The organism is Collimonas sp. OK242, from assembly GCF_900107095.1.
In the GTDB taxonomy this organism is placed as follows: domain Bacteria; phylum Pseudomonadota; class Gammaproteobacteria; order Burkholderiales; family Burkholderiaceae_D; genus Collimonas.
In genome coordinates, this window is record NZ_FNOR01000001.1 from 1 (window position 1) to 57,671 (window position 57,671).

The window sequence follows — 57,671 nt, forward strand, 5'->3', positions numbered from 1 at the left end:
CCGACGATATCTTTGGCTGCCTTCAGACCCATCGTGTGCACCTTGGCCAGGGTGTTAGCCAGGTTGATGGCGTTTTCTGCTGCCGCTGCCGCTTCAATTTCAGCGATTTGTGCACCTGTATCCAGACCCTTAATTGCTCCTGCCATTTTGATTCTCCTTGATGAAAAACATGCTTCGATTTCGAAGCGGGCTAGATGGGCTCCGTGAGAAGCCCGGCTAAAATGTGCAATTCCCGCATGGGCATCACACAAAACTGAGTCGATGCCGTGAAAAACAGCTGCACGGCATTGAAAACTGATAAACATTACGCAACTTGTTCTACTGCAGAGCGGCATAATTCGGCTGCCGCTCTCAATCCATCCACTATCACGCTGCCGGTCTGGCGCTGGCTCGGATCCATGCTGGCCCGGTTGGCCTCGGCGGCGCTGAGCGCCATCTGTTCCAGCGCCTGTGCGACCGCATTCAGCTCGGCGGAATGGGCCGGATCGCCGGCTAACTTGGGTAGCGCATTTAAAGTATTGATCAGCGGTTCTGTCATATATTCGTACATTGCAATCACCTCATTGGAAACGGAGCGAAGCGCGTTGCGGCGAAACGAAACTTTTCGTACCGTCGCTCGACGCGAAATATTGCAGGCCGTCGACTGCCAGCGCGGAACCGATATCCTTGGCGGTAGCGATTTCGTCGGCACGCATGACGTTGACATCGACCTGTTTGACCAGCGGCCCCAGGTCGGCGCGGAATTGCTCCACAACTTTCTGGATGGCCTCGGGGTGCAGCACGGTTCCTGTCACAGCAAAGACGCCGTTGCCCCTGTATTGCACACTGACGTCGGGGGCGCGCAACGATTCCTTGAGATCGCGCACCACTTCGTCCGCTGCCCTGACGTTCCACTTCAGATGTCCGGCTGCGAAGGCGTGTGCCGCCTGATAGATCCTGGCTGCGGCATCCTCCTGCTTTACGATGCCGCTGACGTTGACCACGCCATCTTGCTCGGTAATTGTCAGGTCGTCTTGATTCAGTTGCGCCACAGCCAGTTTCAGTCTTTCCAGCGACGCCTGCGGTGGTGGCAGAACGCCGCTCCGCAGTGGATTGGTGCCGGGCACAATCATCGCGGTGGCGGTCACGGCCGCCAGCAGCGAGGAGGCCAGAACCAGCCAGCTGATGGTTGCGTGGCGGGCCCAGATGGGGACCGTCTTGACCGGATGCAGAGATGGCGGCGCCTGGTCCGGTAAATTTTCCGATGCGGCTTGCTGAGTAGCTGGCTGAATGGCTTGCGGAGAACAGACCATGCGCAGCAAGCTGATGTCGGACGGCCAAGTTGCGTCTGCCGGCCCTGCGCACAGGACAATATCGTTGAAGCTGCGGGGCTCGAAATCTTCCAGCCGGGCTTGCGGCTCGCTGTCATTTGAGACGCCTATCGCGACGCTGCCTTGCTCATCCAGCGTAAGCAGCATGGCCGGTGCGTTCCAGTCCGAGATCTGAATTTCAGACTTGGCGTCGCAACCGATCGTGGTGTCGCCATTGGCCAGATTGATCACTGCTCCGGAGTGACGGCCAGTCAATACGCGAATCTGTTTTTTCATGGACTAACTCCCTTGTTCTGCTGTTGAATCAGGATCAATCAGGCTGCCGCTGTAGTTCACCTTGCAGTTCACTTTGCTGTACTGCTTTGATATAAGTCTATCTTCGTGTTCTGCAGGCCAGCAGCCAAGGCCCGAATTTATTGGCTGGCGAACGAACTTGATTACCATCCGCGGCCGCGCAGAATAAGTGCCGAAAGCTTCGCCACACCGATCGCACGTTCCATGTCTGTACGCTTGCGGGACAGGTTCAGCAGCAGCAACGGCAGCAGCAGATTCATTGTTTCCTCGGCGGCAGTGCATGTTCGCCGGGATGCCAGGCCGGGCCGCAAAAACAGGGCGGCGGAGGGCGCATCGCCACCTTTAATTACTGCCGGTACGGTTTGCTTGCCAGGTTCGATCAGCGCCACCAGGCTGTCGCGCACCGTATGTAAAGTAGTTGGCTGCGCGCGGGCGGCAGCCGGCATTTGCAAAAATTCGCGCATGATTGCCAGAATCCTGTAGCTCGTGCCTGATTGCGCCTTACCGGAAACCAGCTTGTCGCGTGCTCCGAGCATTGCTGTTTCGGCAGCCGCCTGGCCGTGCAATCGCAACTTGGTGTCATGCGCCAATGGCCAGGTGCCGAGTAATAGCGCTTCATCTCGGATCGGACGCCTGGCGGCCCGCATGATGTTGATAGAGCGGGCCGGGTCCGTTGCATTAAATTGCATGGGCCAGGCAGTGCCTGCACTGCGGTGGCGGCTTTCGCGGCGATCCCGGTCGGATGAGCGGCCGTCGTCGCTGGATTGGCGAAGATTTATTGTGCTGATTTCTGTACGTTGCGAGGAAGTATGCTCTTCCAGCATCATCAGCAAATCTTCGCTCATGGCGCCTGATTCGAGCTGCTCCGGTTCGCCGCCGGCGCCGCGCCGCGCGGTCTGCCGCCTGGCGCGCAGGGCGGCAGACCGATGGCGATGGTGGCCGGGAATTGGCAGTTGGACCGGCAGCTGGATCGGCTGCTCCTCATCTTCCGCCTGATGCGGACTGTTCCAGCCGTCGATACGCGTGATGTTCATGGGAATATCACTTGAAACACGGAACGCGCATAGTTCTGGATGGCGGCGGCGGCCCACGGTGCGGCGATAACCACCACCACCGTCACGACTATCATTTTAATGCCCTGCGAGATGCTGGAATCCTGCAGCGAGGTAATCGCCTGCAGAAAAGCAATCACCAGGCCGGTGATTGCAGCAACGCCGACAACCGGCAGGGATACCAGCAGGGCCAGCGTCAATGCCTGCGTCGTCAGGTGGGTGATTGCGTCGTATTCCATGTCTTCACCGGTAGGTAGATATGAGTCCATGGACCAAGGTGGACCAGCCATCCAGCGATATGAACAGCAGCAGCTTGAATGGAATCGCGACGTTGCTCGGATTGACCTGGGATAGTCCCAATGCCATCAGCACGTTGGCGATCACCAGGTCGATCACGATGAAACACAGGTATAGCAGGAAGCCGATCTTGAAAGCCGCAGTCAGCTCACTCAATGCGAACGCCGGCGCCAGCACGATCAAGTCGTCCGGCTTCAGCTCTGCGGCGCGTTCCGGCGGCCAGATCTGGCGTGCCGAGCGCATGAAAAACGCCTTCTCGCGCTCGGACGTGTGCTTGCGCAGAAAGGCGCGGAACGGTTCGCGCGCGGCGTCGAACAATGGCATGATCTGCGATCCGGCAGTTTGCTCGCTCGATAGCTGCGCATGCTTGACAGCTTCCATGCCTACCGGCGCCATCACGAAGCATGAAATGATGATGGCGACGCCGTTCAGCACCGAGGTCGGCGGCACTTGCTGCAAGCCGAGAGCGTTACGCAGCAGGCCTAGCACGACCACGATTTTCGTATACGACGTGACCACCATCGCGGCGAACGGCAAGATGCTAAGGGCGAGCGCTGCGATCAGCAGCGACGCGATATCAGGAGTGCCGCTCATTGCGCTCTGCCATGCGGTGGATTTGCAAACCTAACTGGCCGCCGATTGCCACCAGTTCGCCAAACGCAAGAACCTGGCCATGCGAAACCAGCCGGATCTGGGCATCGTCTACCGGTATTGGGAGTTCCAGGATGCAGCCGGGTTCCAGCGCGGCGATTTGCGCTATGGGCAAATTGAGCGTGACAATCTCAAGATGGACGGGAATCTCAAGCTGTCCGACATCGATCTGCGCCGCCGGTTCTGCCGCGTCTGCCGCTTCCAGGTCCGCAGGCTGATCGTTGTCTAGATTGTAGGTCGTCGTCATAGGTTTGTTCTCCAGGGTAATGGTGTGTGCCGCGACGCTCGCCAGCGCAGCGGCGCACCAGCCGTTGCTGATGCCCCAGCGCAGCGCTACATTGTCGATGGGCGCGCCGCGCACATAATTTCCGCGCGGCTGCCAGCCGAGCAAGATGTCGCCGCAGCGCAGAGAGGCGAGCAGGGTCTGGCTGCAATTGCGGCTGCGCAGCCGCAGATGCGTGGGCAGGGATAGCGCGGGTAATACTTGCGTGTTGCTGAAGACCTTCAGCCATTGCCGTTCGAGCAGGGTCGCCAGCGCTAACGGCAGATCGGTAATGACAACAACATCAGCAAAGTCAGTAACACCGGGGAAAGTGTCCGCCGATGCATGCCGGAATTCAAACGCCAGCCCCTGCGCCAGCGTCGATTCGCCAGCCAGCGTCAGTTCCGCAACGGTTGGTTGCGGATAACCGTTCGTCGCCAGTTTTTCGAGCAGCGGCGCCAGCCATAGATTGGCCAGCGCGATACGTCTTTGGCGGTCGCTGTCGAGCGCGATCATTTCAAGTGCCGGATGGCTGGCCAGGTCGACCAGTGCGGTCAGGACGCCGTAGGCGGAATCCAGGCGCAGCGTTGCAGCGCGTTTGAAGCTGACCGATACTGCCGGCAGCGCGCGCAGTTCGATGCCGGCGGCGCGGGCCGCCATGCGCATCGTGCTGCGCGCATCGAATAAGCCTCGGGATAAACCGGCCAACGCTGCCGGATAGAAGCGCAAGCGGTTGCCGATGGGGGTTGCCTCGCCTTGCTCTGTAACTTGTTCCGTAACTTGCTTATGCATAGGAATCCATCTCTTTTCTGAAGGCTCTAGGCCGCCTCGATGTCAATCTCGAGGCTGGCGCCGAGCCGGGAACGCAGACGCCGTTGCAATGCGTCCGTGTTCAGGCAGATTAGGTCATTGGCCCGCGCATTACCGCAATCAAAGCGAAGCGACAGCCGGAATGGCGAAAGTTTCAGTTGCAGGCTGGTCTCAGGCAGGATGGCGGGATTAAGCACGATGGTTACTTCCCATATCCCGCCTCCCTGAACCGCCGGCGAGGAACAGAAGTTGGCGATGCGCTCAGCCAGATGCTCGACCACCAGATCGGCCTCCGCCGCCTGCGAGCATTGCCGGATCATGCGCGCGCGCAGGGCGGTCAGCCCATCCCGCTCGGCGTCGCTGCCGGCCGCGGCAGCCGTCGCTGTAGCTGCAGCCTGGCTGTCTTGGTCCGCGATGAAGGGCGGAGCGTCGTCCCGCTGCTCCGCGTCGTCATCGGTCGATCGACCTTCGGAGCCGGCGCAGGGACTATCTGTCAGAGCCTGCCGGGCGGCGCCGAGCAGTGTGTTGAAACGTGCCGTTCTCTGTCGTGCGGGCCGGCTTGGGGTCGTCTCGGAATGGGTTGTGGGAAGTCGCAGGATCCGCAATTCGCGCGCCTGCCGGAAGCGGTTATCCATGGCTAGAGATTAACCACGCCGACCGGCTGCAGCTCGACATTCGCTCCCAGTTCCTGGAATGAATACACCTGCAGCGCCGGAAAACCTTGCTCGATCATGCGCCGGAAATAACGCCGGATATCCATTGCCGTAACCACCGCGACGCCAGCCGCAGGCTCGTTGCCGACGGCGCTTTGGACGGATTCCAGGAGTGCGTCGATTTGCTGCGGTTCAAGTGTCAGGAAATTGCCCGCCGGGGTCGGCTTGATCGCCTGGCGAATCGTCTGTTCGACATCGGCGTCAAGCACGATCGCCTGCATTTTTCCGGTACCTGCCGTCGCCCGGTGGGCGATGAAGCGGCCAAGATCGCCACGCACGTATTCGGTCAGCATCAGAACGTCCTTTTCCTTGGCACCCCATGCAGCCAGGCTTTCCAGGATTGCCCGGATATTCCTGATGGGTACGTGCTCCTCGAGAAGACGCCTGAATACTTCCGCTATCTTCGGCACCGTCGAGACTTTCTGCACCTCTGCCACCAGGCCCGGATACTCGGCGCCGACACGGTCCAGTATCCACTGCGTCTCTTGCAGGCCGACGAAGAGATGCGCTTCACGCCGCACCGAGTCGAAAACATCGTCTACCAGCGCCTTTTCGCGTTGACTGACCGACTCCGGCATCTCTACCGGCGGCAACGGCACCTCTTGCAGCAGGATCTGGTAAGACAGGCCGGTCAAGTTGTCGGCAGTCCAGACCGCAGTGCGCGGAAAAGGCAGGCCCAGCTCTTCCACCAGCCGCAGCCGTATATCGTTCAGGGCCTGATTCAAGGCCGTCTCGTCAAGCCGGCCGCTCAGGTTTTTCGACAGCCGCAAGGACAGCGGAACGGCGAACGCGGGCGCGTGCTGGGCGATGCTTGGCGCGTTGCCTTTGACGCCGTCAGTGACCAGGGCGGAGAGTTCGGTCCCGGAATCGGGCTGGGTTTTCTGCTGCTTGCGGCGCAAGTTGTAGCCGCCGGCGAAGATCGCGACCGCCAATACCAGGAACAAGGTGGTCGGAAAGCCCGGCACCATTGCGAAGCCACATAGCATTGCCGAAGCACTGAACAAGGCATTCGCGTTGGTCGACAGTTGCGATGCGATATCCATGCCTAGCGAGCGCGGCCGGCTGTGTTCGTCAGCCACGCGGGTGATCAAGATGCCGGCCGCGACCGAGATCAGCAACGATGGAATTTGCGAAACCATCGCATCGCCGATGGAAAGCACGGAAAAGCGGTTGGCAGCTTCGCCGGCGCTCATGCCATGGTAGCTGACGCCGATCACCATGCCGGCCAGGATGTTGACCATGGTGATGACCAGGCCGGCGATGGCGTCGCCCTTGACGAACTTCATTGCGCCGTCCATGCCGCCATGCAGCTGGCTCTCGATGGCCAGCAGCGCACGCCGTTGCCTGGCGTCTTCGACCGAAAGATTGCCTGCCTTGACGTCGGCGTCAATGCTCATCTGCTTGCCCGGCATCGCATCCAGGGTGAAACGTGCGCCCACCTCCGCCACCCGTTCCGAGCCTTTGGCGATGACGATGAACTGCACGGTGGCGATGATCAGGAACACCACCAGCCCGACCACCAGGTTGCCGCCGACAACCAGTTCGCCAAAGCTCTCGATGATGTGGCCGGCTTCGGCGTTGAGCAAGATCGATTTGGTCGAGGCTATGTTAAGCGACAGACGGAACAGGGTGGTAAACAACAGCAAGGACGGAAAGGCCGACAGCGATGTGGCGCTGGGAATGTACATCGTCACCATCAGCAGCACGATGCTGATGGTGATATTCAGGCCCAGCAGCATATCGATCAGGAAAGTGGGCAAAGGCAGGATCATCAAAGCGATAACCGAGATTACCAGCGCTACGATGCCGACTTCGCCGCTGATATTGAAGAGGCGCGACGATTTCATGTAAATCTCCTTCAGGCTGGATTGACAGCTGTGGTGTGGCCTTTGCCCATATCGTCAACCCAGGCCAGCACTGCTGCCACCGCGTCGAAAAGGGGTTCGGGGATCGTTTCTTCCAGGGCAACCAGATACAGCGCGCGTGCCAAAGGCGGGTTGCCGACAATCGGAACGCCATGCAGGGTTGCCAGTTCACGGATGACGCGCGCTTCTTCATCGGTTCCCTTGGCGATGACGCGCGGCAAGCCGCATTCTTCAGGCACGTAGCGCAGGGCGACAGCGTAGTGGGTCGGATTGACCACCACCACATTGGCCTGTCCTACATGCGATTTCTGCGGCGCGTTGGCAAGTTCTTTTGACAGTTTTTTCAGCTCTTGCTTGATTTGCGGATTACCGTTGCTTTCCTTGTTCTCCCGTTTGACTTCATCCTTGCTCATGCGGTGGTCCCTAATGAACAACCAGCGCTGGATAGCAAAGTCGGCCGTGCCTATCACCAGGAAAACGACGGCAGAGATGGCGAGCATCTTGCATAAGGCGCTCCAGGCGATGCTGTCCAATCCCAGGATTGGCTGGTAGACGACGCCGATCAGCAAGGGCAGCAGTATCAGCACGGTTTTCCACAATACCGTGCTCAAAATGCAAGCTTTGATCACGGTTTTTGCCAGCTCTATCATCGAGCGCATCGAAAAGATCCGCTTCAATCCCGATGCCGGGTTGATTGAATTGAATTTCAGTTCCAGCGGCTTGAAAGCGAGTTGCAATCCGACTTGTGCGGCAATGACGGCGGCTGAAATCAGTGCCGCCAGCAGCGCTATGGGCAGGCAAAGAGCCAAGCCGCGCATGCCGGCAGTCACTAGCGCATCGGTATAACTAAAATTTTCCGATTGTGCATTTGCAACGTCGAGCCCCATGCGCAGCAGCAGACGCAATTGTTCTGTCATGACAGGGCCGCCCAGCGAAAAGCCGATCGCCGCACTGAACAGAATTGCCGCAAACGGCAAATCCTGGCTTTTCGACGTTTCGCCGTCGCGCCGGGCGTCGGTCAGTTTCTTTTCGCTGGGTTCTTCGGTTTTTTCGTCGGACATGGATGTATACCGAAATAAGGTGTGGAGCGATTATTGAACCGGTGCGAGGCCGGCGAGAGCGTGAATGCGAACCGATGCGCGTTGTGGCGAAGCAGGAGGGCATTGCCGTCTTGGGGAAGTTGCAGCGCAGCGCGATGTTTCGCTAGTTGCGATGCCGGTTCGTATCTGCAGCGGAAACGGCTGTGAAGTTGATTTACCTTCTGGTACTACCTACCGCGTAGTGCGTGCTGTTCTCAAGGCGGCGTGCGGGGGTTTTTCTTCGAGGAGCCGGATATGAAGACGGGAAATTGCAGTAACGAGCTGTTAACGGGGTTGATCGAACTATTGATGTTCGGCGCCAAGCATAACTATATCGAGCCAACCGAGCGCCTGCTGGCGGCAGTGCACCTGATGCGGCCGGGTTTTATCGAATTGCGCGCGTACGACGCCTGGATACTGATACGGCAGAGGCGTTTCTCCGACGCCGTGCGTCTTTTGCGAGAGCTTGAGCAGCAGCCTTTGCGAGGATCGTTCGGCCCTTACGTCAGTTCGCTGCTGGCGATCTGCCTGGCCAACCAGAACGATGAGTCCTGGCGTCACTATGCCAATGAAGTCATGTCGGGCAAGGAGGATGCCGACTCGATTGAGCTCATGACTACCCTGATGGGGCAGGCCGGCGACAAGACGGCGAAACGGCCGCCTGTGGCACAGATCGATAAGAGTCAATTGCAATTTTTGTTACAACACCGGCATCTGCGGGCTTAAGGAGATCAATATGAGCATGACAATTCCACCACTGCCACCAGTCTCGAGCACGCCCGCAATGCAGGGTGGTGCGGGCGCTGCCAAGGAAACCGCGGCAACCGCGCCAGCGCCGGCGCCACGCAGCGATCTGGTCGAACAATTCCGCGCCAAGTTCGAGCAAGCGCGTCTTTCGCCGCAAAGCGTGACGCACTTCCAGGGGCCTTCTGCGGTATCGCAAATGATTACGCAACAAGACCAGGCCATGGGAACCTTGACCAACAAGGTCGACGCCTTCGCAGCGGGCGCCGACAAGATGAGCATGCAAGAGGTGGTGGCGCAATCGGTAAAGGTACAACTTGACGTTGCCACCCTGACGGCCAAGCTTTATCTGGGACAAACGCTTGCGCAAGGCAGCAAGGGCGCCATACAGACCTTGGTCAAGAATCAGTAGGAGGGCCAGATGCCACACTATCCATCGTTGGTCCGCAGGCTCCGCGTCGTTCTGATCGCTGTGCTTAGCGTCGTGCTCATCAGCGGTTGCAGCGAGCAGTTGTTTGCGCAATTATCCGAAGCCGACGCCAACGACATGCTGGCGGCGCTGCTCGACGCCGGCATTTCCGCATCCAAGCAGAAAGACGAAAGCGGGAAAAGCTGGTCGGTGAAAGCAGAAGAGCAAGATTTTGCGCGGGCCATCAATGTGCTGCGGTCACACGGGATGCCGCACCAAAAGCATGAAAATCTTGGCGAAATGTTCAAGAAGGATGGCTTGATCTCCACCCCTACCGAAGAGCGGGTGCGTTTTATCTATGGCGTATCGCAGCAGCTGTCGGAGGTGCTGTCAAGGATCGACGGCGTCAGTTACGCCAGTGTCCAGATCGTCCTGCCGAATAACGATCCATTGGCGAACGAAGTCAAGCCGTCGTCGGCAGCGGTGTTCGTCAAGTATTTGCCTGGAACCGATGTCGCTTCGCTGGTGCCGAGCATTAAGAACCTGGTGGTGCATGCGGTGGAAGGACTGACCTACGACAACGTCAGCGTGACGATGGTGGCCGGCACCGATTTGCCAGCCGCGGGATCGGGGCGCCGCAACGGCGGCGACGGCTGGCTGATCGGAGCCGTGCTGTTGCTTGCGGGAATTCTGGCCGCAGCGCTGGCGTTCGCCGCCAGACGCCACGGTCTGCTGCGCAAGCTGGCGCCAGGCGGCTTGCGTGCCTTGGTTTCGCGGAGCAAGCCGTCTTGAATGCCAGCGATGCTAGCGACGTCAGCGACCCAAGGGAAAGCGGGCAAGCAACGCCGGCCCAGCTGCATGCCTGGGTTGCCAGATACGAAACCAGGTTGCGCGAGGAGGCGGTGCGCCAGGCGCAGCTTCATTGCCAGCGCTGGCGCCAGGCTTGCACTCCTGCCGCTGTCCAGACATGGCTCGCCGCTCGCGATGTCTGGCTGCCAGGCGTCGTTTCGATCGAGCAGTTGAGCGTGAGCGTCAACCGGCTTGCTTTGCTGGATGCCGCCGGTTTGCGTAAGGTCTTGTCGGCTCGTGCGCTGTACCGGTCGCGCGCCAGTCTGCGCCGGGTGGTGGCCCGCAGCCAGTGCGAGCAGCTGCTCGCTGCGGTCGGCGAGCATGCGCTGCAACGTCTGCAGCAGGCGGATGCGGTTGTCGGCGGTTCTGCGCCGCCGCTGCCTGAGTCTTTCACCGCAGTGTCGCTGGCGGCCGATGGCTGGCAACTGATCCAGTCCGAGGATGCCGGCCTGGCTTCGGCTTCGGCTGCGCTGGTGGCCTCTACACTTGCGCTGGACGAGATGGCCGGCGCTGGCATGGCAGGCGTTCCAGGCGCAACCTGGGATAAGCACGCGCCGATGCCGCCCAGCCAATTTTCCAGCGGCGACGAGTCGGCGCGTTTTTTTGCGAAACTAGGATCGTTCTTTCCGGAGATGCAATGGCTATTTGGCTAAGCTCGGAACAACCGTCCGTCGGACCCGACGTAGACGTGATACGCAGTGCAGAACTTGCCAGCGTGGTGGCCCTCGATCAAGCGTATGGGGCACTCGAACGGCGTTATGCCGGACTGTTGGCTGATGCCGAAGCCTCGGCCCAGGCCATCGTAGCCGCAGCGCAGCAACGGGGGAATGCGCTTGAAACGGCAGCGCAACGCCGCTTCGACAACAGCGCGCGCCTGGGCTACGCGGCCGGCCGTCGGCGCGGCCTGGCAGAGGCGCACGACGCCATGCTGCGCCAGGCGGCTTCGCAGCATCAGTTGCTCTGTGCCAGCCGCGAGCGGATCGCACAGATTGTTACGCGTAGCGTCGAGCGCGTGCTCGGCACTGCGGATCCCAAGGCGCTGTTTGCGCAGGTTGCCGGAACCGTCGACCGGCTGCTGGACGATTCGTCGTTTTTGACCGTACGGGTCGCTCCGCAGGATCTGGAGGCTGCACGAGACGCCTTCGGCGCGGCCTGCAGCGCCAATCAATGGGGCGTCAATCCGCAAGTCGTGGCACGCGCCGAGCTGCTGCCGGGAAGCTGCGTCTGCGAGTGGGATTACGGCGTGATCGACGGCAGCCTGTCATTGCATGTCGATGCGCTGCGGCGCGCTGTTGCCGGTTTGGTTAGCGGCCTGGTTTCCGAGCCGCAGTCACAGCTCCTGCAACTCCACGAAGACAATCCGCTGGACCAGGATGACGCGCCGGCCGAATATGAAAGCATGGAATGATGGACGGATTCGATAGTTTCCTCGACACGCTGGACGCCACGCTCGATGCGACGCCTATGCTCAAGCAACATGGCAAGGTGGTCGAAGTCATCGGTACTTTGCTGAAAGTGGGCGGCCTCGACGCTACGTTGGGTGAATTATGCGAGCTGCGCGAAGCTGACGGGCGTTTGGTGCAGCGCGCCGAGGTGGTCGGCTTCACCCGCCAATTCGCGCTGCTGGCGCCGTTCGGCAGCGTAGTCGGTTTATCGCGTTCGACACGGGTGGTCGGACAGGGCCGGCCCTTGTCCGTGCCGGTGGGCCCGGCGCTCATGGGCCGCGTGCTGGACGGCCTGGGTGAGCCGCTGGACCAGCTCGGAGCAATCGAGACCAAGGATTTTCGCTCAGTCATCGCGGCTGCCCCGGATCCGCTCACCCGCCGCATGATAGAAGAGCCGCTCGACACTGGCGTGCGTGTCATCGACGGCTTGATGACGATTGGAGAAGGCCAGCGGGTCGGCATCTTCGCCCCGGCCGGCGTCGGCAAAAGCACGCTGCTCGGCATGCTGGCCCGCGGTGCAGCCTGCGACGTGAATGTGGTGGTATTGATCGGCGAACGCGGCCGCGAAGTGCGCGAGTTCATTGAATTGATCCTTGGCAAGGAGGGCATGGCCAAGAGCGTGGTGGTATGTGCGACGTCGGATCGATCGTCGATCGAGCGCGCCAAGGCTGCCTATGTGGGCACTGCGATTGCCGAGTATTTTCGCGACCAAGGCATGCGCGTGCTGCTGATGATGGATTCGCTGACGCGTTTTGCGCGAGCCCAGCGAGAAATCGGCCTGTCGGCTGGCGAACCGCCGACACGGCGCGGCTTTCCCCCCTCCATTTTTGCCGAGCTGCCGCGTTTGCTGGAACGTGCCGGCATGGGCAGCGTAGGTTCGATTACGGCGTTTTATACAGTGCTTGCCGAGGACGAAGAAGGCAACGATCCGGTCAGCGAAGAAGTACGCGGCATCCTCGACGGTCACATCGTTCTGTCGCGCGCTATCGCCGCACGCAATCACTATCCTGCGATCGACGTTCTCAACAGCTTGAGCCGGGTGATGACGCTGGTAGCGAGCAGTGCGCATTGCAACGGCGCCGGCCGGGTGCGCAAGCTGATGGCTAAGTTCAACGAGATCGAGTTGCTGCTGCAGATCGGCGAGTATCAGCAGGGGACCGATCCGCTGGCCGACGAGGCCATCTCGCATCACGACGCAATCGAGCAATTCCTGATCCAGGGCACGGACGAGGAGGCGCCGGGTGCGCATACGCATGCGGTCATTTCGCAGTTTTCCAACTGATAGCGCGCAATGAGCGTTGATGCTGCAAAAATATGGCGGGCAATTGTCGCCGCGCAGACGCGCCGCCAGCAGCGCGCGAAGGATGAGCTCGAAGCTGCCCGGCAAGACATGCTGGCGGCCGAGGCGACGCACGCCGCAGCCGTTGCTGAAACAGAGCAGGCTTGCGAACGCCGCCGGATTCACGAAGATGGCTTGCAAGAGCTGCTCTCCGCCAGCTTGTCGGCGGCGCTGTATTTAAGCCACGACGCCTGGCGCAGTCATTTGCGCGGGCAAGTCCAGGCCTTGCAAGTGCGCGAGCGGCAAGCGGGCGACGCCCTCGAAAAACAGGAGCGTAAAGTTGCCGCGTTGCGCAGCAAGCTGGCCCGCATAGATGCCGCGCTCGACAAGTGCCGGCACAAGCTGAAACAGATTGAAGACGAAACGCGCCGCCGCCGTGAGGAAAACGCCGACGAGGAAGCGATTGAAACGCTGCTGGCGCGGCGCGCATTAAGGTGAACTAGCGGTGAACTCGCATATGCCTTGCTGCAGCATTCCCGCGTCCGCCGCAACGACGAAATTCTTGGAACCCCCTAAGGCAGATAACGATGAATGAGTTAACGGTTCTGAGCAATACGCTGCTGTCCTTGTACACGGCGTATCACAATTTGATCGTCATGATGCTGCTTGCCGGCATGCGCATCATGATTGTATTTCTCGTGTTCCCGCCCACCAGCGATCAGGCGATACCCGGCATAGCCCGCAACGGCGTCATCTATCTGCTCACCTATTTTGTGACAGCGGGACAGAATCCTGAAGCCTTTGAAAATCTGAATAGTGCGACGCTGCTGGTCCTGACGGCAAAGGAAGCTTTCCTTGGATTGGCGTTCGGATATTCCGCAGCCATAGCCTTTTGGATCGCGCAGAGCGTTGGCACGCTGATCGACGATCTGGCCGGATTTAATAACGTACAGATGAGCAACCCGCTGCGTGGTGATCAAAGCACGCCGGTGTCGACCGTGCTGATGCAACTTGTGGTCACCCTGTTTTACGTTGGCGGCGGCATGATCTTCGTACTTGGGGCTTTGTTCGAATCCTTCAAATGGTGGCCGGTGGAGCAGCTCATGCCATCGCTTTCAAGTACCGCCGAGGCATTCCTGATTCAACGCACGGACTCTCTCTGGATCGGCATCGCCAAACTCGGTACGCCCATCATGCTGGTGCTGGTATTGATCGAAATAGGTATAGGCTTGATTTCGCGCGCGGCAGATAAACTTGAACCGAACTCGCTGAGCCAGCCGCTGCGCGGTGTGGTCGGCCTGGTGATGGTAATCGCGCTGGCGTCGGTGTTCGCGGGACAGGTCGTGAACGATATTAAATTCCTGGGTTTCGGCCGCGCGCTAAGCGCTGGCATGGTCGGCAATCCGCAAGATAAATCGGCGCCGGAAAATGCATTGAAAAAGTGAAGATTGTTGTGGAATCAGATGTTGTTTGTTGAAAATTGCGGAGTTGCTTTCGCCTATGATGAACTTGTCGCTGGTGTCATTCATTCGGCAGCCGGCAACGGATCGTCTGATTTTTTTTGACAACCTACACTGGAGTAACGTTCATGTTTTCCACCGTCTATTTTGCGCTCACCTCGGCGCTTTCACTGCAAGATAAACTTCCCGCCTATTCGACCGCGTTGCTCGACAGCGCTTTCGATCGCGCCTACTGCCAGGTCGACGACGTGCTTGAATGCAGCCGCCGCGATCTCACGGCTGATGATATTGCGCGCTTGATTGCGCTAGGCGATTCGTCGCTGCTGCTGGGCCATGACGAGGATGCCGAAGAGGCATATCGTCGCGCACAAAAACTGCTCGGGGCCAATGGCGACCGGCTGCGCATCATGTCTTGCCGGAATACCGGCTGGCAGCTGATGCTGCGCGATCGCTACAGCGCCAGCGCGAAATGTTTTACGCGCATGTGCAACGACGAGGCCGCCACCGCCAGCGATGTGCTGGAAGGTTTGCTGGGGATCGCACTGGTCCAGCATCAGATCGGCCACCAGACTGCGGCGGATGATGCGCTGGTGCGTGCGGCAGAACTGGCCGACGGCCATCGTCAGCCCGGCTGGCGGTTATTGGTAGCGCTGCTGGCAAGAGAGTTCGACGTACAGTTGCAGATCCGCGGCGCCGCGACCTTGGGCGATCATGCGTTCTGGACTTCGGCGCGCAGCGCCAGCATGCAGTCGGCCGGCGAGCGCATTGCGCGCATGCGCCATGTGCATGAGGCGACTGCCGTCATGTCGCCTATGCCGTTGTTGCTGGTGCAGCGCGGGGAATATCTTAATTTGCTGGATCGCCTGGTGCAAGGCGACGCTAGCGCGGCGGACCGGCTTTTTTTCGCGATTGACGAACCGCAACGCTTCGGCGGCGCCGGCCAGGGTTTCCTTGCCAAACTCGACGTCATACTCGCGGCGCTGGCGGGCGGACTCGACGACATTGCGGATCGCGTCCTGGTCAAGATCAATCGCTCTGAAGGAGAGGCAGGAACGCGGCGCTGGAATGTCGAGTATCTGTATGCCTCATCGAAAGTTGCAGTACGGCGAGGCAATCCAGCTCAGGCGCTGCAGTTCTATTCGAAATATGCCAGTGAGGCCTTGCGATGCCTGCGCCTGGAGGCGGTCGAGGTGCGGCCGCTCGATAGAGCACACGGCGGGGCGCACGGCGGCTCGCACAACGGGGCGGCGGCTAGCGACGATGTTTCGGCCCGCCTGCCGGCAAAATACCGGCGCGCATATCGCTACATTGTCGATAACCTGAATCGGGCAAATCTGAGCACGCGCGAGGTTGCAGCGCATGTCGATGTCACCGAGCGCGCCTTGCAGCTGGCGTTCAAGCGATCGATCGGCGTCTCGCCCAGCAACGTGATCCGCAGCTTGCGGCTGGATGGCGTTCGCAATGATTTGCTTGACGGCGATTGGGCCGGGGCGTCGATCTTCGATACGGCCAGCCGCTGGGGTGTCAGCAGCCGGTCCGCGCTGGCCAAGGGCTATCGAAGGCAATTCAACGAGTCGCCATCCGAAACCATCTACGGCTGAACCCAGAGGCGGCTCTTTCGGGCCGCCCATCTCTCTCATACCTATTCATGACAAACACTCCTCTGATGTGCGGGCAAGCGCACAGCGCGGTTTCATATCTGCGCAGACAGCGCAGCGCGCTGTATCGACAAATCTCCTGGGTATTGCCGGTAATTCTATGTGTGGCGGGGGCCAGCGCCGGGGCTCAGCCGCTGGTCTGGAAAAGCCAGAGATTCCAGTACGTGGCTGATCATAAGGACCTGAAGGATGTCTTGCGCGATTTTGGCGCCAGCGAAAATATCATGACCTCGATTTCTTCTCATGTCGACGGTTCCGTGTCAGGCCGTTTCGACAGTTCTCCTGAGCAGTTCCTGGACAAGATGGCCAATACATTCGGCTTCATCTGGTATTACGACGGCGCGGTGCTCAGTATCGCCGGCGCCAACGAGGCCCGTAACGCGACCATCAGCCTTAAGCACAGCAATGTGACGGAAATGCGGCGCGTGCTGGGCAGCCTTGGCATCGCGGACCGGCGTTTCCCTATCCGCTATGACGGCGAAACAGGTTTGGTGATCGCATCCGGGCCGCCGCGATATGTAGAACTGGTGTCCGATGTTGCCCGTTTGATTGATCAAACCTCGGCCCCTAGCGATAAGATTGTCGTGCAGCGTTTTCCTTTGAGCTATGCCTGGGCCACCGACCGCACCGTCACAATCGACGGCCAAGGCGTGACAGTACGCGGCGTCGCCTCGCTGCTGCGCGGCCTGTATTCCGCGAATGGCGGCGGCCAGGGAGCAGCCGGCGACGCCGCCCCGGCGCCGCGCGATACCTACCGCATGAAGAGCCTGCGCAGCAGCGGCAACAACAACAGCAATGCGCTGGCGTCCGGCGCTAACGCGCGGCCGCCGCTGCCGACCTTGCCAGGGCTCGATAATTCGCGCCAGCCTGCTGCAGAAGTTCCACCGCTTCCCGCCGGCGCCACGGCTGGCCGTGCCGACGGCAACACCGCCGAACCAGGCGCGGCGTCTGCCGCACCGGTGATTGAAGCCGATCCTCGCAGCAATGCGATTTTCGTGCGCGACCGGGCCGAAAACATGCCGGCTTTTCAAGCACTGATCGAATCGCTGGACCAGCGCCCCGGCGTTCTTGAAATAGATGCGACCATCATCGAGATCACCGACAATGCGCTGAAAGAGCTAGGCGTGGATTGGCGGCTGCATTCCGGCCACATGGATGTGCAGACCGGCAACGGCGCCCTGGCCCAGACCGGCAATCCCGACTCTCTCAATCCTCAGGGTTTCGGCAATCCGGCCAACCAGACCAGCACCGGGCCGATACTCTCCACGCCTGTAGGCGGCGTGCTGACAGCCGTGATCGGCGGCGCCGGGCGTTACTTGCTGGGGCGGGTCACGGCGCTCCAGCAAAGCGATCAGGCGCGCGTTACAGCCAGCCCCAAAGTCGAGACGCTGGACAACGTCGAGGCAATCATGGACAACAAGCAAACCTTCTATGTGCCGGTTTCTGGCTACCAGTCGGCGGACTTGTATAGCGTATCGGCCGGCGTTTCGCTCAGGGTATTGCCGATGATCGTACCCACTTCAAGCACTGAGCAGATTCATCTCAATGTGCACATCGAGGATGGCCAGCTGAGCACGCAGCAGGTTGGAACGCTGCCGATTGTCAGCAACAGCACGATAGACACGCAGGCGTTGATCAACAACGGCGAGAGTTTGCTGATTGCCGGATACTCCGTCGACCAGGATGACCATGCAGAAACTGCTGTGCCAGGTTTGTCGAAAATCCCGTTGATCGGCGGCCTGTTCCGTTTCAAACACCACCAGGGCCAGCGTTTCCAGCGGTTGTTCCTGTTGACGCCGCGGATCATTGCCGTGTCTGGCCCTTCAGCGGCGAACGTTACGACCAGTTCAGTCCGCTAGTGTCCTGGGTTTTAACCTGTTAATAATCATCTAGGTCAGAGTCATCTAGGTCAGAGTCATGTGACCTCACATGACGGATTCGGAGAAAGACAGAGCGCACTGAGTGGTCTTATTTTTTTAGCGATGAGGCAGGTACTCCGTGGCCCGCTAGCGCAGTTCGGCTTTGCTGGCGTCTTTTGAAATGGCAGGCAGCTAAAAAAATGCATCCTTCCTGCTTTCGCAGGAAGGATGCATTTGGCTTATTCGATGCAGTCTTGATGCAGCGTAGCCTGCATCGAATCAATTGTCGATCATGCGAATGAATGCTGACGATGCGAGGAGCGATTGTTGTCCGTGTTTTTCTGATTGCGGCTGACATCAGGCGCCAATGCCACAAACGGCAGGACATTCGAAATTGCGTCCGCAGTTTTTGGATTCGACGCCAGTTTCGATTCCGCGAATTCTCCAAGCTTCGAAACCACTTCACTTTCAACAGTTTGTTTGACGCCTTTCAGCATCTCGCCCACATTGCCGTGCATTGCGCCGGCCACCAGATCGTCGATCTTGGCGTTGCCGATATGGGCGGCAACCATCACCTGGCTCGCCATGTCTACCGCCAATCCTTCCGGCGTCATATCGGCCGCCACGGTTGCCAGGTCTTCACCCACTTTCAGCATGTCGCCCATCGCCGCCTTCATGTTTCCATGGGCGAGATCTTTCAGCATCTGAACCGAACCGGTGGCGATGCCGACGGTGGAATCGGCGAGCGTCTTGACCGTCGAGTCAACTCCCTTCTCGACATCGTCGGTGACTGTCTTGATCTCTTTTTCAGCGCTGCTGACGAATTTGTCCAGGCCTTTGGATATATGCAAATCGCCAAGCATACTCATCGCCAGGGTGGCTTCCTTCGTGACCAGGTCGCCGGCTCCCTTGACTACGTCGTCCGTAGTTTTCAGGAAATCCTGCAGGGCTTCCTTGAAATGCCCCTCCATCAGCGCTTCTGTCATCTTCATCGTATCTTGCAAGATGTGCTCAACGTCTTTTTCCATCGTTTTGACGACGCCTTCGACGTCGTGGATGGCGGCCTTGGCTACATGCTCGATGTCATGGCCGACCTTCTCGAAAGCGTGTTTGATTTTTGAAAAAATGCTCATGATGTTTCCCCATTAGATTGATTACCAGAATGCTAGGCATAGCCCGGCATTTAACGATGCGGTTAGATAATGTTCTGTCTTTTTTTCAAAGCGGCAATACCTCCTTGGCTGGAAATTGAATTTGTGCGGTGATGTGTGCCGCGACGGTGTTGAACAGATGCTGCTTCGCGTGTTTCGTCTTCGCCATTCCGGCGACGACGCATGTCCGGAAATAAGCAGCGCATGCGGCGGTAGTCGGAAATTCCGTCGTACGCCCGCGTGTTCCGGTGCACAGGTTAGGGGATTTGGGGATGCGGAGCAGTCGGTAACCGCGAAGTTTGGGTCATGCATCCGAAGCGGCATTCACTCCGGCTATAGCACGATGACGGCATCCTGCTGTTCAGGCTGGGATTTCTGTTTGCCGTTGTGAAAAATCATGCTCGATAGCGAAGCGCCGGGTTGTGCGTTGCGCCTCTTCGGAAACTGGTGCGAAGTTTCGCTGCGGCAGGACGAGTGGCCGGGTGCAACTGTCAAGCTGCAAGCCATACTCTCAACTTCTTATGGCGTTTGCTATGTCCTTACATTTTTCATCGCGCTACCGTTCCTCAGCTGGCACGGCAACGACTGCCCCGATCGCGGCGATCGTTGCCATGACAGACGCCGAGGCAACGATCGCCGCGCTGTTCAACCCGGGCGACGCCATTGCACGGCTCGGCAGCGTGCGCGAGATGACCGCTCTGTTGCAGGTGCGGCTCGAGAAATTATCCAGCGCAGGTGTCGCCGAGGGTCTTGCACCGCATCTGCACCTGGAGCTTGTCGTGCGCAAGTTGAATCTGCTTTTCGGCAGCAACTGTGCGGCGGCGCTGGCGGCTCTCCACAGCCTGATCATGGCGTGCAGGCCGCTAGCCGCTACGGGAGATGCTTTTCACCTGGCGCGTGTGCTGGCAGGTAGCGTCACCGGCGCGGCAGCTCTAAGTGCGTTGCTTGGGGCGCCGGTCCGGGATGCCAGGCCAGGTTCATCCGGTATGCGAAGCGAGGCCGAAAAGCAAGCGCTACGCGCCGCCAACTATCTGATCGCAGTCGCTCCGCTCGATATGCTGGTGCCGCGCAATATCGGTGAGACTGCCGAACTCGCGCAACGCATGCTGCCTGCGCATGAACGCAGCGAAATTGCTGAACCATTGCCGGCCGGCGCATACCGGGCAACCATTCCGGCCAAAGCGCTGCTCGCTGCGGTGGAGTTGGCGCGCAATCCCGGCGCCGCACTGTTGCCGCACTTGAAACTGGCCTATTTCGCGTGGTGCAACGGCTTTCATGAGGAGGGCCCGGGTACGCCGCTGGATAGCGCGAAAGAACATTTTTTTGCGCTGTCGAGCCGTACCCGGCTGGCAAGCTAGGTTTTGGTCGTGGTATGAGTGAGTGAAAGTTAGCGAAAAATCAATCGCCGCTGCGTTTTGCGATGCGTGTTTTATAGCGATAGCTCGATAAATACTTCATTAAGCAATATTCAATAGGCTCACGGCGATCCGACAAGGTGACTCTTTCGCAAATAAGCAAAGGATCAGCTTTCTGGATGCCCAATAAGCGCGCATCCTCCTGCTCGGCGGCGCCGGCACTGAGATTTTCGACCGCCTCGGCAGGAGTGAAGCCGAATTTTTCAGTCAGCAGCTTGTATAAGGAGCCGGCTCGCTCGATCTGGGAGAGTGTCAATTTTGCTCCCGGAGGCAATACGAAATAGGCGTCGTGCAAACCAACCGGAACATTGTCCATCAGGCGGATCCGATGTACGCGGATCAAGGGATCGCCCGGTCTCACGTTCAGCAGGCCTGCAATCGCCATCGATGCAGCAACCGGTTCGACGCTCAGAACGCGCTGGCCCGGGACGCTGCCCCGGTTGCTTGCATCTTGCGAAAAGCTGTCAATAAAACGTGTGGTTCCGCGCACGATGGCCGGCGCCACAAAAGTGCCACGGCCGTGTCCGCTGTAAATTATGCCGCGCTCCTCCATATAGCGCACCGCTTTGCGGACGGTATCGCGACTGACCTCATAGCGCTCCGCCAGTTCGCGCTCGGAAGGCAATGCCTGGTTGTCAGCGAGCAGGCCCTGGCTGATGGTAGTGCCAATAATATTGGCCAGCCATTTGTAGCGCGGCAGGGTTGGCGCTGTTGTATCGTCAATTTTCATCATATCACCCCATGGTATGATGGTACGTACCAATTGTCAATAATCGAAATTTCCTTTAAGCTGCCGGACATCTTCTCTTCCCCACATTCAGATTGCAATATTCATGCTGATCAAAAATATATCATCAAGCGCGTGCCTGTCCTTGGTGTTGCTTTGCGCAGCCTGTGTCGGCATCGAAGGCGATCACCTGCAGCAGGCGTCTGCCAGCCGCAGTGTTGCCAGTTTGCGCTTCATTGGCGAGCAGCGCATCCCCTTGGACTATCCATTCAGGGGAAGTATTGTCGGCGGCTTGTCCGGAATTGACTATGATCCGCGAACGAATAGCTGGGTAATGGAAAGCGATGACCGTTCGGAAGTCAATCCGGCGCGCTTTTATAGTGCCCGCCTGGACTATGATAGCGAGGGCTTTCATGCTGTCAACCTGACTGGCGTTACCTATTTCAGGCAGACCGACGGCAGCCTCTATCCCGGCGTGGCTGATTTTTCCCGGCTCGGCGGAGGTCATGGCGGCGAAGTGCCGGACATCGAGTCGATCCGTTTCGATCCGCAAGACAGCAGCATCTGGTATTCCAGTGAGGGCTATCGCAAGCTGGGGATGGGGCCCTTCGTCAAGCAGGCCAGCCGCGACGGAGCTTACCTGGCATCGCTGCCGCTAGCGCCGATGTTTAGGATCGCGACGGATCAAGAACTCGGGCCGCGCGATAACCTCTCTTTTGAAGGGTTGAGCTTTTCGCCGGACGGCAGCTGCCTGTGGGTAGGAATGGAAGCCCCCTTGTACCAGGATGGCCCGCTGGCCAGCGTGCAGTCTGGTGCGGTGGCGCGCATCACCAAATACACGCGCGGCGGCAAGCTGCTTGGGCAATATGCTTATCCGGTCGATGCCATCCCTTTTGCGCCGGCCGGTAAATATGCCGACAACGGCGTGTCCGAAATTCTGGCAATCAACGACCACCAATTGCTGATGCTGGAGCGGGCAGGAATTCAAAATAGCGAAGGTATATTCAAATTCTATATTCGCATCTACGAAATGGATGTCAGCGAGGCAAGCGATATCAGCCGGATTGCATCATTGCAAGGCGCAGCCTATCAGCCTGCAAAAAAACGTTTGATCCTGAATTTGAATGAAAGCAATCTTCCGTATGTAGATAATCTGGAAGGTATTGCATGGGGACCGCTGCTGGCCAACGGTCACAATAGCCTGGTGCTGGTTTCGGATAATAACTTCAACGCGACGCAGGTAACGCAGTTGCTTGCGTTTGAAGTGATCCCGAAACAGGCGCGATGACAAATTCTTGCCGCGCTTGCCCGGCGCGGGTGCTGTAGTTTTACCCTCTGCATCATGTCTTTTCCAGGAAAATACGGCTGCGTAAGTATGTAGGCAATGCCGCGGCATTTTCCAGGTTCGACCATCCTCTTCCTCCTGCGTTCCCTCTTTTCATAACCATGCCCGGCAATGGTGCGGTCATGATCGCCCATGCGCAAATATTGTCACCAAGTACGAAATTAATTCACAATGGTTCGTACCAGTCATAATAATGTCATATTTGTCTTGTATCCTTTGCTCGTGCCTATGATGTTTATATATATTGCTCTAATGGGTTATTTAATATTTATTAAAATAAGTGGTTCGTACCATCGTGGCATGGATATTGCTGATGTTGCCGATATGCGCCAGGTGTCCATGCGCCGAAAAGTCGGCCTGTGCTTGCATCGGTGATCAACCTTGAAAGTTCGGAGATGAAAACAACTTTAGATCGGGTATTGCTCTGGCTGATGGCGTCGCTTGCGATGGCGATACTGGCCTTGCCTGCGAACGCCGATACCGGCAGGCGCAAGCTGATTATCAGCCAGGACGCATATGGGCCTGGCGGCACTAATATGCAATCGATATTGATGCTATTGCAGGCGCCAGACGTCGAGGTGCTGGGCATCGTGGTCGGCAGCGGTGATGGCTGGCGCGACGAAAACATCCAGCACACATTGCGTTTATTGGAGATTGCCGGCCGTCCCGAGGTTCCGGTGTATGCCGGGACGGTGTTGCCGTTGCTGAACAGTGCCGAAAAAACGCAGCGCTGGGAGAGCATGTACGGCGAACTGTCATATAAGGGCGCATGGTCGAAGCCGATAGACAAAAAACGTCATGCCGATCCCTATGCGGTTCCGGCCCTCCCTGAGGGAATGGCTACGATAAAGCCGGCGGCCGAATCCGGCGTCGATTTCATGATTCGTAAGGTGCATGAATTCCCGGGGCAGGTGACGATTTGGGCGGCCGGTCCGTTAACCGACCTGGCCGTGGCGGCTCGTCTTGATTCCGCATTTTCCTCGCTCGCCAAGGAACTGGTTTTCATGGGGGGGAGTTTCCGCCCGGTGCCTGCGGCCAATGCATTCGCTGACGAATATCGGCATAACACCCGGCTTGAATTCAATCTGCGCTGGGATCCGGAAGCTGCCTCGATAGTACTGCATGAACCGTGGAAACAGGTGTTGCAGATTCCCGTTGATCCGACCACGGCAACATTTTTCCGGCCCGAGCTGTTGGCTCGGATTGCGAATGGAAAGACGCCGTTCGCAAGCTATATCGGACAGTATGGACAGCCGCTGCCGATGTGGGATGAATTGGCGGCGATGGTGTGGATCGATCCCGGCATCGTGAAAAGAAGCTCAACCATGCTGGTCGACGTCGATACCAGTTTTACTGCCGGTTATGGCAACACCCTGAGCTGGGCGTTGGGAAAAGGCCCGCATCTCGGCGAACGGCCGGTATTGGTGATTCAAGAGATCGATGTGCCGCGTTTCGAACAAATGACTGTCGATCTTCTTACCCGCCCCCAAACCGTGAATGGCGAAAGAGCACACGCGCAATGATCAATATCTTGAGAAACAACGATGCGCGCCGATTTGGATTGCTGGCATTTGGCGATCCCAACCTGGATACGGTTATCGCGGTTGACGCCGTGCCAAGAGCGGATCAGAAATGCCTCGGACGGCGGCTCGGTTCGTTTGCCGGCGGCACCGTCGCCAACGTCGCGTGCGCTGCCAGCCGCTTGCGCATACCCGTAGCGAGCTATGGCCGGACAGGCGACGATGTGGCTGGCGAGTTTTTGCGGGCGGAATTTCAACGCACCGGCGTATCGACAGCATATCTGCGCAGCCTGTCCGGAAAAATTTCAGCCAATGCTCTGATCATGCTGGATAAATGCGGCGAGAAGGCGGTGGTGTATGAGCCCATGCCGGGCCCGGTGCTGGATCCGAAAACCATATCGCAAGCCCTGGTCGACAGCCGTTTGGTGCATGCGATGCCTTACGACCTCGAAGAATTTTTTGAACTAAGCAAATTGGCGCATGGCACAGGCACAGCGGTTTCGATCGACATCGAAACCGCGATGGTGAATGGACCGGCCCGTCTCGATGCACTGCTGGCTTTGTCCGATCTGGTGTTCATGAACGAGCAGAGTTTCTCCGAGATAGTGAAAAAGCCCCTCACCGCCGCCAACGTCCGCGCACTGCTTGAGCGCGGCCCTGAGCTGATCGTGGTGACGCGCGGGGCCGCCGGCGCCATAGCGGTCAGTCGTAAACAGACGGTCGAGCAATCCGCCTTCCGAGCGCAAGTCGTCGATACCACCGGCGCCGGCGATTGCTTCAACGGCGCGTTTATCGCAGCGTTGCTGGAAGGCCGCTCGCTGATGCAGGCGACGCGCTTTGCCTGTGCCGCCGCATGCATCTCGGTGACAGCAGTCGGGGCGCGTTCCGGCTTGCCCGATCGCGAGGCGGTGTCAGCCTTGCTGGCCGCCGCTGATCAATCGTTCGATTATTGATATGGCTAACCCTATTACTTTATTCAACTTATTTATTCAACTTAACCAACTAACGGAATTTTCATGACGTCTGCAAAAAAATCTCCAGCTTTCATTACTTTCACAGGAGTGGATCGCGTCGACCTGATACCTGGCATGCAAGCGCTTGCCGCACGTTATCCGGTCGAATGGGGAGTCTTGTTTCAGGACGCGCGCGAAGGTCAGCCAAGATTTCCAACCGGCGATGTGCGGCAAGCCATCCGCTGCTCCGGCTTGCGGCTGTCGGCGCACGTATGCGGCGAAGCTGCGCGCGCGATCGTGGCGGGACAATCGCCGGAACTCGATCTGGCGGGCTTTGCGCGGATTCAGATCAACCATGGCTTCCTCGGCAGCAGCGATATCGAAATACGGAACAGCCATACCTACGCCGCACGCTACGGCATGCGCGCGGCGCTGCAGTGCCAGGGCGACTTTCCCTCGGATACGCGCGTGGATTGGCTGTACGACCTGTCCTTCGGCACCGGTGTTCAGCCAAAAGTATGGCCGCCGCTGGACGCCGACCATCCTCTGTGTGGATATTCGGGTGGTTTTTCCTCCGCCAACATAGCTGCGCTGCTGGATGCCTTCCCGGTAGCGTCGCAAGTCGCGTACTGGATCGACATGGAGTCTGGCGTGCGCACCGACGATCAATTCGATCTTGAAAAATGCGCGGCGATTTGCCGGCAAGTCTTTGACCGATAAGCCCTACATCAATCCTCACCTGAGCGAGAAACCTTTGAAAATTCACCGGCTCCTTGATCGATTTTTTCATCTGCATAACCGCGGTACCACTGCCGGCCGTGAAATGGTCGCCGGCATGACGACCTTTGCCGCGATGAGTTACATCGTTGTCGTCAATCCGATGATCTTATCCTCAACAGGCATGGATAAGCAGGGCTTGCTGCTGGCCACAGTCGTCTCGGCGGTGGTCGGCACCCTGATCATGGCGCTGTGGGCGAATCTGCCGATTGCGCTCGCGCCCGGCATGGGCACCAACATCGTGTTCGCGCAGATACTGGTGGGGCAGATGGGCGTGTCGTGGCAGACCGGGCTGACCATGGTGTTTTTGAATGCCGTCATCTTCCTGGCGCTATCGCTGACGCGCTGGCGCGAACGCATCGTCGCAGCATTTCCAGAGCCGATAAAACTTGGCATGCAATGTTCTATCGGCGCATTTGTCGCGTATCTGGGATTGAAAAGCGCCGGCCTGGTGGTGGCGCTTCCGGGCTCTATCGCAGGGCTCGGGAATCTCGGCGACCATGCAGCCTTGCTGGCCTTGGGTGGCATCGTGGCCACCCCGATGCTGGTCGGGCGGCGGGTTCCGGGCGCGCTGCTGCTGTCGATTATCGCCATCACGGTAGCCGGCTCTTTCATACACGGCGCCGATGGCAAGGTTCTCACGGTGTGGCCGGAGCATCTGGTCGCCATGCCGGCGTTCAAGACTGACCTGATTGGCGCCTTCGATTTCCACGAATTCCTATCGAAATTCTATCTGCTGTTGCCGGTCACGCTTTATTTTCTGCTGTCGGAATTTTTTGCCGGCACCGCAACCCTGTTTGGGGTAACCAGGCGCGCCAACTTGTTGACTGCATCCGGCAATCTGCCGGACGCGCGGGCAGCGTTTGCCTCGGATGCGCTGGCTAGCGTGATCGGCGCGGCGGTTGGCACCTCCACCGTCACCGCCTATGTCGAATCGGTCGCCGGCGTCGAAGCTGGCGGGCGCACCGGATTGACGGGAGTAACGGTAGCGGCTCTGTTTGCACTGAGCATATTTTTAGCACCGTTGATCACGATTGTTCCGGTGCAAGCCACCGCCCCGGTGCTGGTGCTGGTCGGATTGCTGATGATGGAAGGATTGCGCGAGATCGACTTGTCGCGTCTTGAAACCAGCCTGCCGCCGCTATTGATGACCTTGGTGACAGTTCTCACCACCGACCTGATGGTGGGCATGGCGTTTGGCTGTTTTGCGTACACGCTGATTGCCGCCGCACTGCGCCGGCCGCAAAAGGTGACGGCGGCGGTGCTGGCGCTGGACGCCGTGTTCGTGCTGTACCTGGTTTTACGAAATTCAATCAATTAATTAAATAAAGAGAGCTGCCGCTATGCGTAAATGGGAAGAGCCGGAAAACCGCAAGGCCCGCATCGAGATCATCCCGATGATCGACGTCATGATGTTCCTGCTGGTTTTCTTCGTGCTGTTGAGTTTAAACGTGATCCCGGCCTTGGGCGTGAAGACAGCGTTGCCGTCGTCATCGACCGCCAAGGATCTGCAGACCCAGAATCTGGCCCGCATCACCTTGACCGCATCTGCCGAAATGCAGCTGGAAGGCCAGGCGGTTACCGCTGAAAGCCTGGTTTCACGCCTGAAATCGATGGAGGCGAAAGAACCCAAAAAGAAGCTGGTGCTGCTCGTCAATGCTGATAAAAAGGTCGAATTCCAACATGTCATAGATCTGATGGATACCCTCAAGGGCAAGGGTTTTGAAGCAATCTCATTTGTGACAAAACGGAAGTAAGCCATGTCCATGTTTTATGTCAACAGGAATATGATCGCAGCCTTGCCCTCGGCCTCGCTGCTGGTCTTTCTGCTATTCGGGATGATCAGCAGCGTGCGTCCGCTTAAACCGAAATACGACGAGCCGATCAAGCTGGAAATGGTCGAAATGCCGGCGCCGACGCCGGCACCTGTATCGCCAAAAACGGAAGCGAAACAGGAAGCGGCGGCGCCGCAAAGGCCGCAACCACCCGTGCCGCCACAGCCGCCAAGGCAAGCACCGTCGGAACTCGCGCATACTCCGCAGCCGCCAATGCCAGCGAGTCCCGTAGCGAGCCCGACAGCGGCGCCTGCGCCAGCGACGCCCGCCGAGCCGGTCTCACCTTCAAAGCCGCCTGAACCGGCGCCGGTTGCCGCCGCCAAGCCGAACGTCGACGGCGAATACATCGCACGGATCCGCAGCTACTTGAATTCGATAAAACGCTATCCGAGCGGCCGTGAGGCGAGCCAGCTGCGGCCCGAGGGGACGGTGAAGATCTGGTTCGTGTTACGGCGCGACGGATCCCTGGTGGATAGCGGCATTGAACAATCGTCGAACTCGACATTACTCGATGAAGCAGCACGCAAGACCGTCAGCAGGGCGACGTTCCCCGGCTTTCCGGAGCAGTTCATGGCGGATCAAGAGACGCATCGCTTTAGCGTTGATTTGCAGTTCAGGCCGGCTAATTGACGATGCAAATTCAAGCATGAAAATGCAATGTACGACCGAAACATCAAAGCAGTTCACCGAACGTAATTAAGGGGGAGTTAAATGAAATTCAAAGTCAACCGGCTGGCGCTGATCGTGTCTGGCCTTTTCCTGAGCAACATGTCGGCGGTCCAGGCAGCCGACACCACCGATCTGGGACAAATCAATGTGCAGGGCCTTCCTGGCGGCACCAGCACCGGCTTGATACAGCAAGAGGAGTCGCCGAAAGCGCGCAGTTCGGTGACAGCGGCGGCGATTGAAAAAAAGACGCCGACCTCGACCGCATTTCAGATGATCGAAGCGCTGCCGGGCGTTTCCACCTTCGATCAGGACGGTACCGGCTTGTTCGGCGGCACATTGCGGGTACGCGGATTCAACAGCAACCAGATGGGGCTGACGCTGGATGGCGTGCCCTTGAACGATTCGCTCAACTATACGATCAATATCCAGGAATTTGCCGATCCGGAAAACACCTGTGAAGTTTTCCTGACCCAAGGCAGCACCGACATCGACGCGCCGCATGTCGGCGCCAGCGGCGGAAATATCGGCATTTCAACCTGCGATCCGAAAGACAAGCTAGGCGGCAAGGCTGCATATGCCGTGGGCAGCAATAGCTATCACAAGGAGTTTGTCCGCTTCGATTCCGGGCGCTTCATGAACGATCGCGCCAAGTTCTTTGTTTCGCTGTCGCAAGCCGGCGCCGACAAATTCAAGGGCGACGGCAAGGCCGACCGCGAGCATCTTGACGCCAAGGCAGTGTTCAATTTCGACGGCGGCAGCTTTTCGAAGCTCACCGGCCTCTACAATAAGATGAACAACGCGAACTATCGCACCGTCAGCAAAAACGATATTGCCAGCGGCGGTTACGACCTCGATTTCGGTACGCGTGCGCCGGTGCATCAGCCTGCGGCGGCGGGAACCACTCAAAACGACACGACCTATGCGCCCAATGCCGGTATCTTCGGTGCATCCGGCGCGCAGTACGCCGGTTTCAACGACAACCCTTTCGAGAATTACCAGATAGCGCTGCAGAATCACTGGCAAATTTCTCCCAAGGCGAGCATCGATGTGAATCCTTACTACATTTACGGCTACGGCACTGGCGGCAACCAGTTGACCACCGTGACAGAGTCCAAGGCAAGCACCGCATTACATGGAGGCATCCGCGACGCCAACGGCGACGGCGACACCCGCGACACGGTTGCCATGTATGGCAGCAACGTCAGCGAAACCGAGCGCTGGGGCATTACCGCCAAGGCCAACTACCAGGCCGGCATCCACAATGTGAGCGGCGGCATCTGGTTTGACAGAGGCACTTCCAAGCAATACAGCCCGGTGGTAGCGATCGACAATAATGGCAACTCCGCCGATTACTGGCTCAGGAACAGTTACGCCTATTTGCAATATCAGGACGGCACGCCATATAACGCCGCAAGAAACTGGAACACCAAGGTCGATGCGCATACCTTGTTCCTGCAGGACAGCTTCGGCCTGCTCAACGATAAATTGAATGTATTGCTAGGCTTGAAGCGGCAGACCGTGGCGCGCGACTTTAACAATTACGCCAGCGGTTCGGGCGTCAATGCCAATGGCGTGAACTACAGCGAGCATCAGGATTTTTCGGACAACCTGGCTAACCTCGGCCTGCGCTATCAGTTCACGGATAAGCAATCGGTGTTTTTCAACGCCGGCCAGAATGCCCGTGCTCCCGAAAACAGTGCGAACACGGGGTTGGCTCAATTGACAGGCAAGAACTATTCAACCTCGATCGTCAACGGCGTAATGGTGGCTAAAGATGCTGCGGGCAATGTGATTCCGGTCAACATTTTGACGGTCAACGTTAAACCTGAAAAGTCCAACAACTTCGATTTAGGCTATCGCTTCGCCGGCGAACAACTGACATTCTCCGGTTCCGCGTTCTATGTCGATTTTAAAGATCGCCTTTCCAGCCAATACGATCCGACGACCAATCTGAGCACCCAGTTCAACGTCGGAAAATCCAGAACCGTCGGGCTTGAACTGGAAGCCGGTTACAAGGTGAACAGCAACTGGAACGTATACAGTTCGCTGACGCGCACCGAGTCGAGGATGCTGGAAGACAAGGTCTTCGCCAAAACCACCAACGGCGGTTCGGCCGCATTGCCGACCTCGGGAAAACAAATGCCGGATACGCCGAAATGGCTGGCGTCGCTGTCCCTGCAGTACAGCTACGGATCGTTTTATTCGTCGATCCAAGGGCGCTATGTCGGCGCCCGCTATACCGCGTTGGTCAATGACGATCAGGTCGGCGGCTATACCTTATACGATATCGGCGCCGGCTATCGCTTTGCGCCAACTGCTTTCATGAAGACGCCGACGATCCGCCTGACGGTATCCAATCTGTTCAGCAAGCAATATCTGAGCATGACCGGTACGAGTGGCTCGTCGTTTACCAGCAACGTGAATCCGGTGGTGACAGCCCAAGGCACCGTCGCCGGAAATGTATCAGCATCCGGTAACGCGACTTCACCGTCGTTTTATGCCGGTGCGCCACGCACCTTGCAAATATCTTTAAGCACGGATTTTTAATCCGGGGGTGCAATCTTGCATCAATCAGGTGCCGCACCCGATGCGGCATATCATCTCTACCAGGTACCCATATGAACTACATTGAGCTATTCCATAGTCTGACGTTTTATGCGATGTACGGCGCCGCTGCGCTTGCCGTGTTCGTCATCATTGAACGGCAAATTTTTTACATGACCGGCAGACGCGACGCCAGCGCCATCCTGCGTCTCATGGCCGGTTCTGCCAACGATGCAACGCGGATCCCGGCCGCGTTTCTGGAACGAAAATCGACGCCTGTGCAGCTGCTGCGTGAAGCACTGCAGTCACGCGACGCGAAGCTTGCCCCAGCCCGGCTGGAAGATCTTTCAGAAGCCATTTATCTGTCCAGCAGATCGCGTGTAATCGCCCGCTTATGGATACTGGATACGATTGTGACTGCGGCGCCGCTGCTGGGACTGGTCGGCACTATCCTCGGGATTATCGATACGTTTGCGGTGTTGGCTTCATCCGGCATTTCGGATCCATCCGGCGTATCCAAGGGGATCGGTACCGCGCTCTATGCGACTGCCTTGGGGATATCGATAGCGCTGTTCGGATTGCTTTTTTATAATTTCCTGCGCGAATGCTCGGACCGCTTGAACGATCAGCTGAAAGAGCTGTTACTGAGAATTACCGATCCGTCGCACTGAAATCTGGCGTTCATTGCCGCCAGTCTGCACCTGGGGATGTCGACCGTCGCGGGCGATCCGGTGCAGAGTTTTTACCAAAATCAAAAGAAAATCAATGACGGTAAGAGCGACAAAACTGCTGCCTGTTCCGGCGCCGAACTTTTCCTTCGATCTCCCGCCATTAAATAGTTCGCCAGCGTGGGCCAGGGCGCCCATGCAGCTGGTCGCAGCCGGCGTCCGGGATTGATCGTAGCCGTTTACCGGATCGCTGATATCGGAGCGCCGATCTGATCTTGCCAAGGGGGTGAAACATTCTTTGAGAGAGCCGGGTTTTTCTTCTCATATCCGTAATCCAGTCTAACTACAATCGATGGCCATGACACTAATCTCTAATAATTTGACGCGCCAGCCAGAGCAAGCAGATAATGACGACGTTGGCTCGCTTCTTCGCATCGCTGCCGGGGACCGGCAATCCTTGTCGTCCCTATACCTGAAGTATCACCGCAGGTTAAGTCGCTTCCTCGGGCGGGTGACGTATTGTGAGGAGGCGATTGAGGAGGCCATTAACGACACATTCCTGGTCGTCTGGCAAAAAGCCCGTGAATTTCGCGGGGAGGCGCTGGTGTCGACCTGGATCATGGGAATCGCTTACCGCACTGCGCTCAAGTCATTGCGTAGAACGGGGCAGGCCCTGTGGGAAAAAACAGCGCCAGGCGGCGATTTGTCGGTCGCCTGTCCTTTCGACGACCATGAAGTGCTCGACTGGGTCGCCAAAGGGCTGTTCCTTTTGCCGATCGATCAGCGCGTGGTGTTGGAGTTGGCGTACTGGATGGGACACTCGCTGGAAGAGATCGCCGAGATCATGGAGTGTCCGGTCAGCACAATAAAAGCAAGGATGTTTCGCGCCCGCGTCACGCTGCGCAGCACCTTGCCGAAACTGGGAGGTCTTTTGGAGAAGAAACATTGAGCGATTCGACCGATGTCAATGCTTGTCACGAGAAAGTGTTGGAGCTATTGCCTTGGGTAATCAATGGGCGCGCATCCGTTGCGGAGCGCAGCATGGTCGAAATGCATTTGCGGGAGTGCGCAGATTGCCGGACAGAATACCAATTTCAGAGTGCGCTGTTCGCGGAAATGAGCAATGGCCCGGTCCTGGAGCCTGATGCAGCACGGGGCCTTGAACGTCTCTGGGAGCGCATCGACCAGGCGGCAGGCGCCGCTATTCCGGGACTCCCGAGCTAAAGCATCCCGATGCGCAGAACGCATTTCATCAATAAACCCCGTGCAAGACAACACGATGCACGGGGCATTCCTTCAGTGACGAACAATGTCGATCAGCTCCAGGTTGGGTTCCCTGACGCCTAAATGACGTAGCATCTTCAGTTCGTCGCAGGTCAGCGGCCCGATCTGGAAATACGGTCCGCCGTGCAGGTGGACACCGCTCAATTTGGTATGAATCGCGCAGTCGTTGATCGGGATTTCGATTGCGCCGGAGCCGGGCTTGGATACCTTCAAGATGTCGCCCGACAGCGTCGCTAAAAGAGCATGGGTGTGATTTGCGTGCATGATTATCCTCTGGTTACGTTATGTCGCGGTTGCCAAGCCAACCTGGCTCTCACTCCAGGACTTCGCAGAGCTTTCTGGCTTTCCAACAACCTCGCACGGTAAATGGTCACTCTTTTTTTTTCCCGTGATCTCAATTCTGCCGAATCTTTATTGCGAGATACGAAGCCTTCCCATTTTTTGCCAATTGCTTCGCGCGTTGAGCATATTTTTCGCTCAGCGGAAGATAGGTCGGCTACACGAAGGTATGTTTTCCACAAGGAGCTGGAAAAGAGCGCTGCGTACGCCACGCATGCCCATAAATTTCAAAATCGGAAGGGGATTGGGATGCCTGCATTCACTGTCAATACACGGAAATCAATCTCCACAACGACCGAATCTCCCGCGTCGCCGGATAGCGCAACGACAACAGAATCGGCGAGCGCGAAAAACTCCAGCGCAAGGAGAAACTCGTCGAGTTCTTTCTTCGCGCCGCTAAAAAGCATCCGTGGCGCTTATCGTGCGGGGGTCAAGACAATCATGGGGCGGCCAATCAGCGTTGGCGGCCCTTTGCCTGGCACCTCTATGGCATTGGAACGCCCGTCAAGAACTCAGCTCAATAAGAAGGCCGAGCAAGCTTCCTCATCCGAACCTCAGGATATTCCAGGCAAATTTGATGACATTGCCCAGCAAGCGCAGTCCCTGCAGAAACGTCTGACGCAAGCATCCCACAGCCTATCGGACAGGCCGGGTGGCCCGACTACCGCCTGGGAAAAATTAGTCGAATGTTTCCCTGTGCTCCAGCCGCATGCTGTACCGAAAGTGCAGACGCTCCAGGCAAAGCCCCTGAAAAAATCCGATTCTTCAAGTGTGTTGACGACTGAAGAAGCCGAATCCATCAGAACCCGTTTAACGCAAAATTTGCAAGGACTTGGACGGGAATACCAGGAGGCACGCCAGGATTGGCAAGCGCTGGCAAGTGAGCATCGGCAATTGACGGCGCAACGTGAAGCGCTCGAAGAGAAGATTGCCATGCTGACACCCTTGAGTGAAAAAGCTGGACAGGACATAGACAACATCCAAGGCCGGATAGCGGCCGCGCAGCACGCGCCAAGCTATTCCCCGCAACGGTTGGAGGTGGCAGGCCTGAGACATGAAGGCGAGCGCCTGGAAGCGCAGCTTCAGCAATGCCGATTGCAACAGTCATCCCACAGCAGGCGTCTGGCGCCATTGCTGCAGAGAGAACAACTTGCGGCAGACGCAAGCGCGCGAGCCGAAAAAAGGATGCTGCACGCAGCCTCACGCCTGCATGCACTGGTGACGCCCTGTGAGGTAAATGACATAGCTGGAGCCGTGCTGGCGTCAGACATCACTGTCAAGCACCTGGACTTTACCCAAACGGAACTGGACCGGTTAAGCGATATTTCTCAGGAACTGCTTAAGCAATGCGAGACTGACAAGGCCGGCCTGGAACCTGCTCTTGGAGCGCTGGTAGAGGCGCATCAGCATATATGTGAAAACCTGCAATTGGTGCAAACCGAATGTACCGTGCAACAGCATACTCACGCCTCCCTCAAGAACGACCTAAGCTTGGTACTTGGGCACAAAAGCGCTTTGCAACAACGTTTGACGGCTGTTTCCGGGCAGCCTGAGGCCAACGCCGAGGTCAATGCCAATGCCGATGAACTGAGCTCCATCCAGGCCGAGTGCGCCCATTTCGAGCAGCTGGAAGAGACCCTTAACGGCTTGATTGCAGAAATCGGAACGCTACTCACTTCTGCGGAAGAGCGGGTTGAGCACATGGTGGGCGAGGCTGAACGGGTTCTTGGACAACTGGATGTGGTGATGCGCGGTCTTCACACTGCACAGACTGGCATCCAGGGGGCTGAAAAAGCACAGGAAGCGTTGGCCTCGGCCAAGGCTGCTGTCGAGGAACGGCTTGGCGTTGCGACCACCGAGAACCAGAAAATCCATTCGATATCGGATGATGTGAGCGCAGAGTCGGTCGCGGGATTGTTGCTGCACCCGCCAGGCTTCGGAGCCTCGGAATCGCTTCGGGTTTTAAGCCGGGATTTGAATATCGCAATGAATGCGATACCGGCGAATCCCGCAGCCGACGCGCTGCTGAAGACGGATATTGCCGAAAGCCTTTCGTATGCCTTGGCGATAGTGAGCGGCGGTGACGCTCAACGCGCCATCGCGCTGTTGCGGGAATTGAGAGCACACCCCACCTTGTCCATGGTTGTGGGAGAAGATAGTGCAGGAGCGTCTAGCTCATCGTCCGGGAAAACCCCGGCCGACATCAAGGCATTATTCCACTTGATGGCCACCATGCCGCGTGGGATAGAAGTATTGCAAACGCTAGGCAATAACGCTGGTGAAGTCATTTCCGGCAAACAATTGGTTGCGTTGCGGGTGTATTGGCAAGCCGACATGGCAATTTCCGAGTCAAAATCGGCGCCGGTCATGGCGTGGCTGAACGACGCCAAACTGGTAGCTGCGGAAAGGTTGCACCTGAATACCGAGGCCGACCCGGACCAGCATTTGTCTGAACGGTTCGGACAGCGCCAGCTGGGCGCTTACAATGCGGTTCGAAACGGCTATGTCAGCAATGAGCCTGGCTCGCCCTACGATGCTCGCGACAAGGAGTTGCGCAAAGTCGGCGAAGAATGGATGCAACGCAGGCTGGGCCGCTATGGCGAAGGCCTGTTGCGGGGACTCACCCCGTCCCGCGCAAAAACACCGTTTACATCTCACGCTCTGGCAAATACGGCAGCAATGGCCGAGCGTTTCGGCATTACGACGCATGCGAGCAAGGTCGCCGCCGCGATCTCGGCGGCAGCTTCGTCATTAGGCGAAGCTGCCAAAAACTTGCCGGCGAGCGCCCTAAACGGCGATGGACAAATGCATTGCCTGGCTGTGACGGTTTTATGCGATCACATAAAAGAAAATTTCTCCGAGCTTCGCGCGTTGACACCGGCGGATTTCGACGCCATCAGAAAGCGCTTCAATCAAGCGCTGCCCACGCCCACACCCGCCGCCGGCACAACGGCGACCCAGCAAGCCCTGCCTGAACCATTGGAGGAATATGCCGCGGAAGCCAATGCCATGGCACGCAGCAGCAGCTCGCTTCCTTTGCGGCGTAAAGCCAATATCGGCGTTAGCGCGGAATCTGTCTTGCGCGATGTGTCAGAGCAATTTCTGCAAAGGAATGCCGAACACTTGAGTCCGGAACAGATCGATTCCATCGTGGGCGGGCTTGGTCTGGACGCAACAGAGGTTCAGGATAATTTCCGCCTCTCGCACATTTCGCGTTATGGTCAAGGCCAGAAATTACGCCTCGACGATAACCAGGACCTGGTCAAGTTTTACAGGCCGATGTTCGCGCAATGGGGGCTGCGCAATAAATTAAAGACATCGAATGGCGGGGCGCTAGGAGTAGGCCTGCCTCTGCTGCCTTATATATCGCCCAAGATTGTCACCCCTTTGCTCACTGCCGGCTACTCTAAGAAACAGGAAGCCTTTGTTCAATTCTTCCAGCCCATTCTTGGATTCGAGATGATGGTGGGTGAAAGCAAGACCAAAACCACGGAAGGCAGCATGGGTGTTGCAATCGGCAAGACGCACGGCAAGCACCTCTTTGCCGGGGGAACTGCGACGATTGCGGCGACTCACGAGCGCATGAAGATGAATGGCACTGTTGTGCGTTTTCTACGTGCTCGAGGCCAGGATGAGGCGCAGCGCCAGAATATGCTGAAAACATGGGAATCCACTGTGTTGTGGAAGGACCTGAAACCCACCAAAAGCGACGCAGCTTTCTCTGGGCCCATGGAGGCCATCCTTTCTCGATTGCCTGACGCGGTGGTTACCGGATTTGACGCCGGATCTATCGCAACCCAGGGGGAAGTAAGAGGAAGTGTCGGGGCCCGGCTTCAAACCAAGCCGGACAGCCGTCGGGCTGAATGGGGCCTTGGCGCGATATTGACCACCAAGGCGAAAGCACAAAGGGCGTTTGAATACCGGACGGAAGACAAAGCAGCGGTATATGTAGTGGCCGACAAATCAAGCACGGGCAAGCAGACTTTCAGCGCTTCACTGGATGTGCAGTTGCCGCTACCGCGTAATGCAAAAACCCTGCCCTTGCCGCTACCGCACAATGCAAGTCCCTCGTCGCTTGGTAAGAGAGGTGCATTGGGAGGAGGCAGTCTGCCCATCGACTTTTCGTTTGAAAGGGAGTTTGCCCAGCACCTGCAGAAACATGGATTGTCGCCATTCCGCATCAACGATAAGCAGGATGGCGACCTTGATCGGCACTACTTTGGCGCCAAGGAGATGCTGGCGGAAATTTCCGCAAACCGTGACCAGTGGTGCGCTCGCGCCCTGGAGACGCTGCCGGAAGTGGATGGAATCAAGGACACGCCGGAGAATCGCGCCGAGGCCCAGAGACTGCTGGCCCAGTTTGAAAAGGATATCGCGGCCTTGGAAACAGAGGGCAAGTATTGCCAGTTCAACGTCAATTACTCAATGCGGCCGCATGCATCCGGACGTATCGATGGCGCACGGCTGGTCGGCGGGCTGGCTGAAATTGCTGGCGATGCGGGCCGGGTGAATGAAAAAGTAAAACTGGCTGATGCCGTTTTGCAGCAACCGGCCACGTGGCGCCCGTTGATGCTGATCGTCCGGGAAAAGGGCAAGGAGGCCACAAATCTTGGTCTCAACTATGGATTGCGGGTGCAAAGTGTCGCTACGGTTGACGGACAACGCACTGCGGCTCAATTTCCTTTAGCGTAGCTGATTACGCCTCGCTCGACGCCGCCTGCCATTCGATCGCCAATTTCACCGGCTCCAACTGCGCGGTAGCAGGAAGCGCCGATGCTGCACCGTTTTCGGCGAATCTGCTCATGCCAGCGTTCAAGTATCTATTCGTTCAGGACTACTTTACTTCGTACCTTGAAGAGCTTGACTGGTCACATGTCTCAGCATGAGAACGCAATAAAAATTTCCAATAGGTAACATCGAGCGATTGAATGTCGAATGGAAAATATCGATTGAGAGACGAGATTATTTGACAGGAGATCATGACCCGGAACCTTGACGGTCTTTTATGGAACATCAGAAATGCATATACAAAACCTGTCCCAGTCCACGCTTGCGTCCGAGAACAGCGAGACTGTCCAGAATGTCGAAACGAGTACAAGCGGTTCCAGCCGAAGGGATTGCCAGTGGATATCGCGACCGACACGCTCAGCGGCGCGCGCGAACTATTGACTGCCAAGCGTATCTTGACGAACGGTGTGCTGGCCGGCGGTTTTGCCGGGGTATCGGCAGCAAAAGCCGTGGCCGGAATCGCAGCGAAAAAGGCGGGAATGGATCCAGCCGGCATCTCTGCCATCCAGGAAACGGTCGGAACGATCACCAGCGCACCGGCATTCGCGGCATGGACAATGACCGATGTTCTGGCTGATACCGCGATTGATAAAGCTGGTGAGGCAGCGAACAGGGTTGGCAACCTGATTCATCAATCCAATCCGCCTACGGCAGCAGGAGCGGAGTATCACGTGATCGACATGCCGGAGGACAATCGGGGACCGGCTGCATGTAGTTTCGCTGACAGATAACTGCCTTCGTTGCGATCGTCGTGCCTACGGGGTGCGTAAAGCTAGAGTTCATCAATCCGATTAACTATGCTTGGGGTCGTGACCAAAAGCCACGTCTTCACTTTACTCATGACCATCGATCGCATCAGCTCCCCATCGCCTTTGCTTGTCGAAGCTACCCCCAGCCCTACCGATGTGCGTTCCGAGGGCGGAACCAGCAGGGCTCGCGAGCGTTCATCCGGATCAGCGGCAGGCGCAAGCGGTTTGCCGGCCAGCTATCTCCAGCGTGGTGTCACGGCTATCTCCTCCTTTGCGCCGCGCAACCACCTGAGGGCGCTTTCAAACGGCGGCTGGAACGCAGTCGCGCAGGGGGGGCAGACGCTCGACGCCGCCTACCATTCGATCGCCAATTTCGCCGGTTCCATCTTCACCAGGTCTGCTACCGCTTCTGCTCCCACTGCCGCGCCCGCCGTCCTGGATGTAACGCCGACCGCACTGGATCACGAGAAAAACGATCACAGCGTCACGCAGGCCCGATTCGGTCAATTCATGAGCAAGCATCAGGCAGTGTTTTCGCCATCGGCCTCTGCCGGACGGGATTTGCGCGGCCTCAATGACGCCGCCGGCGTGCTGATGATCCCGGCAAGGGACGGCAGGTTCAGCGTGATGGAAAGGCTGAAAGTGGTGGCTGACACCGTGCGCGTCAGCAATACCGCGACCGAGCAGCGCTTGTTTGTAGTGGGTTACGGTGGCCGGCCTGTCAAACTGGATGAACTGGATCTCGCGCTGGAAGAAATCAATGCAGCGCCGGGCGCTGCGGTCAAGGGCAAGGGAAAGGCAGCGGCCACCGAAATGGAAACACCCTTGCGCAGCGCTATCATGACCCTGTCCGAGCGTTCGCCGCTGTCGGCGCGCAGAGACCGCAAGGAATCCGACGACAAGTTCATGCTGCTGCCGCCGAATCCTTCGCCGCTGCCGCGCAGAAGCACCTGGGCCAATGCCGAGCATGCAATGCCGCATGGCGTCGGAACGCGCGATGGGGACGGATTTTTCCCCATCTATATGGACCACAACAAGATTGAAAATCATTTGCTGATCTTCAAAAAGGAAAAGCAGGCAACGCCCGGCAAGAACGAAGCAGGCCATCCGACTTCGGTCAACATGGATGGCGCGGTGCTGGCCGACATTCAAGGTATCAAAAGCATCGAAGTGATGGGGCCGGCCGGGCAGGAAATGGGCGTCAAGGGCGCCAAGTTGCGCAGCTGGACCGATCTGGAACGCGGCCCTGCGCCGCGTGCGGATGTCACGCTGCATATCTCCACGGAAGATGGGGCCGTGCATCGGCTTGTGCTCGGCGACAACGGCATCAAGATGTCGCTCATCAACCCGCAGCCGGCGCTGTCAGGCCATGCGTCCGGCAGGGCGTTCGGCCTGGATGAGAAGATGCATGCACGGGCCGATGTCGACGTCTATTCGTATCAAGGCCGCGATACCGGCAAGACCGGCAGCAAGGACGGCTTCCCCGATTCGGAATTGATCTTGTCGACCGGCGACAAACTCAAGGCGGGGCCTTTGCTGAAAGGCCCGCCTGCTGCCGCATTGGCGTCTGCCGCCGGCGGCATCAGGCGCTTTACCGGCGACACCGTCGCCGACGCTGCGGCCGCTGCAACCGAGGTGCTGGCGGGACACGGGCAATCATTGGCCAAACTGGTGCTAGGAGCGGCAACCATGGCGCCGACGCTGGCCGGCGGCCGAGGCGCTGTCACTTATACCTTGAACCTGGCGACCAAATCGTTTGTCACTGCCGCCGTTGTGGTCGGACTCAACGATGCGCTCAAATTCTACAAACACTCGCCGAATGGCGCCATCGCAGGCGGTTCGCACGGTTTCAGCGCGGCTGGCGGACAAAGCGTCAGTCCCGAAGTGTTGTTTTGCGCGATCACCTCGATGGTGGTGGTGCAGGAAGCGCTGACCCATGTTTTTTCCTTCGTCGGCAAATTTGTTCCGGCGCAGACCAAGGATCGCGAAACCAAGGCCTCCGTCCTGCTGAATGATTTGCTGGTGCCTGCCATTCCGGAGTTCACCCGCCTGGTTAGCAATCTCCTGGTGCAGAAAGGCTTCGGCTTCAACCGTGGCAGCAAGGCCGACGTCGCCGGACTGCTGGCCGCCTCGCTGGTCAACGCCGGCATAGACCAGCTGTGGAAAAATCGCGTCGGCGAAGAAGAAAACCATCCGGCAGCGCACAGTGCAAGAGCCATAGTGCGCTTCATCAACGACGTTACTTTCCGCTCTTTGGGCAATACCTATAATTCGACGAAATTCAATCCGGATACGGTGGTTGCCGATTATCGCGAAGCTATCGTGACGCGCCTGGCGACCCGCAGCCTGGACAAGCTGGTGTTGCCGATTGTGGCAACGGTGCTCAACGGTTTGGGCATTGTGGGACCCAATGCCGGCGCCTATGACGGCCAGATCGAGCGCGAACGCGGGTTCAATAACGCCATTTCAGTGCTGCTTGGCTTTGCCAACGATGTCGCCGCCATCGGCGACCGCATGGGCGCCCATTTTGGCGACATCAAGAAGATTCGCGACGCTGTTTTTTCCGTTACCGACAGCCTCGAACAAGTCAAGCAGTGGAGCAACCGCATCATGCTCAAGCCCAAAGGACGGATAGATGGCGAAATCATGGCGGTACAGGACGCCATCGAGTTTCACCAGATGGCGCCGCAGCAGCAACAGGAATATCTGGGGCAGCTGGAACAGACGATGACAGAGATGGTCGCCAACCTGACCGCGCAGGGAGCCTCCAGCAGCAGCCAGCCGGGACCTGGCAATATGCCGACGGCGCAGCCGGTGCAAAACAACCGCAGTCAATTGCCGCCGAAATCGGCAGCCTACATGGCCCGGCTGGACCAGGATCACACGCTGTACATGCAACAGGCGACCAAGGATACGCCGGGTTACAGCGCTTATCCGGTCAACGTCAGCTTCGACGGCAAGGCCCATCCGGCGGGCGCCACCGCAGCGCCGTTCGGCCTGAGCGATTCGGCAAAGATTCCCAAGACGCTCACCACCTGGAGCTGGAATGCGCAAGCCTACGCTTTGCCGACGCACGAAGCGATGCTGAAAGGCTCGGGGCTTGAATCCATGCGCATGTCCACGCCGGACCTGTCCCACGAGCTGCAGAAAAACATCATTCAGGCAGTACGCGACTACACCATCGAATCACAATACTTTCATTATCCGCTGCGCTGGGAAACCACCGGGCAGGCCAAGCATCAGCCGGTGGTGCCGGGCATAGATTTCGTCTACAACATCATGAACAAGCCGGGCAATATCGAGGGCCCGTCAGAGAGCCATCGCATGGGCGGGGACGAGCATTTCGACCCGATCGAGGCGATCCATATCAATCTGGGCGCATTGCATTCAAAAAAATTTCCCGCCATCGTGCAGCGTGCCGTGGTTACCGAAGCGCCCTACGTAGAACGCAAAACCGCCGATACCCCTGACTGGCATGTTGCCAGCGGCGACGTCGCCACGCTGACCGAAATATTGTCGGCCACGATGTCGAGCCGCCTGGCAGCGGCATTCGGGCAAGCGCTTGGCTTTGGTGCCGCGCCAAAAGCACAGAATCAACGCCTGGTGATGCGCCAGCAAACGGCCCTGAATATTTCCGCGGAATCCGATCTGGGACAAGCCGAGGTGATTGTCTTGCCAGGCGCTTTGTACAGCATCCGGCATGTCGACAAGTCACCGCCTAAACCGCAACTCCAGCCTGGCGAATCGCAGGATCTGAAAAAAGACATCGGCCAGGTGGTGTACATGGACAGCATCGATACCGGGAAACTGGAAAAAAGATATTGCGATTTTCTTGAGGGAAAACTCACTGAAGCCGATCACGGCGCCTCAATGGTTCATCCTGAATCCGGGCATTTCCACACTTACGACGCCAAAAGCAGGCAAGCCGTCTATGTCGCACCGACCAAGAACTATTTTCTTGGCAAACCGCTCGAAACTTCTTCACCGAGCACCGAACATGCGCGCTGGCGACATCCGTACACCTCGGATTTCTCGCCGCGTACCACCAAGGACGCGATCCATGCCGCGATCTTGCGCGGCGATCCTATCGTGGCGCATCTGGATGACGCCACCAAGAATATCCACCATGAGCATTTCCGGCTGCTGAACGGCTACTACGAAACGCCAACCGGTGTCAGTGAAGTGGAGCGCAAGGCTGCCGTCCGCAAACAGGCAGCCGATATTTCAGCGGCCTTCCCTGACCGTTCCGATCAGATCTTGACGGCCAGCCACGGCATGCCAGGCGAAATGCTTGCCTGGACTACTGCCAGCATGTTGCGCAAGCCGATCAGCATGGTACGGGTCGGGGCAGGACATGAAATCGATGTGGACAGCCGGATCGACATAAACAAGACTTATGACAAAGTGTCGCTGCATGCAGAGCCGGCCGTAATGATAGGCGTTGGGGACGATGGCTTTTACGCGATTCGCAACCAGGACGGCAAGCATACGGCGCTTAAAATGGATGTCAGCGGAGAGGGACACAGCGCCGGCAATCTATTGCATGTATTTCACCGCGCCGCCTATGCCGACGACCGGCAGTACAAGCTGGCGACCAAGGCCGATGGCAGCAGCCACCTGTCGGCCGGCAAGGCAGAGAAAAGCACTGTTGACCAGTTGTTGACCAAACTCAAGGGATTTGCGCAAACCTCTTCCTACATGGTGTGGGAACAAGCCCTGGTGGATAAATTCACTGCGCTAGGCGGCAATCCCGTTGCGCCGGCGGAAGACATGGCCGCGTCAGGAAAGCAAAAAGCATGATGCGGCCATGTGCAGGTGCAGGGTTTTTCTCGTTAAGGGAAATGTCGAATATCCAGGCAGCGCCGGGCGGCATTTTCAGTTTCGTTTTGCAATCCCTGCATTCGTGCTTGCATGCCGGTCGCGGCGCCAATCTGCGATCGTTGAGTTCCTTCTAACTCTTGGAGATTTATATGGGACACCATTCCGTAAGTAATCCTTCGTCACCTCCGTCGCACACGCACGCACCTGACACTACGCACAAACCTGACGAAACGGGAAATTCAAAAAAAAATAAAAAAAAGGATGATTCCAATACCCAGAATCAGGACCAGCTGAATGCCTTGATAGTCAACTTCGCCATTTCTATCATGCAGAAATCCATACAGCAAGCGAAAGAAGTCAATGCGGATCTTAAGGCCGAGGATCCAGATGCGTTTTGACGGTATCCATCTGAGACCGTATCGCCAGGTTGAGTTCACTTCAATCTTCGACGACATGGCGCGCTTCGAAACCGAGCAGCCGAAATTCCGTAGCGGCGATGATAGCGTGCTGTTGGCTGAACATGGCCATCGGTTGAGAAATCGGCTGAGAGACCGGCTGAAAAGCAAGAACGCCGATGGCAAGATCGGCATCTGAGCTGGGCCAGCAGGTGACCGGGCGCGATAGCGATCGCGTCATTCTTCAGAATCCGCACATTGACCGTGCCGTGATGCCGAAGAACGCGTCACCTGTTTTTTTTACCCCATTTCAGTTTTCATTGAAGTACATGACAGCGTAGATCAATCGTGAAAATAAAAAAAAATTGTGCTGCCTGCCGCATCGGCTGGATCGTCTTATCCGGCCTGGCGTCGATGCTGCTGCCGACTGACGTCGCGCGCGCCGATTGCTTCGACGATGCGGCGCTTTACCATAATGTGAACCCGACCATACTGCGGGCAATTGCCTGGCAAGAATCCCATAACAAGGCCGACGCGATTCATGTCAACGCGAACGGCTCTACCGACTATGGCGTCATGCAGATCAACTCGGTGCATCTTGCCGAACTCGCCAGGTACGGCGTTTACCGGCAGACCTTGCTGCAACCTTGCCAGAATGTTTACATCGCGGCGTGGCATCTGCGACGGATGGTAAGCAAATACGGCAACAGCTGGAAGGCGGTCGGAGCCTATCACTCGGAGCAACTGCCGGAACGTGACGCCTATGCGCAGCGTATCAAGCACATCGTCGCCGCCTGGGGTGAAATCCCGCCGGCCGCTGCGGTGCAAGGCCGGACAGCCGATCAAAAATTAAATGTGAAACCGTAGTTCTAAAAGAGGCAAGGAGAATTGTTATGAGTGCTGTAATTTCAATTAGTGAAAACAGCGTGCGCGCATCACGGATCGCGACTGAATGCAGAAGGTTGCGCGAATACATCCATCTGCGCCTGAATGATGTTGATGAATTTTCCAGCCTGGCGGAACAGCATGAATTCCTATTCGAAATGGTGCCGGCTCTGCGCAGCGAAATTCAAGGGATACTTTCGCTGACAATGCGCGCGGCGCTGCAAGCTGCCGGTGTAGACGTCAGTTGGGAAGCGGCCGCTCAGGTTGACGGCGAATTGACCGATGACGAGAACAGCATCCGCTGCGAAATCATAGACAATTTCAGCGGCAACGCCGAACTTGAGAAAGCTGGCGAAATGTGGTTGCTGGTCCGCTACGGGGCACACCGGCTGCTCAAGGAATTCCATATGTTGCAAACACACTGCGCAATCGAACGTCTGCCGTATTCCTCCGAGCTGGACGGCAGATATCCTTTCCGCGACGCCGAATCCCGGCCTGTGATGATTCGGAAAATATGGCAATCGCAGCCTACCGCGTCGGGGGAAGTATATTCACCCGATGCAGTCTGGCCGTCGATTGACCCGCTGGCAACTGCGCAGGCGAGAATGGCGCGTTATCATTCGATGCTTCAATGCCGGCTCATCGAAGCCGGCGACCTGCAGGACCCAAGGGAATCGAGCCTGGTCGGCGAAAGAGGCGTTTTCACGATCCGTCCGGTGCAGAAAGGGGAGTGCGTCGGGGTTTACGGCGGCCGCCTGATGACGCCTGCAATGTATTTCATGTTGCGTTCCGACTCCTTTACGATTTCGTCGATCAGCGGTACTGCAGTCTCGTTCCTGGATGGCGAAAATATCTTGGCGATGATGAACACTTCCCTCGAATATGACGAGTTCGGCCGTTGCGCCCGGCAATCGCGTGACGCTTACAATGTCGAGCCGGTTGCTTTTGACGTCGAGTCGGATATCGGTGGAAAATTTTCGATCCGTGCGTTTTTTGCCACCCGCGACATTCCCGCCGGCGTTGAACTCAGGTGGAACTATAGATATTCCGATGACATGGTTCGTCAGGTTTTTGGAAGACGGCTGTAACTGGGCTGTAACTGTAAGCCAGCCGCATCTTCGTTCAGTGCCGCTTTCCTGCAAACCAGGATGTGCAGGATGATGAAATGGTTTGCCGGCGCCAGCAGGCGCTCAGGAAAAGGGCAAGACCGTGAGTTAGACCTGCGCGCTGGGCGCCGGCCGGAATCTCTATCGACAATAACGCAGCCTAGCCTCAGTCTGGAAGTTGATCCGGCAACGGTAACTTCCGGTAAACAAGAACTTCGCTATCCATACCGGAATTTCGCGTAACGGATCGGATGCGCCCGGACAGCTTCTACAATGGCATCAAACATTTCCAAGGTGCGCATCATGAAACTTCCGAAATTCGGTCTCCCCGGATTCCTGTCATCCGGTGTCACGCAGCATGTAAAACCGCAAGCTCTGCCTACCGGCGAGAAAACGGCTCGGAAAAGTAATCCCTTATTGGATGTCCTTGCGCGGCGGGTGAATGGACAAAAAAGCGACAGCACGAGCACCGCAAGGCATGCAGTTCATCTCGCCGGCCGCTCCGTTCAGTCGCGGCCGGTTCGGTCCGGCGCTGGGCGTGTCGGGCCGGCCGAGACTAGCGGACTGAGCCCCGAGATACTTACCCGGTTTCAGGCATTGAAAGGCGGCCCTGTACCCTCCCAGGCAGAATTGTTTGCGCGGTTTGAAGCGTTGAAACACCCTTCGGTTCGGTCAAAACCGGAGCCCGCCGCCGTTCAGTCGCGGCCGGTTCGGCCTGACGCTGGTGCCGGGTTGGCCGAGAGTAGCGGGCTGAGCCCCGAGATACTTACCCGGTTTCAGGCATTGAAAGGTGGCCCAGTACCCTCTCAGGCGGAATTGTTTGCACGGTTTGAAGCGTTGAAACACTCCCCGGTTCAGTCAAAACCGGAGCCCGTCGCCGATTTGCATACGCTTTTGCAAGAACTGAAACAATCCCCTGGCCCCACGCATGCGGCAGCCGCGCCGGCACGCCGCGCCGCCGTGCCGAAACTGTCGATGCAACAGGCACGTGCTCAAGGGCTGGCAACACCGTCACGGCCGGCGCCGCCGATACCTTTTTGCGGTACGCCAGCTGAATTCAAGCAACTGCATTTGCAATACCGAGATGCGCCAATCATGTTCCGGCGTACGAATAGCGGTGTAGCGCAAAAGCTGTCGATGCCTGAGTTGGGGTTTTTCACCAGCAAGAAAAACAATCTTCAGACGCTGCATGATAAACGCGCCAGCCTGACAACCAATCTGCAATCGCTGCATGGTTTGATCGAAAACAATCGATCTGCGCCGCATGATTTAGGGAAAATACAGCAATTCATGCAGGCAACCCGCAGCAAAATCAAGAATCTGCGCGATAGCGCGGCCCCTGGTGCAGCAACCCGGCAGCAGATTCTTGCACTGGTAACTCAACTCAAACAAGCTAGCGCGATTGCGCAAGATCTGGAAAGCATCGTCAAACAAGCTCCGCTGAGCATGTCGCTCTTCAATGACGCGCAAGCGCTGCTCGGCAAGGTCAATCAGCGGATCGGCAGCTACAGATGATTGGCCCATCTGGTTTTTCCAAGGGCGCCAGGGTAAGCAGCAACGATTCAACCGCACACTATCGGCTGTGGAAGAAATGGATAAATATACGGGATCGCGCGCGAATTGATGCAACCTGATCAGGCCGTCAGAGAGTTACAGGCATCGCTACCATCGCCCTCTGTCCGAACCAGCGCCGGAGGCTGTTCTGGAACGGATTTTTCAGCTTGCCGCAGCTCCGGAGAAATCTCAAGTTTGTAGCCTAGCGCGTACACCGTCCTCAGGCTGGCGCCGGCAGCCGTAGACGACAGGCCCAATTTCTTGCGCAGCTTATAAATATGCTGTTCCAGCGAGCGGGCTGCAACCTCTTCGGAATTTCCCCAGACGCTGGTAGTGATCTGCGACCGGCTCAGGAATTTTCCCGGATGGGAGAAAAGCAGCCATGCGATAGAGAATTCGCGCGGAGTGAGACTGACGTCAATGCCGCCGCAGGTAACCATGTCGCTTCCCCGATTCAATACATAATCGCCAATCTGTATCCTGTCGACACGGGTGCAATGCGCCAGGCGCCGCAGGGCAACGCATACCCTCAGCCCGATCTGATCAACGTCTGCGCGGCTTACGACGTCGTGCGCGCCGGCTTCGATCCAATCCTGCATCACATTCCATGTCAGGAGCGAGGTTAGTATGATCGCCGGGGTATAAAAATCAGCGTTGCAGTTGCGCCATGAAAGCAAGCTGCTGGCTAGCCCGACGGTGCTCTTGGCGTCAAGCAGCACCAGGTCATAGGTGATGGTGCGCATCGCACGCAGTGTCAGCAGTTCAGTGCAGTAAGCGTCTACGGTGATTGAATATTTCTCGAAATATTTGGCCAGTTTCTGCGCTAAAACCGAATCGTCAGTCAAAATTGCAAATCGCATGCCTAATCCTCTATCGGAATCACCCTGAAAGGGTGATTGAGCATTTCTGAAATTTTCCGATGCCAGTTTGCTTGCATCGGACGCTGGATGATCTATCGAACATCTGTTCCTTTTCTTCCCGCGCCACGACCGTTTATTGTGAAAGCCGTGTTCTGGAACAAAGTTGTTTTCTCTCAGTGAGTACCATTTCGTGCGAAAGATGATGCGTGCAGTGCGAATTTTTTTTCCGCGCTAGTGATTCAAGCGCTTACTCCCGTTCGTATTATTGCGTATTGAATACTCTTGCAGAGTTTTCATAATTGCCAGATTCGAATGCAATTTCAATCAGACCTTTCTGAATTGAGGGTAGGTATTTCCTTCAATGTTGTGTGAATGATTACGGCAGCCGGACAGTCGCCTCAATAACGTGAGGGCGACGGTATTTCAACTGTCCATCGGAGATTTGCGCGAAATGAGGAACCGATGACTACTTTCGTTCCAGTTTGATGTGGGACGTATCCATGTGTCCCCGACAATTTTCGATGGACAGATGTACACATGAAGACTTCTGAATTTACTCCAGCCGCATGCCGCTCCAACCGTCGACACTCGGCCGAGTTCAAGGCTGAAGTGATTGCGGCTTGCCTGCAGCCCGATGTATCGATTGCATCGGTTGCGCTGACCAATCAACTTAATGCCAATTTTTTGCGTGGCTTGGTCAAGGCATATCGAGATCAGCAATTGGCCGGCGCGCCGACAACCATGAATATCGAGCAGTGCAATGAGCCAGCGAGCTGCTCGCCACCGACTTTGGTTCCTATTACATTGCAAGCGCCCGATGTTCAATCCTCTGGCGACATCCACATTTCAGGTACAGTCAAACCAGTTCCTGCGCTTTCCCAGCGCCGCCACGGCGACACCGATTCGCCGTCCACGATCAGCCTGAAACAGGCGTCCACGATCGCTGAAATATGCACACAATGACGTCGACCGGGATCAAAGAGATCACCGGTCGGGTAGCGGGATTACCGACGTGTGTTAGAAGACAGGATAGGCGGATTTTGTTGTACCAGCGCTAGCAGATTTGCGACCAAGGCAGCGGGGTTGTTGTCTGCCTGACGAGCAGCGTCAATGACTGCGGGATCCACCTCCCGGTTTCTGGCAATGTCTTGAAGGTGGTCGAGCACTTTCAGCGACTCCATGCCATTCGCACCGTGGAAGACCACGGTCTCAAAGCCGGTCAGCATGTTCGAGGCCGTCTGCAGGACATCATTACTGACGCCTGCAGCGCCCCCACGTGGCCGCTGCGCTGGAGGCAGAGCTGCGTCCGGGTGGCGCGCATAGTAATTGGTGACCTGATTCCGAATTCGCCCCATGCGTCGACGAAAATCGTCGCCACCGCCGGCGCGTATGTCGCCGTCAAGGCGACGACGGATCTGGCCCTGTACCTGAACTGCAGCGTCGTATTGGGCTCTGAGGGGGGGAATACCTCTGGTGACGCCAATCAGATGATTGATCTCCGGAGTCATTTGCTGGATATCTTGAAGCATCCGCTGCTCCACGCTGCTCATCGGAGACCTCATTGGCGTTCCGATCGGCGTTCGCATCGGAGTGTTGAGCCGAGATGCTCCGGGCGAGGGAGGCACAGGGCGACGACCTAGCTCACGCAATGGCGATTGACCCGGGGTAGGTGTCGCTGGCCTTTGCCGGGGAGGCGTCATTTGTACGTGATCGTCGTAGGTCGTGGGTGCATGAGAACTGCCAATACCACCCGCGCATAGATTTCCCATCGTCTTTCCTTTTCAAATTATAAAGTGCAGGGGAAACCATTGGACAGTATGTACTTCCACCCCACGGGTACTAAGCGAATGGATGAGTCGGAATCCGAAATCAAGGCAGGCGATCCGGTCTTTGGCAGGGCCAACCACACCCACCGCCGCTTCCGTGCAGCGGTCAGGGTCGTTGCGCGCCGACTGGAACCAATCGCTCACCGGGGCCGCGTCAGAGGAGGATCTTCTCCGGGAACAGCGTCAGCAATGTGGGACGGCTGGATGTTTACGCCTGTTAGATATTTTTCAGGAGAAGCAAGGGGTAATTGTATTAGTGGTGCAAGTACAGCAAGGGCTAAGATCTGCGAAAAATTTCGTAAGAACGAACTGTGTTTCGCGGCGCAATAAGAATGGCCAGGCTAGACCTGTAATCTGCAATGATCAAAAAAAACGAAAGCCCTTATGCACATCCCTTCATCCACGAGCAAATCGGCGGCTGCCGATGACGTGGTAACACATGAGCGATCTGGCGCAGTTGATGAAGCAGATCTCCGTTCCGTGCGACGCTCGTCGAGCGAGCCGAGCGCTGCGTTGAGAGTTCTGGCGCCATTGCGCAATTCGACCGTAGACGCTAGCGGCAGTCCAGTCATGGGGGAGCCGGATAGCGCAACGACATCGCAACGACCGAGGTTGTCTGCGAACAGATTAAAGCCGCCTGTCGCGATTCGCGCCACGTCTGACCAGGTCCGTGCCGCCCGCGCCCATTCGAGATCGACAGGCGACCTCGGCGCGCCAGAGAGCTCTGGCGCGAACAATGACGCGCCTAAAGTGCTGCCGCAGCACACGCAAGATATCGCTTCAAGTTCTCATTCAATCGGCCCGCATGCCGCAATTGGCCATGAAGAAATTACTGCGGAAAACGCGCCGTCCCGTATAACCCCGTTTGGTGAAGCCGGGAATGCGACCGTGATCGATATGCCGACCGAGCACGAGCTGCATCGAGACTTGATGGCGCATAGCAAGGCCTTTGTCGAGGAAGACCGGATTGTACTGAATCCGGAACATGTCCAGGCATTCGTCGAAACTCGGGCGCAGGCGCTTAAAACGGGTGACTGGACTCAGGCAAGACAGTGCTTTAACACGATGCTGAATCTGGACCAGCAAAGTATGGACGCAGGGTTCAGGGAGGGCGGGAAGGCGTATTCCTGGCGCAATGCTCCTGCCTCGATAATGTCCCTGCTGCCTACAATTTGTACCTTTAAGGCGCATGGCAAGGCGCCGGTTCCTGCGCGGAACTGGGCCGCGGGCTACTTTGGCAGCGTGATGGCGGCTTCCACGGTCAGCAGCCTGGTAAATACCTATACCTTGCTCCATGTGACGCCCTATCAGGATATGGCTTTTCGAAACGCGGCCGATATTGCTCCGGAATTGAATACCCCGACATTCGACAAGATCGAAACGGAATTGAAGCAGGTGCTGCAGCACCTGCAGGATGAATCTCCCAGGCTGCAGGATCTTTTAGCGCGTTCCGTCGCAGATTCGGAAAACCACGAGCTCAGGGAAACGGCGAATCACGCTGTGGATGAAGTTGCCAAGACACTTGATCACGCCATCAATCATTACACCACGCGCTGCCAGCTCAACCGTGTCTATTTCGAAGGGCTGCAACGGCAGTCATGTTTGCAGACACTGAAATTCTACGGCAATCTTTTGGCTGGGTGGGGCGGGTATATTGCGAAGGATCCCCGCGTCGCGGCGGGGATCCAGATAGCGACGTCCGTCTCGCAACTGGTGTTGCAGCGGCTGGTCGCGCCATCCGACGAGGTAGACAAGCAGAATTTGATGATCGATCTGAAAATGCTGACGGCGGATGATCCGGGCAAATTCAAGGAACTCATGCGAACCCCATTGCAAATACGGGTAAAGACACTGGATCAGATATTCACGGGGCAGGTGCGGGAACTGGAGCAGCAGATTGCAGATACATTGCATATGGGCTCCAATGGACCGAACGACTGGCGGACTCACGTGGCGCTCAAGGATCGCGCCGAATACCCGGCGCGGCTGGCAGCAGTGAGCGATATCAGGAGCGCTGCTTTTGAATCCTTGGGAGGCGCCGCGAAGGCGGAGATTCAAGCTATCGAGATCGAATTGGCGTCGGCGATGGCCATTCGGAATTATGAACGTGCGGACGAATTGCATGCGGTCGTTGCCGGCAAGTTAAAGATCGACGCCGGCGCTCTTAAGAAGTACACCAGCCTTCAGGTTCAGGCGGACAAGTTTCCGCCGTTGAGCAATGAGGAACAGGAGCAGCTGGAACAATTGAGCAATAAGATCGAGACGGCGCACGGCAATCTGCCGGATGGCCAGAAGAGCAAGTTGGATACGCTTGTCTCTGCCTGGGAGTCAACCCGCCATGATCCTCAGCACGTGCGCGAGGGACGGTTTACGGAGGTTTCTGACTACAACGATAACAAACGCACCGTCCATGACGGCATGCAAGTCACGGAACACTCGAAATTGCTCGAACTCTCACCGGAATTCAAAGTGGGATTCGTCAAGGCCGGCAACACACGTAGCGGCTTGCCGGATGAGGTCTCGGCGACTTACGGTGCGGCGTCCTGGCGAGCGTTCCAACTAGGGGTCGCCGGCATAAACGGGTCATTGATGATCAATTCCTTGCTGGGCCTGGTCAGTGCTCAGAAAAAGACCTACGACCCGACCTACCATGAACCTCTTTGGGAGCGTTACCTCTCCCTCGGCGTCACCATGAGCGCGGTGCTGGTCAATGTTGCTGCCGCATATCAGGTTGCGAACGCCAAAACCAAGCCACTGGGTAAATTGTGGGGGCAGGTCGCCTCCGGGCCGACCTCGTCCATATCGGAAACCGTTTATCAAAACAATAAGCTGGACGAGCGCCGCAAAATTCGTGAAGCGACCGCAAAGGGAGCGTATCCCTATGTGGGTGTCAGCATTAAATCGCTTTCCACTTATTGCCTGGATGCGCTGAAGCTGGGTTTCAAGGGAATGGCCTTTATGCCGCGGGATGGAATTTCCGCCTCGAAGGCGAGGGCTGCGTTCGAGAAAGCCGAGGGCAAGCAGAAAGAGTTGGCGGAGATGAAAAATGGCTTGGCGCAAGCTGATCAGGCTATAAGTATCGCCGCTGACCCGAGCGGTCAATACCGTGCGCATGATATCCGCGAATCGCCGCTGCCGCTGATTCCAAAGCCGCGTTGAAGCCGGATTGTATTCATGGACGGTCGATAACTTCCTACACAAGAACTGGAGAAATATATGGCGTCAGAAAATTATCGGAAGCTGATAGATGAAATATGTGCGATCGCAAAAATTGCGGATCCGAAGTTGTTTTATACGACGGCCGATCTGACCATCGATGGCGTCAATTTCACTTTGATCGATGGCAGCACTGCACAAGAAGAAGGCCTGGCCATGTATTGCGATTTCGGTGCACTGCCGGCAAAAAATCGTGCCGAGGTGCTGGAACGGCTATTGGAAATAAACTTGACGATGCATGGTGTAAATACGCCAGTATTTACGATTAACTTCGAAACCCGGCATGTTCTGTTGGCGCGGCGTATTCCTATTGGACAGATATCGGCGCTTGATCTGATGAATACCTTGTCAGAGCATGCGGCGCATTGCAAGGATTGGCGCAAGACTTACTATTTGAATGAAGCCAGACCATCAATGCCGGCAAATGTCAGCACCTGACTTAAGTCAGTGACTTGGATACACCGCCTTGGCGCCCGTGTTCGCGGAGCCTGGCGATGCGAAAGAAGCAAAGGCTTGTGTCGAAACGGCAATGCGGGATGACAGTGCTCTTCTATAATTTTTTCGGTGGCAATCGTGTCCTATGAGGGAAGAATGAAGAATGCAAATACACCCGTGGCCGACGCCACAAGCCGCCATCAGCTGATTTCTCACGGCGTTGATCCCCAGAATGGCTACGGCGATCTGCTGGACTCCATCAGGTCAAGGCTAAGCCTGGCGGGGGACCTTCCGGGCGTCACGGTTGAACAGCAAATTCGCTTGCTTGATGAGTTATCCGCTTTCGAACTCGGTCGGTTTTTGCTGGAGAATCGTGGCCTGAACGCATACTGGACGCACCAATTGGTGACCTACCGTCAAGGACAGGCGTCAGCAGACTCAGTGTCCGATATGGAGTACCGGATATTTGAGAAGTTGCCGGCAGTACTGGCAACCCGCGAACGTTTTGGAATTTTCCGGCAACAACTGCAAGCTTTGCTCAGGCCAGGGCTTGTTCTGGCGTCGATCCCCTGCGGCTTGATGGGAGAATTGCTGTTGCTCGACTATGACCAGCAGCCAGATATCACGCTGGTGGGCATAGATCTGGATCAACATGCTTTGAACTGCGCGTTGGAACTGGCGCGAGAACGCGGGTTGGCCGACCGTCTGTCGCTTCGTTGCGAGGACGCATGGACTCCGAGTCTGCAAGGCGAGATCGACGTGCTGACGAGTAACGGCCTCAACATCTATGAACCGGATAATGCCCGCGTAACGGCGCTGTATCGTTCGTTCTTCGACATGCTGAAACCGGGTGGCGCGCTGGTCACCAGTTTCCTGACGCCGCCGCCCAGCCTGTCCGCGCAATCTCCGTGGAATATGGCGGAAATCGACCAGGAGTCGTTATCGCTTCAGCATCTTCTGTTTGTACGCGTCATCGAGGCGAAATGGAGCGCATTTCGTACCCATGCACAGACCATGGCGCAACTCGTTGATGCCGGTTTTGCCGATATCCGGTTCGTTGACGATCGCGGCTGCATGTTCCCAACTGTCGTCGCGCGGAAACCGTTCTGACGAATGCTGAGAGGGCTGGCCGAGATCAAGGCGCTGTCCGCAATGGGGCGTAGGTAAATCCCTACGCAAAAACAGGAATATCCTGATTTTCGTCAAAGTGGATTTGATTAACCATTCTCTTCAATGCAGCCGTTGCTCGCGGAGAAGCCGATGGGGCCGCGACTCGCCACGGCAACCTGGCTTGAGGTTTGTTTTATCGCATTGGCCGCTTCCATGCTTTGGACGAAATAGATATCAGCCCACCCTAAACAGGGAATCCGGAGTTGTGATGGTCTTGCGTTGTCGCCCTCGAATTACCATGCTGCTCTGGCTGCTTTCCTTCCCGTTGCTGGCAATCTGCCAGCAACTGCCTTTACGCTATTACAAGCAAGTGGATGGCTTGGGAAATCTGGCTGTTAACGCTCTTGTGCAGGAGAGAAGCGGCTATATCTGGATCGGCACGGAAAACGGCTTGTTCCGCTACGACGGCGCGCGCTTCGAGCGTTTTGAACTGGGCGATGGGGTTGCCGCCCCGAATATCTACGCATTGCATGTGGATGCTGATGACCATTTATGGGCCGGCACTTCAAACGGCTTGCATCAGTTGCAGGGGCAGCGCTTCGTTCTCACCCAATTTCAAAACACAAAGCTCACGTTTGACAAGGGACAGGTTTTTGCCTCCCTTGGACCGCATCGTTTTCTGGCGCTAAGCCAGGACCAGTTGTGGCTGCTGAAATCGGCGGACCAGGGGGCGACATGGCAGGCGCACCCATTTTTTAGCGCCGAGCAACTTGCGCAGCATCCGGAAATGCATTCCCTTCGTAGTATCCATGTCGGGCCGAAGGGTGACTTGTGGATCGGTTGCAGCCAATCGCTCTGTCATTATGATCAAGGTAAGCTGCTTGTCTTGGGGAAGAAGGAGGGCTTGCCTGCCGAGCGTTGGGTGGCCATGCTCCATGATCGGCAGGGGACATTGTGGCTGCGTGGCGAGCGCCATGTATTTGCGTTGCCGGCGGACGCGAATAGTTTCCTGGATCGCTCTCCTGCGCAGGACCAGCAGAAAAAGGCGGGGCGTGTCCCACTCCTTGTAGCGGATGCCGGCGGCAGGATTCTAAGCCAGCAGGATAGCGGCATCATTCGGTGGCAAGGCAATAGCTGGGAATCCTTTACCGAATCGAATGGCTTGACGATAGGCGGCGGAATCAACTCGATCCTGGTTGACCGCGACGATGGCGTCTGGCTTGGATCTTTCGGCCATGGCTTGATTCATTGGCTGGGTTATCCAAACTGGGAGAACTGGACGTCGACGCAGGGCTTACCCAACAATGTCGTATGGTCTTTTCTGCGTGATCAGGAAGGTTTTCTCCATGTCGGCACGGCTTCCGGATCTGCGACCTTGCAGAAAACCGGTCGCTTTTCCATTTTTCCGGGGCGCTATGGCGATCGGTCCCACCAATGGGACAGCATGGTCCAGGATAGCCAGGGCCGTATCTGGGCAAGCTCGCTTTCAGGGTTTCTGGTTCGCCGCGACCCCGGAGCAAAGCAGGACGTCGTCGTCGCCAAGCTGCCTATGATCGTCAGATTGTTCTTTGATCGTTCAGGGCAGCTCTGGATAATTACCCGGCGTGGACTCTATGTCATCCGGCATTCCGATGCGAACGCCGTGCCGTTGCAAGTAACAGAATTTTCGTCAATGACAGAGAGTAAGGACATTCGGTTTTTTCATGGATGTCAAAGTAAATCCGGAGCGCTCTGGTTTGTCTCCAATAAAGGGGTGCTGCGTTTTGACGGTGGAGGTTGGCGCAGGCTTCGACTGAGTCCGGCAGCTCCTGTTGCCAGGCTGGAATCCATCGTCTGCTCGGGCAACGGCGACTTGTGGTTCGGTACCGGCGGCGGCGGGCTTTGGCGTGCCAGGGAGCAGGGCGATACAGGCGATGCGCTGGAGATAAGCGACGCGACCCCAGCGCCGTTGCTCAACCAGGCAGTGCTGTCATTGCTTGAGGATCGGCGCGGCTGGCTGTGGCTGGCTACCGATACCGGAATCGCAGTCTGGAATCGCGCGCAATGGCGATTTTTCAATCAGGAAAGCGGCATGGTCTGGAACGACAGCAATCAGTACGCTTTGTATGAAGATAACGATGCTTCGATTTGGGTGGGAACCAGCAATGGCGCCTCCCATATTTTGCATCCTGAATCGCTGTTTGCTCCGGTACGCCTGGAAGTGCAAGTGGGAAGCATGACCGGTGACGGTCAGGTGCTTGCCACTGATAAGCCGATTCGCCTGCCATGGACGACCGGTCCGCTCAACTTCAAACTGGCGGTGCTTTCGTATCAGAATCGCGAGGCAGTCCAATTTCGTTACCGATTGAAGGGGCTGGAGCGAGACTGGTCGAAGACTGCCATCCCTGAAGTCCGTTACTCGGCTTTACCGCCGGGGCAATATAGCCTCCAGGTGGCTGCCGATAATGTCGCCATGCAGACGTTTTCTCCGATGGCTGAGGTCGGGATCGTGATTCTCCCTCCCTGGTGGAAGACAACGGCATTCTATGTCGCCTGTGCTGTCCTTCTTCTTCTGCTGCTGTTTTTGATAGAGCGCCATCGTGCCCGCAGACTGCGCGCCAGGCAGCAGCTGAAGGCGCAATTGGAGCGTGAACGCGCCTATGAACTCGAACAGTCGCGAGAAG

Annotated in this window: 50 protein-coding genes (1 of these 50 running past the window's edge); 35 read left to right on the forward strand and 15 right to left on the reverse strand. The window is 57.3% G+C overall.

The window, feature by feature from the left end:
- Positions 1–304 precede the first annotated feature (304 nt).
- The 9 genes from BLV81_RS00005 to sctU form a co-directional block, all read right to left on the reverse strand.
- Positions 305–550 carry a hypothetical protein gene (locus BLV81_RS00005; RefSeq protein ID WP_092351177.1) on the reverse strand — a complete coding sequence of 82 codons (246 nt, stop codon included), beginning with the start codon at positions 548–550 and terminating at the stop codon, positions 305–307.
- A 10-nt stretch (positions 551–560) separates the two neighbouring features.
- Positions 561–1,586, reverse strand: a complete 1,026-nt coding sequence (gene hrpD5 / locus BLV81_RS00010; RefSeq protein WP_092351178.1) for an HrpD5 family protein — start codon at positions 1,584–1,586, stop codon at positions 561–563.
- A 161-nt stretch (positions 1,587–1,747) separates the two neighbouring features.
- Positions 1,748–2,638 carry a hypothetical protein gene (locus BLV81_RS00015; RefSeq protein WP_092351179.1) on the reverse strand — a complete coding sequence of 297 codons (891 nt, stop codon included), beginning with the start codon at positions 2,636–2,638 and terminating at the stop codon, positions 1,748–1,750.
- Positions 2,635–2,895, reverse strand: coding sequence for a type III secretion system export apparatus subunit SctS (gene sctS, locus BLV81_RS00020; RefSeq protein ID WP_092351180.1), 261 nt, complete (start codon positions 2,893–2,895; stop codon positions 2,635–2,637). The genes BLV81_RS00015 and sctS overlap by 4 nt, the downstream gene beginning before the upstream one ends.
- A gap of 4 nt (positions 2,896–2,899) precedes the next feature.
- Positions 2,900–3,547, reverse strand: coding sequence for a type III secretion system export apparatus subunit SctR (sctR, locus tag BLV81_RS00025; RefSeq protein ID WP_092351181.1), 648 nt, complete (start codon positions 3,545–3,547; stop codon positions 2,900–2,902).
- On the reverse strand, positions 3,531–4,658 hold the full coding sequence (gene sctQ, locus BLV81_RS00030; RefSeq protein WP_092351182.1) for a type III secretion system cytoplasmic ring protein SctQ: 1,128 nt from the start codon (positions 4,656–4,658) through the stop codon (positions 3,531–3,533). The genes sctR and sctQ overlap by 17 nt, the downstream gene beginning before the upstream one ends.
- 26 nt (positions 4,659–4,684) lie before the next feature.
- Positions 4,685–5,311, reverse strand: a complete 627-nt coding sequence (gene sctP, locus BLV81_RS00035) for a type III secretion system protein SctP (protein ID WP_092351183.1) — start codon at positions 5,309–5,311, stop codon at positions 4,685–4,687.
- A 2-nt stretch (positions 5,312–5,313) separates the two neighbouring features.
- A complete protein-coding gene (locus BLV81_RS00040; RefSeq protein ID WP_092351184.1) occupies positions 5,314–7,236 on the reverse strand; it encodes an FHIPEP family type III secretion protein in 1,923 nt (640 codons plus the stop codon).
- Between the two features lie 11 nt (positions 7,237–7,247).
- Complete coding sequence (gene sctU, locus BLV81_RS00045; RefSeq protein ID WP_092351185.1) at positions 7,248–8,315, reverse strand: type III secretion system export apparatus subunit SctU; 1,068 nt, start codon at positions 8,313–8,315, stop codon at positions 7,248–7,250.
- 273 nt (positions 8,316–8,588) lie between these two features.
- Here sctU and BLV81_RS00050 point away from each other — a divergent pair, with 273 nt between their 5' ends.
- From BLV81_RS00050 to sctC, 10 genes are all read left to right on the forward strand, one after another.
- Entirely contained in the window at positions 8,589–9,059 is a 471-nt protein-coding gene (locus BLV81_RS00050) for an HrpB1 family type III secretion system apparatus protein (RefSeq protein ID WP_092351186.1), read from the forward strand.
- A 10-nt stretch (positions 9,060–9,069) separates the two neighbouring features.
- On the forward strand, positions 9,070–9,489 hold the full coding sequence (locus tag BLV81_RS00055) for a hypothetical protein (RefSeq protein ID WP_092351187.1): 420 nt from the start codon (positions 9,070–9,072) through the stop codon (positions 9,487–9,489).
- 9 nt (positions 9,490–9,498) lie between these two features.
- On the forward strand, positions 9,499–10,278 hold the full coding sequence (gene sctJ / locus BLV81_RS00060; RefSeq protein ID WP_092351188.1) for a type III secretion system inner membrane ring lipoprotein SctJ: 780 nt from the start codon (positions 9,499–9,501) through the stop codon (positions 10,276–10,278).
- Positions 10,275–10,988, forward strand: a complete 714-nt coding sequence (locus BLV81_RS00065) for a type III secretion protein HrpB4 (protein ID WP_092351189.1) — start codon at positions 10,275–10,277, stop codon at positions 10,986–10,988. Before sctJ ends, BLV81_RS00065 begins: the two co-directional genes overlap by 4 nt.
- Complete coding sequence (gene sctL, locus BLV81_RS00070; protein WP_092351190.1) at positions 10,973–11,743, forward strand: type III secretion system stator protein SctL; 771 nt, start codon at positions 10,973–10,975, stop codon at positions 11,741–11,743. The genes BLV81_RS00065 and sctL overlap by 16 nt, the downstream gene beginning before the upstream one ends.
- The gene (gene sctN / locus BLV81_RS00075; RefSeq protein WP_092351191.1) at positions 11,740–13,062 is read left to right on the forward strand and encodes a type III secretion system ATPase SctN; all 1,323 of its coding nucleotides are present in this window, start codon (positions 11,740–11,742) and stop codon (positions 13,060–13,062) included. Before sctL ends, sctN begins: the two co-directional genes overlap by 4 nt.
- A 9-nt stretch (positions 13,063–13,071) precedes the next feature.
- Positions 13,072–13,557, forward strand: coding sequence for a hypothetical protein (locus tag BLV81_RS00080; protein ID WP_092351193.1), 486 nt, complete (start codon positions 13,072–13,074; stop codon positions 13,555–13,557).
- Positions 13,558–13,646: 89 nt separating this feature from the next.
- Positions 13,647–14,504, forward strand: coding sequence for a type III secretion system export apparatus subunit SctT (gene sctT, locus BLV81_RS00085; RefSeq protein ID WP_092351195.1), 858 nt, complete (start codon positions 13,647–13,649; stop codon positions 14,502–14,504).
- 143 nt (positions 14,505–14,647) lie between these two features.
- Positions 14,648–16,120: a helix-turn-helix transcriptional regulator gene (locus BLV81_RS00090; RefSeq protein ID WP_092351197.1), complete on the forward strand. Its 1,473-nt coding sequence runs from the start codon at positions 14,648–14,650 to the stop codon at positions 16,118–16,120.
- A gap of 47 nt (positions 16,121–16,167) precedes the next feature.
- The gene (gene sctC, locus BLV81_RS00095; protein WP_255364830.1) at positions 16,168–18,036 is read left to right on the forward strand and encodes a type III secretion system outer membrane ring subunit SctC; all 1,869 of its coding nucleotides are present in this window, start codon (positions 16,168–16,170) and stop codon (positions 18,034–18,036) included.
- A gap of 290 nt (positions 18,037–18,326) precedes the next feature.
- On the opposite strand, the gene BLV81_RS00100 is transcribed toward sctC, so the two are convergent.
- Complete coding sequence (locus tag BLV81_RS00100; protein WP_092351201.1) at positions 18,327–19,169, reverse strand: hypothetical protein; 843 nt, start codon at positions 19,167–19,169, stop codon at positions 18,327–18,329.
- A 551-nt stretch (positions 19,170–19,720) separates the two neighbouring features.
- Between BLV81_RS00100 and BLV81_RS00105 the strand changes: the two genes are divergently transcribed.
- The gene (locus BLV81_RS00105; protein ID WP_143036232.1) at positions 19,721–20,545 is read left to right on the forward strand and encodes a hypothetical protein; all 825 of its coding nucleotides are present in this window, start codon (positions 19,721–19,723) and stop codon (positions 20,543–20,545) included.
- Between the two features lie 40 nt (positions 20,546–20,585).
- Here the strand turns inward: BLV81_RS00105 and BLV81_RS00110 are convergent, their stop codons facing one another.
- Positions 20,586–21,335: a GntR family transcriptional regulator gene (locus BLV81_RS00110; RefSeq protein WP_092351205.1), complete on the reverse strand. Its 750-nt coding sequence runs from the start codon at positions 21,333–21,335 to the stop codon at positions 20,586–20,588.
- Between the two features lie 100 nt (positions 21,336–21,435).
- Between BLV81_RS00110 and BLV81_RS00115 the strand changes: the two genes are divergently transcribed.
- From BLV81_RS00115 to BLV81_RS00155, 9 genes are all read left to right on the forward strand, one after another.
- Complete coding sequence (locus tag BLV81_RS00115) at positions 21,436–22,617, forward strand: esterase-like activity of phytase family protein (RefSeq protein ID WP_092351206.1); 1,182 nt, start codon at positions 21,436–21,438, stop codon at positions 22,615–22,617.
- A 452-nt stretch (positions 22,618–23,069) separates the two neighbouring features.
- Entirely contained in the window at positions 23,070–24,197 is a 1,128-nt protein-coding gene (locus BLV81_RS00120) for a nucleoside hydrolase (protein WP_218134229.1), read from the forward strand.
- Positions 24,194–25,147, forward strand: a complete 954-nt coding sequence (locus tag BLV81_RS00125) for a carbohydrate kinase family protein (RefSeq protein ID WP_092351207.1) — start codon at positions 24,194–24,196, stop codon at positions 25,145–25,147. Before BLV81_RS00120 ends, BLV81_RS00125 begins: the two co-directional genes overlap by 4 nt.
- 63 nt (positions 25,148–25,210) lie before the next feature.
- Complete coding sequence (locus BLV81_RS00130) at positions 25,211–25,867, forward strand: hypothetical protein (protein WP_092351209.1); 657 nt, start codon at positions 25,211–25,213, stop codon at positions 25,865–25,867.
- Complete coding sequence (locus BLV81_RS00135) at positions 25,857–27,245, forward strand: NCS2 family permease (RefSeq protein ID WP_218134230.1); 1,389 nt, start codon at positions 25,857–25,859, stop codon at positions 27,243–27,245. The genes BLV81_RS00130 and BLV81_RS00135 overlap by 11 nt, the downstream gene beginning before the upstream one ends.
- Before the next feature lie 22 nt (positions 27,246–27,267).
- Complete coding sequence (locus BLV81_RS00140) at positions 27,268–27,681, forward strand: ExbD/TolR family protein (protein ID WP_092351211.1); 414 nt, start codon at positions 27,268–27,270, stop codon at positions 27,679–27,681.
- Positions 27,682–27,684: 3 nt separating this feature from the next.
- Entirely contained in the window at positions 27,685–28,389 is a 705-nt protein-coding gene (locus BLV81_RS24355; protein WP_092351213.1) for an energy transducer TonB, read from the forward strand.
- Positions 28,390–28,470: 81 nt separating this feature from the next.
- A complete protein-coding gene (locus tag BLV81_RS00150) occupies positions 28,471–30,975 on the forward strand; it encodes a TonB-dependent receptor (RefSeq protein ID WP_092351215.1) in 2,505 nt (834 codons plus the stop codon).
- A gap of 71 nt (positions 30,976–31,046) precedes the next feature.
- Positions 31,047–31,643 carry a MotA/TolQ/ExbB proton channel family protein gene (locus tag BLV81_RS00155; protein WP_092351217.1) on the forward strand — a complete coding sequence of 199 codons (597 nt, stop codon included), beginning with the start codon at positions 31,047–31,049 and terminating at the stop codon, positions 31,641–31,643.
- On the opposite strand, the gene BLV81_RS23440 is transcribed toward BLV81_RS00155, so the two are convergent.
- Entirely contained in the window at positions 31,614–31,922 is a 309-nt protein-coding gene (locus BLV81_RS23440; protein ID WP_143036233.1) for a hypothetical protein, read from the reverse strand. The genes BLV81_RS00155 and BLV81_RS23440 overlap by 30 nt on opposite strands.
- A gap of 76 nt (positions 31,923–31,998) precedes the next feature.
- Here BLV81_RS23440 and BLV81_RS00160 point away from each other — a divergent pair, with 76 nt between their 5' ends.
- Together BLV81_RS00160 and BLV81_RS00165 are read left to right on the forward strand one after the other, a co-directional pair.
- Positions 31,999–32,589, forward strand: coding sequence for an RNA polymerase sigma factor (locus BLV81_RS00160; protein WP_092351725.1), 591 nt, complete (start codon positions 31,999–32,001; stop codon positions 32,587–32,589).
- Entirely contained in the window at positions 32,586–32,864 is a 279-nt protein-coding gene (locus BLV81_RS00165; RefSeq protein ID WP_176992680.1) for a zf-HC2 domain-containing protein, read from the forward strand. The genes BLV81_RS00160 and BLV81_RS00165 overlap by 4 nt, the downstream gene beginning before the upstream one ends.
- A gap of 72 nt (positions 32,865–32,936) precedes the next feature.
- Here the strand turns inward: BLV81_RS00165 and BLV81_RS00170 are convergent, their stop codons facing one another.
- The gene (locus tag BLV81_RS00170; protein ID WP_092351219.1) at positions 32,937–33,188 is read right to left on the reverse strand and encodes a hypothetical protein; all 252 of its coding nucleotides are present in this window, start codon (positions 33,186–33,188) and stop codon (positions 32,937–32,939) included.
- A 324-nt stretch (positions 33,189–33,512) separates the two neighbouring features.
- Between BLV81_RS00170 and BLV81_RS00180 the strand changes: the two genes are divergently transcribed.
- The 8 genes from BLV81_RS00180 (at position 33,513) to BLV81_RS00215 (ending at position 47,522) form a co-directional block, all read left to right on the forward strand.
- Entirely contained in the window at positions 33,513–37,955 is a 4,443-nt protein-coding gene (locus tag BLV81_RS00180) for a coiled-coil domain-containing protein (protein WP_143036234.1), read from the forward strand.
- 287 nt (positions 37,956–38,242) lie between these two features.
- Entirely contained in the window at positions 38,243–38,782 is a 540-nt protein-coding gene (locus BLV81_RS00185; RefSeq protein WP_143036235.1) for a hypothetical protein, read from the forward strand.
- 78 nt (positions 38,783–38,860) lie between these two features.
- Positions 38,861–43,600, forward strand: coding sequence for a hypothetical protein (locus tag BLV81_RS00190; RefSeq protein ID WP_143036236.1), 4,740 nt, complete (start codon positions 38,861–38,863; stop codon positions 43,598–43,600).
- Positions 43,601–43,770: 170 nt separating this feature from the next.
- Entirely contained in the window at positions 43,771–44,019 is a 249-nt protein-coding gene (locus BLV81_RS00195; RefSeq protein ID WP_092351229.1) for a hypothetical protein, read from the forward strand.
- Complete coding sequence (locus BLV81_RS00200) at positions 44,009–44,215, forward strand: hypothetical protein (protein ID WP_092351231.1); 207 nt, start codon at positions 44,009–44,011, stop codon at positions 44,213–44,215. The genes BLV81_RS00195 and BLV81_RS00200 overlap by 11 nt, the downstream gene beginning before the upstream one ends.
- A 215-nt stretch (positions 44,216–44,430) precedes the next feature.
- A complete protein-coding gene (locus BLV81_RS00205) occupies positions 44,431–44,883 on the forward strand; it encodes a lytic transglycosylase domain-containing protein (RefSeq protein WP_092351729.1) in 453 nt (150 codons plus the stop codon).
- A 26-nt stretch (positions 44,884–44,909) separates the two neighbouring features.
- Entirely contained in the window at positions 44,910–45,989 is a 1,080-nt protein-coding gene (locus BLV81_RS00210; RefSeq protein ID WP_143036237.1) for an SET domain-containing protein, read from the forward strand.
- Positions 45,990–46,901: 912 nt separating this feature from the next.
- A complete protein-coding gene (locus BLV81_RS00215; protein ID WP_143036238.1) occupies positions 46,902–47,522 on the forward strand; it encodes a hypothetical protein in 621 nt (206 codons plus the stop codon).
- A gap of 119 nt (positions 47,523–47,641) precedes the next feature.
- Here BLV81_RS00215 and BLV81_RS00220 read toward each other — a convergent pair whose 3' ends face one another.
- Positions 47,642–48,421, reverse strand: a complete 780-nt coding sequence (locus BLV81_RS00220; protein WP_092351237.1) for a response regulator transcription factor — start codon at positions 48,419–48,421, stop codon at positions 47,642–47,644.
- A gap of 537 nt (positions 48,422–48,958) precedes the next feature.
- Here BLV81_RS00220 and BLV81_RS00225 point away from each other — a divergent pair.
- Positions 48,959–49,384 (forward strand): transposase, encoded by a 426-nt coding sequence (locus BLV81_RS00225; RefSeq protein ID WP_092351239.1) that lies wholly within the window; start codon positions 48,959–48,961, stop codon positions 49,382–49,384.
- A gap of 41 nt (positions 49,385–49,425) precedes the next feature.
- Here BLV81_RS00225 and BLV81_RS00230 read toward each other — a convergent pair whose 3' ends face one another.
- The gene (locus tag BLV81_RS00230; RefSeq protein ID WP_092351241.1) at positions 49,426–49,971 is read right to left on the reverse strand and encodes a hypothetical protein; all 546 of its coding nucleotides are present in this window, start codon (positions 49,969–49,971) and stop codon (positions 49,426–49,428) included.
- A gap of 660 nt (positions 49,972–50,631) precedes the next feature.
- On the opposite strand from BLV81_RS00230, the gene BLV81_RS00235 reads away from it, so the two are divergent.
- From BLV81_RS00235 to BLV81_RS00250, 4 genes are all read left to right on the forward strand, one after another.
- Positions 50,632–53,406: a hypothetical protein gene (locus tag BLV81_RS00235; RefSeq protein ID WP_218134231.1), complete on the forward strand. Its 2,775-nt coding sequence runs from the start codon at positions 50,632–50,634 to the stop codon at positions 53,404–53,406.
- Positions 53,407–53,463: 57 nt separating this feature from the next.
- Complete coding sequence (locus BLV81_RS00240; protein WP_092351245.1) at positions 53,464–53,901, forward strand: CesT family type III secretion system chaperone; 438 nt, start codon at positions 53,464–53,466, stop codon at positions 53,899–53,901.
- 153 nt (positions 53,902–54,054) lie between these two features.
- On the forward strand, positions 54,055–55,008 hold the full coding sequence (locus BLV81_RS00245) for an SAM-dependent methyltransferase (protein ID WP_092351247.1): 954 nt from the start codon (positions 54,055–54,057) through the stop codon (positions 55,006–55,008).
- Between the two features lie 451 nt (positions 55,009–55,459).
- Positions 55,460–57,671, forward strand: partial view of a sensor histidine kinase gene (locus BLV81_RS00250; RefSeq protein ID WP_255364832.1) — the 5' portion only. Its footprint extends 599 nt past the window's final position; the window shows 2,212 of its 2,811 coding nt (coding positions 1–2,212); the start codon lies at positions 55,460–55,462; its stop codon lies beyond the right edge, outside the window.

Bases quoted from the DNA above. Each gene is read 5' to 3' on its own strand.
- BLV81_RS00005 (WP_092351177.1), bottom strand. From the start codon at position 550: ATGTACGAATATATGACAGAACCGCTGATCAATACTTTAAATGCGCTA.
- hrpD5 (WP_092351178.1), bottom strand. From the start codon at position 1,586: ATGAAAAAACAGATTCGCGTATTGACTGGCCGTCACTCCGGAGCAGTG.
- BLV81_RS00015 (WP_092351179.1), bottom strand. From the start codon at position 2,638: ATGAACATCACGCGTATCGACGGCTGGAACAGTCCGCATCAGGCGGAA.
- sctS (WP_092351180.1), bottom strand. From the start codon at position 2,895: ATGGAATACGACGCAATCACCCACCTGACGACGCAGGCATTGACGCTG.
- sctR (WP_092351181.1), bottom strand. From the start codon at position 3,547: ATGAGCGGCACTCCTGATATCGCGTCGCTGCTGATCGCAGCGCTCGCC.
- sctQ (WP_092351182.1), bottom strand. From the start codon at position 4,658: ATGCATAAGCAAGTTACGGAACAAGTTACAGAGCAAGGCGAGGCAACC.
- sctP (WP_092351183.1), bottom strand. From the start codon at position 5,311: ATGGATAACCGCTTCCGGCAGGCGCGCGAATTGCGGATCCTGCGACTT.
- BLV81_RS00040 (WP_092351184.1), bottom strand. From the start codon at position 7,236: ATGAAATCGTCGCGCCTCTTCAATATCAGCGGCGAAGTCGGCATCGTA.
- sctU (WP_092351185.1), bottom strand. From the start codon at position 8,315: ATGTCCGACGAAAAAACCGAAGAACCCAGCGAAAAGAAACTGACCGAC.
- BLV81_RS00050 (WP_092351186.1), top strand. From the start codon at position 8,589: ATGAAGACGGGAAATTGCAGTAACGAGCTGTTAACGGGGTTGATCGAA.
- BLV81_RS00055 (WP_092351187.1), top strand. From the start codon at position 9,070: ATGAGCATGACAATTCCACCACTGCCACCAGTCTCGAGCACGCCCGCA.
- sctJ (WP_092351188.1), top strand. From the start codon at position 9,499: ATGCCACACTATCCATCGTTGGTCCGCAGGCTCCGCGTCGTTCTGATC.
- sctL (WP_092351190.1), top strand. From the start codon at position 10,973: ATGGCTATTTGGCTAAGCTCGGAACAACCGTCCGTCGGACCCGACGTA.
- sctN (WP_092351191.1), top strand. From the start codon at position 11,740: ATGATGGACGGATTCGATAGTTTCCTCGACACGCTGGACGCCACGCTC.
- BLV81_RS00080 (WP_092351193.1), top strand. From the start codon at position 13,072: ATGAGCGTTGATGCTGCAAAAATATGGCGGGCAATTGTCGCCGCGCAG.
- sctT (WP_092351195.1), top strand. From the start codon at position 13,647: ATGAATGAGTTAACGGTTCTGAGCAATACGCTGCTGTCCTTGTACACG.
- BLV81_RS00090 (WP_092351197.1), top strand. From the start codon at position 14,648: ATGTTTTCCACCGTCTATTTTGCGCTCACCTCGGCGCTTTCACTGCAA.
- sctC (WP_255364830.1), top strand. From the start codon at position 16,168: ATGACAAACACTCCTCTGATGTGCGGGCAAGCGCACAGCGCGGTTTCA.
- BLV81_RS00100 (WP_092351201.1), bottom strand. From the start codon at position 19,169: ATGAGCATTTTTTCAAAAATCAAACACGCTTTCGAGAAGGTCGGCCAT.
- BLV81_RS00105 (WP_143036232.1), top strand. From the start codon at position 19,721: ATGTCCTTACATTTTTCATCGCGCTACCGTTCCTCAGCTGGCACGGCA.
- BLV81_RS00110 (WP_092351205.1), bottom strand. From the start codon at position 21,335: ATGATGAAAATTGACGATACAACAGCGCCAACCCTGCCGCGCTACAAA.
- BLV81_RS00115 (WP_092351206.1), top strand. From the start codon at position 21,436: ATGCTGATCAAAAATATATCATCAAGCGCGTGCCTGTCCTTGGTGTTG.
- BLV81_RS00120 (WP_218134229.1), top strand. From the start codon at position 23,070: ATGAAAACAACTTTAGATCGGGTATTGCTCTGGCTGATGGCGTCGCTT.
- BLV81_RS00125 (WP_092351207.1), top strand. From the start codon at position 24,194: ATGATCAATATCTTGAGAAACAACGATGCGCGCCGATTTGGATTGCTG.
- BLV81_RS00130 (WP_092351209.1), top strand. From the start codon at position 25,211: ATGACGTCTGCAAAAAAATCTCCAGCTTTCATTACTTTCACAGGAGTG.
- BLV81_RS00140 (WP_092351211.1), top strand. From the start codon at position 27,268: ATGCGTAAATGGGAAGAGCCGGAAAACCGCAAGGCCCGCATCGAGATC.
- BLV81_RS24355 (WP_092351213.1), top strand. From the start codon at position 27,685: ATGTCCATGTTTTATGTCAACAGGAATATGATCGCAGCCTTGCCCTCG.
- BLV81_RS00150 (WP_092351215.1), top strand. From the start codon at position 28,471: ATGAAATTCAAAGTCAACCGGCTGGCGCTGATCGTGTCTGGCCTTTTC.
- BLV81_RS00155 (WP_092351217.1), top strand. From the start codon at position 31,047: ATGAACTACATTGAGCTATTCCATAGTCTGACGTTTTATGCGATGTAC.
- BLV81_RS00160 (WP_092351725.1), top strand. From the start codon at position 31,999: ATGACACTAATCTCTAATAATTTGACGCGCCAGCCAGAGCAAGCAGAT.
- BLV81_RS00170 (WP_092351219.1), bottom strand. From the start codon at position 33,188: ATGCACGCAAATCACACCCATGCTCTTTTAGCGACGCTGTCGGGCGAC.
- BLV81_RS00180 (WP_143036234.1), top strand. From the start codon at position 33,513: ATGCCTGCATTCACTGTCAATACACGGAAATCAATCTCCACAACGACC.
- BLV81_RS00185 (WP_143036235.1), top strand. From the start codon at position 38,243: ATGACCCGGAACCTTGACGGTCTTTTATGGAACATCAGAAATGCATAT.
- BLV81_RS00195 (WP_092351229.1), top strand. From the start codon at position 43,771: ATGGGACACCATTCCGTAAGTAATCCTTCGTCACCTCCGTCGCACACG.
- BLV81_RS00200 (WP_092351231.1), top strand. From the start codon at position 44,009: ATGCGTTTTGACGGTATCCATCTGAGACCGTATCGCCAGGTTGAGTTC.
- BLV81_RS00205 (WP_092351729.1), top strand. From the start codon at position 44,431: ATGCTGCTGCCGACTGACGTCGCGCGCGCCGATTGCTTCGACGATGCG.
- BLV81_RS00210 (WP_143036237.1), top strand. From the start codon at position 44,910: ATGAGTGCTGTAATTTCAATTAGTGAAAACAGCGTGCGCGCATCACGG.
- BLV81_RS00220 (WP_092351237.1), bottom strand. From the start codon at position 48,421: ATGCGATTTGCAATTTTGACTGACGATTCGGTTTTAGCGCAGAAACTG.
- BLV81_RS00225 (WP_092351239.1), top strand. From the start codon at position 48,959: ATGAAGACTTCTGAATTTACTCCAGCCGCATGCCGCTCCAACCGTCGA.
- BLV81_RS00230 (WP_092351241.1), bottom strand. From the start codon at position 49,971: ATGAGCAGCGTGGAGCAGCGGATGCTTCAAGATATCCAGCAAATGACT.
- BLV81_RS00235 (WP_218134231.1), top strand. From the start codon at position 50,632: ATGCACATCCCTTCATCCACGAGCAAATCGGCGGCTGCCGATGACGTG.
- BLV81_RS00240 (WP_092351245.1), top strand. From the start codon at position 53,464: ATGGCGTCAGAAAATTATCGGAAGCTGATAGATGAAATATGTGCGATC.
- BLV81_RS00245 (WP_092351247.1), top strand. From the start codon at position 54,055: ATGAAGAATGCAAATACACCCGTGGCCGACGCCACAAGCCGCCATCAG.